This window comes from Amycolatopsis sp. NPDC005232 (assembly GCF_040607795.1).
Taxonomy (GTDB): Bacteria; Actinomycetota; Actinomycetes; order Mycobacteriales; family Pseudonocardiaceae; genus Amycolatopsis.
Genome location: NZ_JBEXHL010000026.1, coordinates 1 through 56,909 on the forward strand (window position 1 = coordinate 1; position 56,909 = coordinate 56,909).

At 69.9% G+C, this 56,909-nt stretch carries 52 protein-coding genes and 1 pseudogene (1 of these 53 running past the window's edge); 24 read left to right on the forward strand and 29 right to left on the reverse strand.

Going from position 1 to position 56,909, the window contains the following annotated elements; translation table 11 throughout:
• Nucleotides 1-161: 161 nt before the first annotated feature.
• Nucleotides 162-2,963, forward strand: coding sequence for a hypothetical protein (locus ABZU76_RS35980; protein WP_354877896.1), 2,802 nt, complete (start codon nt 162-164; stop codon nt 2,961-2,963).
• 3 nt (nt 2,964-2,966) lie between these two features.
• Here ABZU76_RS35980 and ABZU76_RS35985 read toward each other — a convergent pair whose 3' ends face one another.
• From ABZU76_RS35985 to ABZU76_RS35995, 3 genes are read right to left on the reverse strand one after another with little or no spacing between them, the layout of a single operon-like run.
• Entirely contained in the window at nt 2,967-4,301 is a 1,335-nt protein-coding gene (locus ABZU76_RS35985) for a hypothetical protein (RefSeq protein ID WP_354877899.1), read from the reverse strand.
• A gap of 43 nt (nt 4,302-4,344) precedes the next feature.
• The gene (locus ABZU76_RS35990) at nt 4,345-4,884 is read right to left on the reverse strand and encodes a dihydrofolate reductase family protein (protein ID WP_354877902.1); all 540 of its coding nucleotides are present in this window, start codon (nt 4,882-4,884) and stop codon (nt 4,345-4,347) included.
• Nucleotides 4,885-4,939: 55 nt separating this feature from the next.
• Nucleotides 4,940-6,049 carry an FAD-dependent monooxygenase gene (locus tag ABZU76_RS35995; protein WP_354877905.1) on the reverse strand — a complete coding sequence of 370 codons (1,110 nt, stop codon included), beginning with the start codon at nt 6,047-6,049 and terminating at the stop codon, nt 4,940-4,942.
• Nucleotides 6,050-6,222: 173 nt separating this feature from the next.
• Here ABZU76_RS35995 and ABZU76_RS36000 point away from each other — a divergent pair, with 173 nt between their 5' ends.
• Nucleotides 6,223-6,708 carry a DUF3761 domain-containing protein gene (locus ABZU76_RS36000; protein ID WP_354877908.1) on the forward strand — a complete coding sequence of 162 codons (486 nt, stop codon included), beginning with the start codon at nt 6,223-6,225 and terminating at the stop codon, nt 6,706-6,708.
• Between the two features lie 18 nt (nt 6,709-6,726).
• Here ABZU76_RS36000 and ABZU76_RS36005 read toward each other — a convergent pair whose 3' ends face one another.
• Nucleotides 6,727-7,932: a hypothetical protein gene (locus ABZU76_RS36005; RefSeq protein WP_354877911.1), complete on the reverse strand. Its 1,206-nt coding sequence runs from the start codon at nt 7,930-7,932 to the stop codon at nt 6,727-6,729.
• A 245-nt stretch (nt 7,933-8,177) separates the two neighbouring features.
• Nucleotides 8,178-9,338, reverse strand: coding sequence for an SPFH domain-containing protein (locus ABZU76_RS36010; protein ID WP_354877914.1), 1,161 nt, complete (start codon nt 9,336-9,338; stop codon nt 8,178-8,180).
• 227 nt (nt 9,339-9,565) lie between these two features.
• On the opposite strand from ABZU76_RS36010, the gene ABZU76_RS36015 reads away from it, so the two are divergent.
• Nucleotides 9,566-10,975, forward strand: a complete 1,410-nt coding sequence (locus ABZU76_RS36015; protein WP_354877917.1) for an MFS transporter — start codon at nt 9,566-9,568, stop codon at nt 10,973-10,975.
• Nucleotides 10,976-10,980: 5 nt separating this feature from the next.
• Here the strand turns inward: ABZU76_RS36015 and ABZU76_RS36020 are convergent, their stop codons facing one another.
• Together ABZU76_RS36020 and ABZU76_RS36025 are read right to left on the reverse strand one after the other, a co-directional pair.
• Entirely contained in the window at nt 10,981-12,534 is a 1,554-nt protein-coding gene (locus tag ABZU76_RS36020; protein ID WP_354877921.1) for an acetolactate synthase large subunit, read from the reverse strand.
• Nucleotides 12,535-12,562: 28 nt separating this feature from the next.
• On the reverse strand, nt 12,563-13,936 hold the full coding sequence (locus ABZU76_RS36025) for an FAD-binding oxidoreductase (RefSeq protein ID WP_354877924.1): 1,374 nt from the start codon (nt 13,934-13,936) through the stop codon (nt 12,563-12,565).
• A gap of 869 nt (nt 13,937-14,805) precedes the next feature.
• Between ABZU76_RS36025 and ABZU76_RS36030 the strand changes: the two genes are divergently transcribed.
• The gene (locus ABZU76_RS36030) at nt 14,806-15,111 is read left to right on the forward strand and encodes a winged helix-turn-helix transcriptional regulator (RefSeq protein ID WP_220243950.1); all 306 of its coding nucleotides are present in this window, start codon (nt 14,806-14,808) and stop codon (nt 15,109-15,111) included.
• Nucleotides 15,112-15,186: 75 nt separating this feature from the next.
• Here the strand turns inward: ABZU76_RS36030 and ABZU76_RS36035 are convergent, their stop codons facing one another.
• Nucleotides 15,187-15,687 (reverse strand): DUF3830 family protein, encoded by a 501-nt coding sequence (locus ABZU76_RS36035; RefSeq protein ID WP_220243949.1) that lies wholly within the window; start codon nt 15,685-15,687, stop codon nt 15,187-15,189.
• 3 nt (nt 15,688-15,690) lie between these two features.
• Complete coding sequence (locus ABZU76_RS36040; RefSeq protein WP_354877928.1) at nt 15,691-16,950, reverse strand: aminotransferase class III-fold pyridoxal phosphate-dependent enzyme; 1,260 nt, start codon at nt 16,948-16,950, stop codon at nt 15,691-15,693.
• Nucleotides 16,951-17,060: 110 nt separating this feature from the next.
• Here ABZU76_RS36040 and ABZU76_RS36045 point away from each other — a divergent pair, with 110 nt between their 5' ends.
• The 3 genes from ABZU76_RS36045 to ABZU76_RS36055 all read left to right on the forward strand — a co-directional run bounded on the left by ABZU76_RS36045 (nt 17,061) and on the right by ABZU76_RS36055 (nt 20,143).
• A complete protein-coding gene (locus tag ABZU76_RS36045) occupies nt 17,061-18,524 on the forward strand; it encodes an NAD-dependent succinate-semialdehyde dehydrogenase (protein ID WP_354877931.1) in 1,464 nt (487 codons plus the stop codon).
• Entirely contained in the window at nt 18,521-19,579 is a 1,059-nt protein-coding gene (locus ABZU76_RS36050) for a tartrate dehydrogenase (protein ID WP_354877934.1), read from the forward strand. The genes ABZU76_RS36045 and ABZU76_RS36050 overlap by 4 nt, the downstream gene beginning before the upstream one ends.
• Before the next feature lie 84 nt (nt 19,580-19,663).
• Complete coding sequence (locus ABZU76_RS36055) at nt 19,664-20,143, forward strand: DUF4262 domain-containing protein (protein WP_354877937.1); 480 nt, start codon at nt 19,664-19,666, stop codon at nt 20,141-20,143.
• A gap of 70 nt (nt 20,144-20,213) precedes the next feature.
• On the opposite strand, the gene ABZU76_RS36060 is transcribed toward ABZU76_RS36055, so the two are convergent.
• The 3 genes from ABZU76_RS36060 to ABZU76_RS36070 are packed head-to-tail and all read right to left on the reverse strand — an operon-like array spanning nt 20,214 to nt 22,434.
• Nucleotides 20,214-20,909, reverse strand: coding sequence for a GntR family transcriptional regulator (locus ABZU76_RS36060; protein WP_354877940.1), 696 nt, complete (start codon nt 20,907-20,909; stop codon nt 20,214-20,216).
• A gap of 3 nt (nt 20,910-20,912) precedes the next feature.
• The gene (locus ABZU76_RS36065) at nt 20,913-21,647 is read right to left on the reverse strand and encodes a maleate cis-trans isomerase (protein WP_354877942.1); all 735 of its coding nucleotides are present in this window, start codon (nt 21,645-21,647) and stop codon (nt 20,913-20,915) included.
• 46 nt (nt 21,648-21,693) lie between these two features.
• Nucleotides 21,694-22,434 (reverse strand): Asp/Glu/hydantoin racemase, encoded by a 741-nt coding sequence (locus tag ABZU76_RS36070; RefSeq protein ID WP_354877944.1) that lies wholly within the window; start codon nt 22,432-22,434, stop codon nt 21,694-21,696.
• Nucleotides 22,435-22,536: 102 nt separating this feature from the next.
• Here ABZU76_RS36070 and ABZU76_RS36075 point away from each other — a divergent pair, with 102 nt between their 5' ends.
• The 3 genes from ABZU76_RS36075 to ABZU76_RS36085 all read left to right on the forward strand — a co-directional run bounded on the left by ABZU76_RS36075 (nt 22,537) and on the right by ABZU76_RS36085 (nt 25,231).
• The gene (locus ABZU76_RS36075) at nt 22,537-23,529 is read left to right on the forward strand and encodes a D-2-hydroxyacid dehydrogenase (protein ID WP_354877947.1); all 993 of its coding nucleotides are present in this window, start codon (nt 22,537-22,539) and stop codon (nt 23,527-23,529) included.
• Nucleotides 23,526-24,908, forward strand: coding sequence for an amidase (locus tag ABZU76_RS36080; RefSeq protein WP_354877949.1), 1,383 nt, complete (start codon nt 23,526-23,528; stop codon nt 24,906-24,908). Before ABZU76_RS36075 ends, ABZU76_RS36080 begins: the two co-directional genes overlap by 4 nt.
• Nucleotides 24,909-24,970: 62 nt before the next feature.
• Nucleotides 24,971-25,231, forward strand: coding sequence for a hypothetical protein (locus ABZU76_RS36085; RefSeq protein ID WP_354877952.1), 261 nt, complete (start codon nt 24,971-24,973; stop codon nt 25,229-25,231).
• Between the two features lie 48 nt (nt 25,232-25,279).
• Here ABZU76_RS36085 and ABZU76_RS36090 read toward each other — a convergent pair whose 3' ends face one another.
• Nucleotides 25,280-25,954 (reverse strand): helix-turn-helix transcriptional regulator, encoded by a 675-nt coding sequence (locus ABZU76_RS36090; protein WP_354877955.1) that lies wholly within the window; start codon nt 25,952-25,954, stop codon nt 25,280-25,282.
• A gap of 65 nt (nt 25,955-26,019) precedes the next feature.
• On the opposite strand from ABZU76_RS36090, the gene ABZU76_RS36095 reads away from it, so the two are divergent.
• Nucleotides 26,020-26,490: a MaoC family dehydratase gene (locus ABZU76_RS36095; RefSeq protein WP_354877958.1), complete on the forward strand. Its 471-nt coding sequence runs from the start codon at nt 26,020-26,022 to the stop codon at nt 26,488-26,490.
• 16 nt (nt 26,491-26,506) lie between these two features.
• Here the strand turns inward: ABZU76_RS36095 and ABZU76_RS36100 are convergent, their stop codons facing one another.
• Complete coding sequence (locus ABZU76_RS36100) at nt 26,507-27,760, reverse strand: MFS transporter (RefSeq protein WP_354877961.1); 1,254 nt, start codon at nt 27,758-27,760, stop codon at nt 26,507-26,509.
• 91 nt (nt 27,761-27,851) lie between these two features.
• Between ABZU76_RS36100 and ABZU76_RS36105 the strand changes: the two genes are divergently transcribed.
• Nucleotides 27,852-28,826, forward strand: a complete 975-nt coding sequence (locus ABZU76_RS36105) for an aldo/keto reductase (RefSeq protein WP_354877964.1) — start codon at nt 27,852-27,854, stop codon at nt 28,824-28,826.
• Nucleotides 28,827-28,829: 3 nt separating this feature from the next.
• Here the strand turns inward: ABZU76_RS36105 and ABZU76_RS36110 are convergent, their stop codons facing one another.
• The gene (locus tag ABZU76_RS36110) at nt 28,830-30,200 is read right to left on the reverse strand and encodes a wax ester/triacylglycerol synthase family O-acyltransferase (RefSeq protein WP_354877967.1); all 1,371 of its coding nucleotides are present in this window, start codon (nt 30,198-30,200) and stop codon (nt 28,830-28,832) included.
• 162 nt (nt 30,201-30,362) lie between these two features.
• Here ABZU76_RS36110 and ABZU76_RS36115 point away from each other — a divergent pair, with 162 nt between their 5' ends.
• From ABZU76_RS36115 to ABZU76_RS36135, 5 genes and pseudogenes are all read left to right on the forward strand, one after another.
• Nucleotides 30,363-31,994 (forward strand): thiamine pyrophosphate-binding protein, encoded by a 1,632-nt coding sequence (locus ABZU76_RS36115; protein WP_220243933.1) that lies wholly within the window; start codon nt 30,363-30,365, stop codon nt 31,992-31,994.
• Nucleotides 31,994-32,443: pseudogene (locus ABZU76_RS36120) on the forward strand (hydantoinase/oxoprolinase N-terminal domain-containing protein); the annotation flags it as partial. The gene ABZU76_RS36115 and the pseudogene ABZU76_RS36120, both read left to right, overlap by 1 nt.
• 82 nt (nt 32,444-32,525) lie before the next feature.
• Nucleotides 32,526-34,058, forward strand: a complete 1,533-nt coding sequence (locus ABZU76_RS36125) for a hydantoinase/oxoprolinase family protein (protein WP_354877971.1) — start codon at nt 32,526-32,528, stop codon at nt 34,056-34,058.
• Nucleotides 34,052-35,737, forward strand: coding sequence for a hydantoinase B/oxoprolinase family protein (locus ABZU76_RS36130; protein ID WP_354878265.1), 1,686 nt, complete (start codon nt 34,052-34,054; stop codon nt 35,735-35,737). The genes ABZU76_RS36125 and ABZU76_RS36130 overlap by 7 nt, the downstream gene beginning before the upstream one ends.
• A 3-nt stretch (nt 35,738-35,740) precedes the next feature.
• Nucleotides 35,741-36,526: an SDR family oxidoreductase gene (locus ABZU76_RS36135; RefSeq protein WP_354877974.1), complete on the forward strand. Its 786-nt coding sequence runs from the start codon at nt 35,741-35,743 to the stop codon at nt 36,524-36,526.
• Between the two features lie 239 nt (nt 36,527-36,765).
• Here ABZU76_RS36135 and ABZU76_RS36140 read toward each other — a convergent pair whose 3' ends face one another.
• Together ABZU76_RS36140 and ABZU76_RS36145 are read right to left on the reverse strand one after the other, a co-directional pair.
• Nucleotides 36,766-37,257 (reverse strand): DUF4231 domain-containing protein, encoded by a 492-nt coding sequence (locus ABZU76_RS36140; RefSeq protein WP_354877977.1) that lies wholly within the window; start codon nt 37,255-37,257, stop codon nt 36,766-36,768.
• Between the two features lie 49 nt (nt 37,258-37,306).
• Nucleotides 37,307-39,280, reverse strand: coding sequence for an NPCBM/NEW2 domain-containing protein (locus tag ABZU76_RS36145; RefSeq protein ID WP_354877980.1), 1,974 nt, complete (start codon nt 39,278-39,280; stop codon nt 37,307-37,309).
• A 165-nt stretch (nt 39,281-39,445) separates the two neighbouring features.
• On the opposite strand from ABZU76_RS36145, the gene ABZU76_RS36150 reads away from it, so the two are divergent.
• Both ABZU76_RS36150 and ABZU76_RS36155 read left to right on the forward strand, forming a co-directional pair.
• Nucleotides 39,446-40,627, forward strand: coding sequence for a CoA transferase (locus tag ABZU76_RS36150; RefSeq protein ID WP_354877983.1), 1,182 nt, complete (start codon nt 39,446-39,448; stop codon nt 40,625-40,627).
• 48 nt (nt 40,628-40,675) lie between these two features.
• Complete coding sequence (locus ABZU76_RS36155; RefSeq protein ID WP_354877986.1) at nt 40,676-41,899, forward strand: aminotransferase class III-fold pyridoxal phosphate-dependent enzyme; 1,224 nt, start codon at nt 40,676-40,678, stop codon at nt 41,897-41,899.
• Here the strand turns inward: ABZU76_RS36155 and ABZU76_RS36160 are convergent.
• From ABZU76_RS36160 to ABZU76_RS36190, 7 genes are all read right to left on the reverse strand, one after another.
• Nucleotides 41,896-42,978, reverse strand: a complete 1,083-nt coding sequence (locus tag ABZU76_RS36160; protein ID WP_354877989.1) for a DUF2891 domain-containing protein — start codon at nt 42,976-42,978, stop codon at nt 41,896-41,898. The genes ABZU76_RS36155 and ABZU76_RS36160 overlap by 4 nt on opposite strands.
• Before the next feature lie 885 nt (nt 42,979-43,863).
• On the reverse strand, nt 43,864-44,289 hold the full coding sequence (locus tag ABZU76_RS36165) for a VOC family protein (RefSeq protein WP_354877992.1): 426 nt from the start codon (nt 44,287-44,289) through the stop codon (nt 43,864-43,866).
• Nucleotides 44,268-44,465: a hypothetical protein gene (locus tag ABZU76_RS36170; RefSeq protein WP_220243923.1), complete on the reverse strand. Its 198-nt coding sequence runs from the start codon at nt 44,463-44,465 to the stop codon at nt 44,268-44,270. Before ABZU76_RS36170 ends, ABZU76_RS36165 begins: the two co-directional genes overlap by 22 nt.
• Before the next feature lie 152 nt (nt 44,466-44,617).
• Complete coding sequence (locus tag ABZU76_RS36175) at nt 44,618-45,112, reverse strand: GNAT family N-acetyltransferase (protein ID WP_354877995.1); 495 nt, start codon at nt 45,110-45,112, stop codon at nt 44,618-44,620.
• Between the two features lie 16 nt (nt 45,113-45,128).
• On the reverse strand, nt 45,129-45,824 hold the full coding sequence (locus tag ABZU76_RS36180; RefSeq protein ID WP_354877998.1) for an IclR family transcriptional regulator C-terminal domain-containing protein: 696 nt from the start codon (nt 45,822-45,824) through the stop codon (nt 45,129-45,131).
• A 186-nt stretch (nt 45,825-46,010) separates the two neighbouring features.
• Complete coding sequence (locus ABZU76_RS36185; RefSeq protein WP_354878268.1) at nt 46,011-47,465, reverse strand: PH domain-containing protein; 1,455 nt, start codon at nt 47,463-47,465, stop codon at nt 46,011-46,013.
• Nucleotides 47,466-47,539: 74 nt separating this feature from the next.
• The gene (locus ABZU76_RS36190) at nt 47,540-48,043 is read right to left on the reverse strand and encodes a PH domain-containing protein (protein WP_220243920.1); all 504 of its coding nucleotides are present in this window, start codon (nt 48,041-48,043) and stop codon (nt 47,540-47,542) included.
• 280 nt (nt 48,044-48,323) lie between these two features.
• Here ABZU76_RS36190 and ABZU76_RS36195 point away from each other — a divergent pair, with 280 nt between their 5' ends.
• Complete coding sequence (locus ABZU76_RS36195; protein ID WP_354878001.1) at nt 48,324-49,244, forward strand: PAC2 family protein; 921 nt, start codon at nt 48,324-48,326, stop codon at nt 49,242-49,244.
• Nucleotides 49,245-49,564: 320 nt separating this feature from the next.
• A complete protein-coding gene (locus tag ABZU76_RS36200; RefSeq protein WP_354878004.1) occupies nt 49,565-50,446 on the forward strand; it encodes a class I SAM-dependent methyltransferase in 882 nt (293 codons plus the stop codon).
• A gap of 111 nt (nt 50,447-50,557) precedes the next feature.
• Here the strand turns inward: ABZU76_RS36200 and ABZU76_RS36205 are convergent, their stop codons facing one another.
• Nucleotides 50,558-51,547, reverse strand: coding sequence for an MCE family protein (locus ABZU76_RS36205; RefSeq protein ID WP_354878006.1), 990 nt, complete (start codon nt 51,545-51,547; stop codon nt 50,558-50,560).
• A 136-nt stretch (nt 51,548-51,683) separates the two neighbouring features.
• On the opposite strand from ABZU76_RS36205, the gene ABZU76_RS36210 reads away from it, so the two are divergent.
• The gene (locus tag ABZU76_RS36210; protein WP_354878008.1) at nt 51,684-52,655 is read left to right on the forward strand and encodes a magnesium transporter CorA family protein; all 972 of its coding nucleotides are present in this window, start codon (nt 51,684-51,686) and stop codon (nt 52,653-52,655) included.
• Between the two features lie 71 nt (nt 52,656-52,726).
• Nucleotides 52,727-52,921 carry a hypothetical protein gene (locus tag ABZU76_RS36215; RefSeq protein ID WP_354878011.1) on the forward strand — a complete coding sequence of 65 codons (195 nt, stop codon included), beginning with the start codon at nt 52,727-52,729 and terminating at the stop codon, nt 52,919-52,921.
• Nucleotides 52,922-52,923: 2 nt separating this feature from the next.
• On the opposite strand, the gene ABZU76_RS36220 is transcribed toward ABZU76_RS36215, so the two are convergent.
• Complete coding sequence (locus tag ABZU76_RS36220; protein ID WP_354878014.1) at nt 52,924-53,118, reverse strand: hypothetical protein; 195 nt, start codon at nt 53,116-53,118, stop codon at nt 52,924-52,926.
• A 135-nt stretch (nt 53,119-53,253) separates the two neighbouring features.
• A complete protein-coding gene (locus ABZU76_RS36225; protein WP_354878017.1) occupies nt 53,254-54,903 on the reverse strand; it encodes an amidohydrolase in 1,650 nt (549 codons plus the stop codon).
• A 363-nt stretch (nt 54,904-55,266) separates the two neighbouring features.
• Here ABZU76_RS36225 and ABZU76_RS36230 point away from each other — a divergent pair, with 363 nt between their 5' ends.
• On the forward strand, nt 55,267-55,758 hold the full coding sequence (locus ABZU76_RS36230) for a hypothetical protein (RefSeq protein WP_354878020.1): 492 nt from the start codon (nt 55,267-55,269) through the stop codon (nt 55,756-55,758).
• A gap of 7 nt (nt 55,759-55,765) precedes the next feature.
• Here ABZU76_RS36230 and ABZU76_RS36235 read toward each other — a convergent pair whose 3' ends face one another.
• Both ABZU76_RS36235 and ABZU76_RS36240 read right to left on the reverse strand, forming a co-directional pair.
• On the reverse strand, nt 55,766-56,182 hold the full coding sequence (locus tag ABZU76_RS36235) for a cupin domain-containing protein (RefSeq protein WP_220243912.1): 417 nt from the start codon (nt 56,180-56,182) through the stop codon (nt 55,766-55,768).
• A gap of 2 nt (nt 56,183-56,184) precedes the next feature.
• On the reverse strand, nt 56,185-56,909 hold the final stretch of the coding sequence (locus ABZU76_RS36240) for a reverse transcriptase domain-containing protein (protein WP_354878023.1). 1,123 nt of this gene lie beyond the right edge of the window; only the last 725 of its 1,848 coding nucleotides appear in the window; its start codon lies off the right edge, out of view; its stop codon occupies nt 56,185-56,187.

Here is a 56,909-nt window from a genome sequence, read left to right on the forward strand (position 1 = left end):
CCACTCGCTACGACAAGCTCGCCATCGTTTACCGATCCGCAGTTGTCCTCCATGCCGTGATCACCTGGACCAAGGCATTGTCAGACACGCTCTAGGCCATTCGCTGCTGTGTCGGCAGAAATGCCGGGAGCCCTCCCGCTCGTCGCATGTGAAACTGGTTCATGGACCAGACCACGACGACGCCCATCGAGGAGCGTGAGGACCCGCTCGCGTTCGCGGGGTCCGACAAGCTGGTGAAGCTCGTCGGCGCGCTGTACCAACGGCCGCGGATGGGGGATCTGCCGCGGTCGTTGCACTCGGCGAACGTCGAGTGGGAGCCCGGCTACCAGCAGGAACGCGCGGGCCGCAAGGGTTTGCCGATGGTTTGCCTGGTGGGTCCGGCCGAGGGTGTGCTCGAAGAGTTCAAGCGGCGGTTGAGCACGGCGCGGCCCAGCGGCGGCGTGCGCTACGCGTACCTCCCGCTTGACCAGCGCAAAGACACCGAAGGCCCCGCGACCGCGGCGAGCGTCCACGCGATCCACGACATCCTGTGGGAGGCGCGCACCGAACTGCTGCGCAGCCCGCGTTCGCGGGGTTCCGGCCTCAGGTTCGGGCTGTTCACGCTCGTCGTGCAGCTGATGGCCGAGAAGCTGCCCGCGTCGGATCCGCCGGAGCGGACGTTGCTGCGGAAGCTGCAGGACAACGGCCTGCTGGTGCGGTTCCGCTCGGCGATCGAGAACGTCGGCAAGGAGCTGGTGCCCTCCAACGACGCGTGGAAGTACCCGTTGCTGGTGCTGCGGTTGCTGACGATGGCGACGTTTCGGCTCGCCGTCACGGGCCGCGTGCCGCTGCTTTCCGGGCGGTACCGCTGGTTCCTGCGCCAGCCGCACCTCGCGCCGGAGATGTCGGGCAGCTTCGTGCGCTTCGCGGTGCGCCTCACCGACGGCGAGTGGCAGCAGGAGTCGCCGGAGTTCGTCGCGCGGCTGCTGGTCAACGCGTTCCTCGAAGACCTGCGCCGCGGCTACCGGCTGCAGTTCTTCCGGCGCCGGCGCATGACGTACCCGGTGCTGCTGCTCGACCACGTCACCACCACCAACGGCGGCTACCGGCTGCTGGAGCTCATCAACGACGTGCGCAACCAGACGGGCCTGTTCGACCCGCTGCTGGTGGTCAGCACGAGCGACGCGCCGCCGCCGGAGGACCGGCCGAGCCAGGACCGTCCACGGTGGACCGCGGCGGACGCGGGCGACGCCTACCGCTCGTGGCAGCACGAGCTGCTCCGCGACCGCCGCGCCCGCGACGCCGCCGCGTGGTACCTGCCGATCGGCCTCGACCCCGGCACGCCCGAGCAGCGGAGCAGGGCGCGCAAGCACTTGCAGTCGCTGGGGGACACGTATGTGTTGCGGCGCCGTCAGTCGAGGCCGCCGTGGTGGGGGACGCGGTGGATGCGGCTGGGGGTGCCGCTGGTGATCGTCGCGCTGGTGGCGAGTTTCGTCGGCGTGCGGTACCAGGACTACCGGACCAGCCACTGCGGCACGTCGAGCGAGTGGCTCACGTGGACGGGCACCGAGTGCGTGGGGATCTCCGACGGCTCGTTCTCGGTGTTCCAGCCCGCCGACGACACGATCCGGCAGGTGCTTTCCGTGATCACGGACCAGAACCGGCGCGCGGCCGAGCTGCACGACGCGTATCCGGAACGGCCGTACATCACGCTCGTCGACCTTGAAGCGCTGACGTCGTCCAACGGCACGCCCGAAGGTCTCACGGCGGAACGCGAATCGCTGGAAGGCGTCGCGGTCGCGCAGCTTCGGCAGCTCACCGCGACGGCGACGGCCGAGCCGATCGTGCGCGTGCTCGCGGCCAACGGCGGGCTCGGGATGCGGCAGGGCGTGGCCGTCGCGCGGCAGCTGAGCCGGATGGCCGAGCAGGACCGCAGCATCGTCGGCGTGGTGGGGCTGGACATGAGCAGCCTGCCGACGCAGCAGACCATCCGCGCACTCGGCGACGCGGGGCTGCCGGTGGTGGCCTCGACGCTGTCGGCCGACGGGCTCGCCGACCAGAACCCGGTGTACTTCCAGGTGGCGCCGCAGAACCGTCGCGAGGCGGCGGTGGCCGCTGCTTTCGCTGCCACCCGTCCAGGCCCGCGAGTGGTGCGCGTGTACTACTCGGACGACGATTCCGACACCTACAGCACCAACCTGCGCGACGACGTCATGAAGTCCTTCGCGGACAAGGGATTTTCGGTCGAGGCCCGGGCGTTCTCCCCGGACGGCGGGCAGCAGGCGCCTTCTTCGCATGATCGCTACGGTGAACGCCTCGTCGGCAACGCCGCCGCGGCCGGCCGGGACACGTGCTCCTACAACGGCTTCGTCCTCTTCGCCGGCCGCGGCGTCCCGGACTTCGGCGACTTCGCCACCGGCGCAGCCCAATGCGGCAGCACCGCCACGATCCTCGGCGACGACGACGTGTCCCGGTACGTCGCCGACCAGGTGGCGCGCGAGCAGAACCGCGCGCTGCCGTACTACTACCTGTCCTTCGCCAGCGAACCGGCAACCGACCCGCAAGGCCTGGCGCGCGACTTCTACACCACGCTGGACCGCACGCTGTTCCCGTTCGAGCAAACAGAACGCGGCCGCTCCTTCGACGGCCACGCCGCCCTGTCCTACGACGCCGCGCTGGTGATGATCACGGCGACGGCGTATTTGCGCGAGACGTCCGCCGACATCCCCGTGACGCCGGGCGCGGTGTGGCGCGAGATCACCGCCATCCACACCTCCCGCCCCGACGACCGCCAGACCAACAAGTACATCGAAGGCGTCACCGGCACCATCGACTACGGCGGCGACATCGGCCGCCACGTCCCGGAAGCCAAGCCCGTCTCGGTCCTGCGCGTCGAGGGCGGCGAGGTGGTTCGGGGGTTGCAGGGCTTCTGCGGGATGGCGGCGGGGCGGACGTCGGACGGGTGGTGTCCGGGGGATTCGTGAGCGTTACGCGGAAGGCCAGTGACGAACGTAGGCTTCGGGCAACGTGGTGCCGCCTCGGAGCTCGACGTTGTGGACGTTCAGGCGGGGCCGGGAGAGACCATGGTCATCGATCGCGAGGTCGACCGTGTCGAGCACGCAGTCGATCAGCCAGATCATCCGCTCGTGGGCCTTGTACGGAGTGATGGCCCAGCGGCACCGCGTGAACCGCACGTCTTCGAAGACGAGCCGCGGCCTGCGTTCCTTTTCGGACCACGGATCCTCGATCGAGTCGAAGTCGAGGCGGGCGTCGGTGAACTCGGTCTTCTCGAACCGGACATCGCCTGGCAGGAGAAACATCCCGGAGAAGTCCACCAGTTCACCCAGGAACCGGCAGCGGTAGAAGTCGATGGGGCGGCGGCCGACGCGCCAGCCGGAACAGTCCAGCTCCCGGCCCGTGAACTCGGCGCCGACGAACTCGGCACCTTCGTGGAACTGCGCGAACTCGAACGTCGATCGGTCCGATTTGAACAAGGTGCCGTGGCAGCTGAGCTTGCCGGCGAAGCCGGTTCGCTTGAACGTGGTGAGCTCGCCGCGGAACTCCGCCCGGTCGAACACCGCCGAGCCGGCGAACTCCAGGTCCGAGAAGTCGGCGTTGTGGAACCTGACCTCGGTGAAGTCGAAGGTGAGTTCGTGCTGTCGCCACACGCCGCGGGGACTGAGTCGCTCGCGGAACACCCGCAGGATTGCTTGCCGTACCTCGGTTTCGCCGGGTGAGACCTCCTCCGGTTCAAGACGCAGATACCCGCACAGGACGTCCACGCACACCTGGCGTTTGTCGATCCAGTCGTCGGCCAGGCCGGCGAGGGAGTAGACGGCGGTCAAGCGTACGGCTGGGCTCTCGTGCGCCAGCTGCTCGGCCGCTTTGCCGAGGCGTTCGTTGAACCGCTGGACCGTCTCCCGTTCGTCCTTCTCGACGGCGAGTTGGTGCTCGTCCTCGGTCACCCGCTGCTTGCGGTAATTGACCGCGAGCAGCACCACGCCGCCGAATCCCGCGACCACGGACAGGGCGATCTTCGTGAGGTCGAGGAACTGGTCGACGCCGAACGCGGACGTGCCCGGCAACCGCGGCCAGCCGAGAAACCAGAGAAGACCGCCGAAAGTCACCGCGGCGACCGCGAGCCCGATGATCAACCACGCGACCACCGACAGTGCGATCCGGCCACGTCGTCGGCTGAGGGACGGGACGAGGAACTCGGCGAAATCCACCAGCGCGGTCCGTACTGAACGTCGGCGCGCGAGAACCGCCACACCCGCGAGAACAAGAACGGCGATGAGGGTGTAGCGAAGCCAATCGGACACGATGGACGAGATTAGCCGTTATCGAACAGGCGGATGCGCGGGCTCACCTCACCGGGCGGTACCGAAGATCCACCGCCAGCGCCGGATCACCGTCGTGGATGCGGGCCCAGCGGACGGGCGCCGTGCCCGGGCTGTCGAACAGGCGCACGCCCGAGCCGAGCATCACGGGGGCCAGGTGGACGCGGAACTCGTCGATCAGGCCGAGTTCCAGGCATTGGCGGGCGATGTCCTGGCTGTGGATCTCCAGGTCTTTGCCCTTCGCGGCGGCCAGCCCGATCTCGACGGCCTCGGCCAGGTCGCAGTCGAGGAAGGTGATGCCGGCGTCCGGGATCGCGTCGTCGGGGTGGTGGGTCAGCACGAACACCGGGCCGGTCCACTCGCCGCCGTACGGCTGCCGGCCGGCCTGGCTGGGGAAGCGTTGCGCGAGGGCGTCGTAGCCGCGGCGGCCGCCCAGGACGGCGCCGAGGGTGGCGATGGCGTCGTGGTGGGTGCCGGGGCTGACTTTGGTGCCGGACATCCAGTCCATCGAGTGGCCGGGGCCGGCGGCGAAGCCGTCGAGCGACATCATGAGGTGCCAGCGCACGGGGGTCTCCGTTCGTTTTCGGTGTGCCCGTACTGACCGGCGGGCGCCCGAAAACTCATCGGCCGAGCATCCACCTCACGAAGTCGAAGAACTCCTTGGTGTAGAGGTGCGGTTCGTCGGCCGCCGCTGCGACTGCGTCGACCCAGCGGTACACCTCGGCGTAGCGCGGGAGCCGGTCGGCTTCGTACGCCTGCAACGCCGCCGGCACGTCCGCGTCCGTCAGGTGATCTGCGAGAACCAGCGCGTCCTCGATGCCCAGAGATGCGCCGGAAGTGATGTGCGGGGAGACGGCGTGCGCGGAGTCGCCGGCGAGGGCGACGTGGGCGGAGACCCAGCGGGACTGCAGGGGCAGCGCCATCACGCGGTTGCTGACCACGCGGTCCTCCGGCGTCGCCTCGATGGCTTCACGCAGGGGGAACGGCCAGCCACCGTCGTAGAGGTGGTCGACGCGGGCGAGGGCTTCCTCCTTCGCGGAACGCGTGGTGGGCGGCGCGCCCAGCTGCGCGAGGACCCAGAACGCCGTGCCGCCGCCGCTGCGGACCACGCCGCCGCGGGTGCGTTCGCGGCCGACGACAAAGCGTTCCACGGTGATTTCGGGGATCGCGCTCTCGGCGACGATCCCGCGCCACGCCAGGTGGCCCGGGTACTCCTGCGCGGCCGAACCGGGGGAGAGCTGCTCGCGGACGCGCGAGTACACGCCGTCGGCGCCGACGAGGAGGTCGGCTTCCTCGGTGGAACCGTCGGCGAACTCCACGGTCACGCCGCCGTCGTGGTCCCGGTAGCCGGTGACGCGGGCGCCGGTGCGCAGCTCGGCAGTGGTCAGGTCGTCTGTGGTCAGCGCGGCGGCGAGCAGCTCGTTGAGGCGCTGGCGCGTGACCATGAGGTAGTCGACGTCGGCGAGGTCGCCGTAGTACTCGTCCATGACCTGCCCGGCCGGGTCCTGGTAGCGGATCGCGCTCGGCACGCCGGCCGCGCGGATGTCACCACCCACACCCAGCCGGTCGAACACCGCGAGCGCGTTGGCCCACAGCCCCAGCGCGGCGCCGACGCCGCGGATCTCGGATTCCTGTTCGCACACCAGGGTTTCGAACCCCGCCCGCCGGAGCGCGAGCCCCGTCGTCAGCCCGACAACGCCGCCCCCGGCCACCACCGCTCGTTTTCGCACGCGCACATCTTCCTCGCGGAAACGGTGGCGTGACAAGCCGGAAAAGGCGCCGGCCGAACTTCGTTGCCCGGCAACGGATTTCGCACCCTTCTACGTATTTGTTCACGAATGTAACGCGGTGCGGCTATTCCTCGACAAGGCGGCGCACAGTCTTTTTTCCGAGGAGGCACAGGGTGTTGCGAAAACTGGGAATGGTGCTGGCCGCCGGACTGCTGGTCGCGGGCTGCGGGGCGACGCCGGCGCCGACCGGAAGCGGTGGTGTCGTGCCGCCGGTCACCACGGCTTTGCTGCCGAGCACTTCCTCTTCGCCGGCAACGACTTCCGCAACGCCGACGACCGAATCGCCCGTTTCGACCACTTCGGTGCCGGCTTACGTCGCGCCGGAAACCACTGCCTCAAAGGCGGCGACTCCGAAAACCACGGCGAAAGCCAAAACCACTCCGAAAACCACCGCCGCACCGCCGAAAACCAACTCGGCCGCCTGCAGTGCCGACTACTACCGCAACTCCTCCGGCGTCTGCGTACACCGCCCGTCCTCCAACCCCGCAGGTGCAACGGCCATCTGCAACGACGGCCAGTACAGCTACAGCAAGCACCGCTCTGGCACTTGCTCCGGCCACCGTGGTGTTCGCACCTGGATCAACCGCCCCGCGAGCTGAGTTCACGGCGCGACCGCGTCAATGGTGGTGCGTGACCGTGGTGTGGTGGCTGGTCGAGTTGGTGGTCGACGAATGCGTTGATCCGGTGCTGTGGCCGCGGATCGCGACGAAGTAGACGATCGCGGCGATGACGATCAGCGCGATGAGGGCCGCGATGGCGATCTTCGCCTTACTGTAGGGCCGTTCGCCCTGGACTTCGCCGGTGCGGCCGTTGACGAGGATCCGCCAGTTCTTGCCGGCGTAGACGTAGGTGGCGACCCAGACCGGGAGCAGCATCAGTTTGAAGGTGACGTCGCGGTGCTGCGTGTTCATCGACTGCACGCGCTGCTCGTCGCCGCCGATGTCGTGGCGGCAGTCGTCCTCGATGACCGGCGTCATGCGGCGTTTGGCTTCCTCGAAGCCGGATTCGGCCTCGATGTCGTAGCGCAGCGCGAAATGCCCGGCGAGGAACTGCGGCTGGTACGGCTCGGCCTGCTCCAGCGGCCACGGCGCGAGCTTGTCGAGTTCCTTCGACGGCAGCTGGGTGCTGCCCGGCACCAGCACGTCGTCGAAGAACCGGCCCACCCGGCCGCCCGCCGGATACCAGCGCGTGTGCCGTACCCGCCGGGTCTTCTGCTGCCCGTTGTCGTAGTAGGTCTCGGTGACCCAGTAGTGCTCGCCGCGCTGTCCGGAGTAGACGGTGTCCGTCTGCGAATCGTAGGTCCAGTGCGGGATGTAGGTGCTCTTGGTGGACTCGGCGGTGCCGATCTTCTTCAGCGCGTTGGGCGCGAACCAGCGCGAATTCGTCCACTTCTTCAGGTGCGTGCTCACCGCGCCCTTGTCGAACTGGAACGGCAGCACGCCTTCGGGCACGAGCTGCCCGGACGCGTGCGCGTCGATCACCAAGGGGGCACCGCAGAACTGGCACAGACTGGCTGTTTCGTTCGTCTCGGTGGTGGCGCCGCAGCGCTGGCACTTGAAGACGTACTGGCCGATCGTGGCAACCGGTTTGCGGGCCAGGTCGGTCAGGTCGGCGAACGCGATCTCGCGGATCTGCCGGTCGCCGGCCGTGATCTCCTGGCGGTACCCGCAATACGGGCACTGCATCGAGGTCGACCCCGGCGCGAACTCCAAGCGGGCACCGCAGCCGCCGCACGGGTAGGTGGTCGCGGCCGTGTTCGCCGGCGCGAACGCGGGTGGCGGACCGGACTGCAGGGGACCGCCGGGCATGGGTGCGCCCGGCATCGGGCCACCAGGCATGGGTCCGCCGGGCATGGCACCGCCCGGCATCGGGCCGCTGGGCATCGGGCTTCCGGGCATGGGTGCCCCCGGCATCGGTCCGCTCGGCATCGGGCCACCAGACGTGGGTCCGCCGGGCATGGCACCGCCCGGCGTTGGGCTTCCGGGCATGGGTCCGCTCGGCATCGGGCCGTGGTGCGGGTAGTTCGGGTTGGTCATGGCGGCCCCTCCGCGGGACGAGTCGGGACGGCTCAGGACTGCGGCGGCAGCGGCGGTGGGGTCGCGCCGAACAGCGGCGAGACCTCCGGCACCTGTGCGGCCGGTGTCCATTGCGGCATCCCGGACTTCCACACGAGGGTCTCCCGGGTCAGCGTGCCTGACGAGATCTGGTGCCCGAGCTGGCTCCGGTCGAACGGGCCGAGCTGCTGACCGTTCGCCCCGAGGAACCACTGCTCGGACTGCGGCAGCGGCGGCGGCATCTGCGGCGTCGGCGCGGACGGCGGCTGCTGCTGATACTGCTGCGGCTGCTGCTGGTACTGGGGCTGTTGGTACTGCTGCGGCGCGCCCTGCGGCCCCGCGGCCCGCTGGCCGAGCGCCATGCCGAGGCCGATGCCCAGGCCTTCACCCGCGCCGCCCTGGTTGTTCGCGGCCGCTTCGATCGCGTTGGCGGACTGGAACTTCGTGTACTGGTCGAGATCACCGACCACGCCCATCTGGGTCCGCTTGTCCATCGCGGCCTCGACCTCGGGCGGGACCGAGATGTTCTCGATGATGAACTTCGAGATCTCGATGCCGTTGGCGTGCAGTTCGAGGTTGAGCGCGTTGGCGATCGCGCCGCCGATCCGGTCCTGCTGGGTGACCAGGTCGAGCATCGGCACCTTGGCCGCGGCGATGGCGGGGCCGAGCTTGCCGATGATCATCTGCCGGAGGTACTCGGAGACCTCCTCGGTGCGGAACTGCGGGTCGGTGCCCGCGAGCTCCCTGAGCAGCGCGACCGGCTCGATCACGCGCACGGCGTACCCGCCGAACGCACGGAGCCGGACCATGCCGAACTCCGGGTCGCGCAGGATGATCGGGTTCTGCGTGCCCCACTTGAGGTCGGTGAACTGCCGGGTGTTGACGAAGTAGACCTCGGCCTTGAACGGCGAGTTGAACCCGTACTTCCAGCCCTTGAGAGTCGACATGATCGGCATGTTCTGCGTCTGCAGCGTGTGCATGCCCGGCGCGTAGGCGTCGGCGACCTGGCCCTCGTTGATGAAGACCGCGGCCTGCGATTCACGGACGGTGAGCTTGGCGCCCATCTTGATCTCGTTCTCGTAGCGCGGGAAGCGCCACACGATCGTGTCACGACTGTCGTCGGTCCACTCGATGATGTCGATGAACTCGCCGCGGATCTTGTCGAAAATCCCCACCTACTGGCCCCCGTCGCCTCGGTCGTTCCGGGCGCTCCCCCGGCCCGTCGACACAGTACCGCGCGCTCCCGCCCGAAATCGGACGGGCGCCGTCGAGCTCGCGCCCGATTTGACTGCTCCATTCAGCCCAGTCCGCTAAGTCGGATCAATCACGTACCTCCCGGCAAGGCCGGTCTAAGCGGTAGCGTCCCTTCCGGTACCGCGTACGACTAAACCGGGGGCGCAACGTGGCTCAGACAAGCGGACGAGCGATCGTCCCGGTGCTCGCTTCGTGCGGCCTCGTCGCTTCTTTCATGCAGACATTGGTGGTGCCGCTGATCCCGGCGTTTCCGAAGCTGCTCAACGCATCCCCGACCGACGCGGCGTGGGTGGTCACGGTGACGTTGCTGGCGGGCGCGATCATCACGCCCGTCGCGGGGCGGCTCGGTGACCTCTACGGCAAGCGGCGCGTGCTGCTCGCGAGCCTGGCCGTGCTGGTCGTCGGCTCGGTCGTTTCGGCACTCACCAGCGAGCTCGCGCTGATGGTCGTCGGCCGGGGATTGCAGGGGTGCGCGATGGGCGTGATCCCATTGGGGATCAGCATCATGCGTGACGAGCTGGCGCCGGAGAAGGTGAGCGGGGCAATCGCATTGATGAGCGCGACGCTCGGCGTCGGCGGTGCGATCGGGCTGCCGCTGGCGGCCGTCGTGGCGCAGAACGCCGACTGGCACGTGCTTTTCTGGAGTTCCGCGGGCCTCGGCGTGATCTGCGCGGCCCTGATCCTGCGCTACGTCGGCGAATCGCCTGTGCGCACGCCCGCGCCGTTCGACTACGTGGGCGCGCTGGGCCTGGTCGTGGGCCTCACGTGCTTGCTGCTGCCGATCGTCAAGGGCGCCGAATGGGGCTGGGGCAGCGCGGGCACGCTGGCCACCGCCGCGGCGGCGATCGTCGTGCTGCTGGCGTGGGGCTGGTACCAGCTGCGCCGCCGTGACCCGCTCGTCGACCTGCGCGTGTCGGCGCGGCGGCCGGTGCTGTTCACGAACCTGGCGTCGATCCTCGTCGGGTTTTCCATGTATGCCATGGCTTTGTCGTTCCCGCAGCTGCTGCAGGCACCGTCGGCCACCGGCTACGGGCTCGGCCAGACGATGGTCCAGGCCGGCCTCTGCCTCGCGCCCAACGGCCTGGTCATGATGGCGCTCTCACCCGTCTCCGCGCGCCTGACCAACCGCCACGGCGCGCGCGTCACCCTCATGACCGGATCCGTCGTGATCGCCCTCGGTTACGTCTTCGCGATCCTGCTGATGGACAACATCATCGAGCTCATCACCGCGTCCGTGATCATCGGCGCAGGCGTCGGCATCGCGTACGCCGCCATGCCCGCGCTCATCATGGGTTCGGTGCCGGTGACGGAAACGGCTTCCGCCAACGGCCTCAACGCCCTCATGCGTTCCGTCGGCACTTCGACGTCGAGCGCCGTGATGGCCACGCTGCTCGCCAACCTGACCATCACCGTCGGCGCGCTGACGGTCCCTTCGCTCACGGGCTTCCGCACGACGTTCGCCGTGGCGGCCCTCGCCGCGGTGATCGGGCTGGGCCTCACGGCCCTCGTGCCCCGGGTGCGCGCGAAGACGGCCGCACGGGAACCCGCCGCGGTCTAGCGAAACTAGAGCAGCGGCGCCACCGCGGCATCGATCAGGTGCGGCCCCGGCTCCGCCAGCGCCCGGCTGAACTGCTCGGCCAGTTCCTCCGCCGTGGTCGCGCGCGTGGCGGGCACGCCCATGCCCTCGGCCATCTTCGCGAAGTCCATGTCGGGCCGGCTGAGGTCGAGCAGTTCCTTGGCCTTCGGGCCGTCCGACGCCGCGCCCACGCGCTGCAGCTCCATGCGCAGGATCGCGTAGGCGTGGTTGTTGAGGATGACCGTGGTGACGTCGAGGTTTTCGCGCGCCTGCGTCCACAGCGCGGAGATCGTGTACATCGCGCTGCCGTCGGACTGGAGATTGATCACCGGACGCGACGGCGCGGCGATCGCGGCGCCCGTGGCCACCGGCATGCCGTAGCCGATCGCGCCGCCGGTCAGCGTCAGCACGTCGTGGCGCGGGGCGCCCGCCGTGGCCCCGGGCAGCAGCAGGCCGGACGTGTTGGCCTCGTCGGCGATGATCGCCTGCTCAGGCAGCAGCGCGCCGATCACCTCGACCCAGTTCTGCGCCGTCAGCGGACCGCTCGGCAACTTCGGACGCGAAGCCTCCTGCAGCACCGGCTCGACCTCGGCGGCGACGATCGCGGCGACGTCGCTCAGCGCGGCGGCCACGTCCTGCCCGACCTCCGCCAGCACGTGGACCTTCGCGCCCTCGGGCACGAGCACGCTCGGCTTGCCGGGGTAGGCGAAGAACGACACCGGCGCCCGCGTGCCGGCCACGATCAGGTGCTTCACGCCGTCGAGCTGGTACATCGCCTGCTCGGACAGGTACCCGAGGCGCTCGATGTTCGGCAGGCCCGCGCCGCGTTCGAGGCGCGCCGGGAAGGTTTCGATCAGCGCCTTCGCGCCCGTCGCGGCGGCGATGCGGCTGGTGGCCAGCAGCCCGGCCTCGCGGCAGGCGGGACCGCCGATGAGCAGCGCCACCGATTCACCGCTGCGCAGCACCTCGGCGATGTTCTTCACCGTGGTCGCGTCCACGGACTGCGGCGCGCGGGGCGGGATCGGCGCGCACGTCTCGCCGCCTTCGCCCCACGACGAATCGGCGGGCAGGATCAGCGTGGCCACCCGGCCCGGAGCGTCCTGCGAAGCCGCGACGGCCGCCGCTGCGTCGGCACCGACGTCCTTCGTGTGCGAAGAGCGGCGTACCCAGCCTTCGAGCGAACCCGCTAGCGCGTCGATGTCCGACTCGAGCGGCGCGTCGTACTGCTTGTGGTAGGTCGCGTGGTCGCCGACGACGTTGACCACCGGCGTGTGCGCGCGGCGCGCGTTGTGCAGGTTCGCGAGCCCGTTGCCGAGGCCCGGGCCGAGGTGCAGCAGGGTCGCGGCGGGCTTCTCGGCAATGCGCGCGTAGCCGTCGGCCGCGCCGGTCACCACGCCCTCGAACAGCCCGAGCACCCCGCGCATCTCCGGCACGGAGTCGAGCGCGGCGACGAAGTGCATCTCCGACGTGCCGGGGTTCGAGAAGCAGACCTCCACCCCGGCGTCGACGAGGGTGCGGATCAGGGATTGGGCGCCGTTCATGCTGCTCACTTTCTGGGTCACTCAGGGCTCAGGAGAAGAGGACACCGGGATTGAGGATGCCGGCGGGGTCGAACCCCTGCTTGATCCGCCGCAGCAGCTCGAGCTTCGCCGGGTCTTCGAGTTCCTTGTGGTACTTGGTTTTCGTGCGGCCGAGGCCGTGCTCGCCGGAGATCGCGCCGCCGAGGTCCATGGCGCAGGTGAAGATGTCGGTGAGGAGCTTCGAGCGCACCTCGGGGTCCTTGCAGAAGATCGCGAGGTGGACGTTGCCGTCGCCGGCGTGCCCGCAGCCGATCGCGCCGGCGCCCGCGGCCAGCGCCAGCTCGCGTGCCTTGGTGAGGAATGGCGACATCGACGAGCGCGGCACGACCACGTCGATCACGTCGTCGGCGCCCGCGGATTTGGCCGACCAGAACGCCTTTTCCCGCGCTTCGATGAGCTTGCGCGCGGAGCCGCCTTCGAGTACGTACACGTCGATCGCGCCGAGTTCGCCCAGAAGTTCGCCGAGCGTCTCGACGTCCTCGCCCAGCCGGCCGGTGTCGCGGTTTTCCAGCGCCACCACCAGGTACGCCTGCACCTTGTCGCGGATCGCGTCGGGGACGCCGAGCTCCAGCTTCTCGTTGTAGACGATCGCGGCCATCGTGAGGTTGTCGATGTACTCGAGGATGTGCGGTGCGAGCCCGCTCGTCACGATCTTCGGCACCGCGGCCATCACCTGGTCGAAGTCGTCGAACGGCGCGAGCACGGTGGCGCCGTGGGGCAGCCGCGGGTGCAGCTTCACGGTGACCTCGGTGGCGAGCGCGAGCGTGCCCTCCGAGCCGACGATCAGCTGCGTGAGGTCGTAGCCCGTGGAGATCTTCGACGTGCGCCCGCCCGTGCGGATGATCTCGCCGGTGGGCAGCACGGCCTGCAGGCCCAGGACGTTGCTGCGGGTCACGCCGTACTTGATCGCGCGCATGCCGCCCGCGTTGGTGCCGACGTTGCCGCCGATGCTCGCGCTGAGCTCCCCGGGGTACACGGGGTAGGTCAGGTTCGCCTCGGCCGTGCGCTGGTCCAGCTCCGCCAGCGTGACGCCCGGCTGCACCACGGCGACGTGGTTCACGGTGTCGATTTCGAGGACGGCGTTCATCCGCTCGAACGACACGAGCAGGCCGCCTTCGACGGGTCGCGCGGCTGCGGAGAGCCCGGTGCCGGAGCCCCGCGCGGTCACGGGCAGCCCGGCTTCAGTCGCGGCCTTCAGCAGCTCCGCGACTTCCTCGGCGCTGTGCGGCTTCGCGACGTACGCGGGCTTCTGCTGCTGCACGCTCAGCGCTTCGTCGTGGGCGTAGTCGTCGGAGATCGCGTCGCCGACCAGCAGGTTCTCCGCCCCGACGATGTCCGCCAGCCGTGCCGCGACGGTACCCATCAGCTGCCACTCCCTCACGCGCCGGTGCCTGGTTACCGAAGCGTAGTACGTCGCGTGGAGGGCTCGCTATGAAACTTCTTCACGTTGGCGGGAGGGGTGCCGCGAAGGGACCGTTCGCGCCCCTGCGGCGACCGGTGGCCCCGGTGCCCCGTCCCGTTCACCTGGAAATGAAAAAACGACCCATTTCGGCGACGCCCCGCGAGCCGCCGAAAAATGGCCGGAAAGAACACTGTGCCACGCCGTTGCGCACGGCGTGGCGGGTGATTCGGAACTGGTGTTTCGGAGAAGGGGTGACCGAGGGGACCGGCCCGCGCCAACAGGCCGGCCCCCGGTGAAACCTTGCTGCCAGATCAGACAAGCCAGCCGAGCACGTGCGCCAGGTGGGCGAGCAGACCCGTGATCAGGTCGTGGCCGTGGTGCGCGTGCTGGATGAACGTGTGCATTGAGGGGCTCCTTGTTCTGATTTGTGTTCAGTTGTGCTCTCGCGAGGAGCGAACGAAGATTTTCACCGCCCTGGCGTGGTGTCAAAAAGCCATTCGCCGACTGGGGTGGGCGTCACGAATCTTCCCACCGTAAACGCGTAAGGCTTTCGTGTTCTTCGGCGGGGTGCCATTGTGGACGGACGGCCACCGTAGGTAGCCGCGAGCTCAGTTGATCACTCTGGGTAGCAGACTGCCGTTGCGGCAACCGGGCGTCGTCGTTACCCGAACCGGTGATGGGGCTGCCACGAATGGTGAGTCTCGGAGGTTCACACGCCCGGGTGACGGAGGCGTGGTGTCAACGCCCGCGGCGGCCGCGTCAAAGCTTCGTCAACGGCCCGAGTTCCTTGTGCCCGACCGCTTTAGCGTCGCGGGCGAAGGAGGTGTGCCGTGCCCGGACCGCTGCACGTGACCGGCTACCGCAAGGCGGTCGAGGTGATCGACGTGCTCACCGAGGGTGAGACGGGCTTCACCGAACTGCGCAGGCGCACCCGACTGTCGCGTCACTGGCTCGCCCGGGTGCTGCGGGTGCTCGCCGCGGAAGGGCTCGTCCGGGGGACCGGTTCGTGGGATGAGCGCCCGGCGCCGGACACGCGGTTCGCGCTCACCGAAGAAGGCCGGTGCCTGGCCGACGAGCTCGCCGACCTCGACGTGTGGACGGCGCTGTACGAGAACTACGTCAACGGCCCCGGCTGAGCCGGGGGTGCTGGGGGACGACGAAGGCCTCCGCGCCCGTCCGGACACCGGACGCGGAGGCCTTCGCTGGGGGTCCTACTCCGAGCGTGCGTACGTGAGCGTCTCGCCTTCGACGCCGCGCAGCCACAGGTCCTGCGCGGCCGCCGCCATGTCGGCCAGGCCCTCTTCGATCGTGGCGAACACGTTGCCCGGCACCCAGCCGGCGTCGCCGTTGATCAGGAGGTTGTTGCGCCCGTAGAAGATCGCGAGGTCCGTGGCGCCCTGGTCGCCGTGGGCCTCGCTGCCGTCGTCGTAGCCGTACGCGGGGTTGCCGATCTCCCACGCCTCGAACCCGAAGTACACGACGTCGCCCGGGATCGGCGTGATCGTCGGGTTTTCGCGGCCCGGCTTGGGGTTCGCGAAGGGCGGCACGAGCGTGTAGACCTCGTTGCGCGCGTACTTCGCGTGGTAGGCCGAACCGCTCTGCGGCAGCGCGTCCCACACGGCCTGGCAGGTGCGCGGCGCCTCGGCGTCGAGCAGCCGCGCGCGGCAGGAGACGCCGCGCTTGTCGAGCTTGATCGTGATGTAGCGCGCCATTCCTCAGCTCCCCGCGGTGACGGAGGCGACCACGTCGCCCCAGATCTTCAGTGCGTCGTCGACCTGCTCGGCGTTCACGACGAGCGGCGGGACCATGCGGACCACGTTCGAGTAGGCGCCGCAGGTGAGCAGCAGCAGGCCGCTCTTCGACGCCAGCTGCTGGGCCGCCGCGGCCGTCGCGCCGTCCGGCTCGCCGCCGGCGGTCGTGAACTCGGTGCCCACGAGCAAGCCGAGGCCGCGGACGTCGCCGATCGCCGGCGTCTTGTCCGCGATCAGCCGCGCGCCTTCGAGCAGCTGACGGCCGCGCTCGGCGGCGTTCTCCACCAGCTTCTCGTCGCGGATCACGTCGAGCGTCGCGATCGCCGCGGCGCACGAAACCGCGTTGCCGCCGTACGTGCCGCCCTGCGAACCCGGGTACGCCTTCGTCATCAGCTCGTGCGAAGCGGCGATGCCCGAGAGCGGGAAGCCGCTCGCGAGGCCCTTCGCGATGAGCACGACGTCGGGTGTGATGCCGAAGTGGTCGTGGCCCCAGAACTTGCCGGTGCGGCCGAACCCGGCCTGCACCTCGTCGACCACGAGCACGATGCCGTGGCGGTCGGCGCGCTCGCGCAGACCGGCCATGAACTCGCTGTTGGCCGGCACGTAGCCGCCCTCGCCGAGCACGGGCTCGACGAAGAACGCGGCCGTCTCGCTCGGCGCGGAAACGGTCTGGAACAGGTAGTCGAGCTCGCGCAGCGCGAACTTCGTGGCGGTCTGCTCGTCCCAGCCGTAGTGGAAGGCGTAGGGGAACGGGGCCACGTGCACGCCGCCCATCAGCGGGCCGATGCCGGTGCTGAACCGGGTGCCGGACGTGGTCATGGTGGCCGCCGCGACCGTGCGGCCGTGGAAGCCGCCCTGGAAGACGATCACGTTGGGGCGCTTGGTCGCCTGGCGCGCGAGGCGCAGCCCGGCTTCGACGGCTTCACTGCCGGAGTTGGCGTAGAAGAGCGAGTCGAGACCCGTCGGCAGCACCTCGCCGAGGCGGCGGGTGAGCTCCAGCAACGGCTTGTGCATCACGGTCGTGTACTGGCCGTGGATGAGCTTGCCGATCTGGTCGCGCGCGGCCTCGACGACGCGTGGGTGGCAGTGGCCGGTACTGGTCACGCCGATCCCCGCAGTGAAGTCGAGGTGACGTTTCCCGTCGACGTCGTAGAGGTACACCCCTTCACCGTGGTCGACCACGACGGGAGTTGCCTGCTTGAGCAGCGGGGAAAGCTCGGCCATGCGGCGCTCCTGGTTCTTGGTGTGAGGTTGCGGGGAAAGCCCTGTAGCTGTTGTCGATTGTTGACAATATCCATAGCATGGCCTCGGGACAACACGGAGGAGCAAGCTGGATGAGCGCGATCACTGAAGCCGGCGTCGTCGGCGCGGTCGACAAGGAACTCTTCGTCGGCGGCAAGTGGGTGCCTGCGAAGAGCGGGAAGACCTTCGAGGTGCAGGACCCGTCCACCGGCACCGCCCTGTGCGAGGTGGCCGACGCCGGCGCCGAGGACGGCATGGCGGCCCTCGACGCGGCCGTCGCGGCGCAGGCCGGCTGGGCCGCCGTCGCACCCCGTGAACGAGGCGAGATCCTTCGCCGGGCCTACGACAAGCTGATCGAGCGCCGCGACGAGCTGGCGCTGCTGATGACCCTCGAGATGGGCAAGCCGCTGGCCGAGGCTGCCGGCGAGATCACCTACGCCGCCGAGTTCTTCCGCTGGTTCGCCGAGGAGGCCGTGCGCATCGACGGCGGGTACGCGACGGCGCCCAACGGCGTCGGCCGCTTCCTCATCACCAAGCAGCCCGTGGGCCCGACGTTGCTGATCACGCCGTGGAACTTCCCGATGGCGATGGGCACGCGCAAGATCGGCCCGGCCGTGGCCGCCGGCTGCACGATGGTGATCAAGCCGGCCGCGCAGACGCCGTTGTCGATGCTCGCGCTGGCGTCGATCCTGGCCGAGGCGGGGCTGCCCGAGGGTGTGCTGAACGTCGTCACGACCACCGACGCGGGTGGCGTGATGGAGCCGCTGATCCGCGACGGACGTGCGCGCAAGCTGTCGTTCACGGGGTCGACCGCGGTGGGGCGCAAGCTGCTGGAGCAGTGCGCGGAGAAGGTGCTGCGCACGTCGATGGAGCTGGGTGGCAACGCGCCGTTCCTGGTCTTCGACGACGCGGACCTCGACGCCGCCGTCGAAGGCGCGATGCAGGCGAAGATGCGCAACATCGGCGAGGCGTGCACCGCGGCGAACCGCTTCTACGTGCAGCGCGGCGTGGCCGACGAGTTTTCGCGACGGCTGACCGAGCGCATGCAGGCGCTGGCGATGGGCCGCGGCACCGAAGAAGGCGTGGTGGTCGGGCCGCTGATCGACGAGGCCGCCGTGCGGAAAGTGACCGAACTGGTCAAGGATGCCACCGACCGCGGCGCGCGGGTGCTCACCGGCGGCGCGACCGTGGACGGGCCCGGCCACTTCTACCAGGCCACGGTGCTCACGGACGTGCCGGTCGACGCGCGGATGGCGTCGGAGGAGATCTTCGGGCCGGTCGCGCCGATCACCCAGTTCGACACCGAGGACGAGGCGATCGCGAAGGCCAACGACACGGAGTACGGCCTGGTGTCGTACCTGTTCACCAGCGACGTGAAGCGGGCGCTGCGCGTGTCGGAGCGGCTCGAGGCCGGGATGATCGGGCTGAACCAGGGCATCGTGTCGAACCCGGCGGCGCCGTTCGGCGGCATCAAGCAGTCGGGGCTCGGGCGTGAGGGTGGCACGGTCGGCATCGAGGAGTTCCTCGAGACCAAGTACATCGCGGTGAGCCTGTGAGCGAGTACCGCATCGCGAGCATCCCGGGCGACGGGATCGGCGTCGACGTCACGGTCGAGGCGCGCAAGGTCCTGGACGCCGCCGCTGCTCGGCATGGCTTTTCCTTGTTGTGGACCGAGTTCGACTGGAGCTGCGAGCGCTACACCCAGACCGGCTCGATGATGCCGGACGACGGCGTGGCGCAGCTGGCGGCGTTCGACGGCATCCTGCTGGGTGCCGTCGGGTTCCCCGGCGTACCGGACCACATTTCGTTGTGGGGCTTGCTGATCCCGCTGCGGCGCGCGTTCCAGCAGTACGTGAACCTGCGGCCGGTGCGGCTGCTGCCGGGCACCACGTCGGTGCTTTCGGGGCGGACGGCCGACGAGCTGGAGATGGTGATCGTCCGCGAGAACTCCGAGGGGGAGTACTCGGCGATCGGCGGACGGCACAACTCCGGGCGGCCGGACGAGTTCGTGCTGCAGGAATCCGTGTTCACACGGGTCGGGGTGGAACGGATCATCCGGTATGCGTTCGAGCTGGCGCGTACGCGTTCTTCTCGCGTGACGTCGGCGACGAAGTCCAACGGGCTGATCCACTCGATGCCGTTCTGGGACGAGATCTTCGCCGAGGTCGCGGCGAAGTACCCGGACGTCGAAAGTGGACAGATGCACGTGGATGCGTTGGCAGCGCGCATGGTTCAGGCGCCGGACCGGCTCGACGTGGTCGTCGGGTCGAACCTCTTCGGCGACATCCTGAGCGACCTGGCGGCCGCCGTCACGGGCGGACTGGGCATGGCGCCGTCCGGAAACATCAACCCATCGGGTGAGTTTCCGTCGATGTTCGAAGCGGTCCACGGGAGCGCTCCGGACATCGCCGGCCAGGGCATCGCCAACCCGGTGGCCCAGATCCTGGCGGGCGCGATGCTGCTCGAACACCTGGGCGAAACCGTTGCCGCGCAAGCGATCCGCACGTCCGTCGACGAGGTGCTCACGGCCGGCGCCGAGCTCACCCCCGACCTCGGCGGCACCGCTACCACAACTCGCCTCGGCACGGCGGTGGCCGAAGCGCTCCGCTGATTTTTCGTCGGTGCTCCCCGCTTCACTTTTCCTCGACCGACCGGCTCCCGCCGGACCGGTTTCGTCGAACGAGGGGGAGCACCGATGTGCGAGCAGTGTGAGGACCGCGAAAACACGGCCAGACCCGGGGAGCGTTACCTGGCGGAGGTCCTCGAGCGGATCCAGGAGTACGGCTGGTGCGTCCAGGGCGTGCTGGGCACGGGTCCCCGGCCGCCCTGGGCCTACACCGTCGGCCTGACGGCCCACGGCCTGCCGGAGCTCGTGGTCACCGGCCTGCCGCCGCACCCGTCCATCCTGCTGCTGGGGGCCGCCGCCGAACGCTCCTTCGACTCCGGCCCACCGCAGCCCGGCGAGATCTTTTCCTTGCGGGGCTTGCCTTCCGTCGAGGTCGTCGCCCTCACGTCACCGTCGGCGCACCTGTCGGTCGCGGTTTCCCTGTACGGCCACGACATCCAAGCCCTGCAACTCGTCCACGCCGACGAAGCCGGCCGCTTCCCGTGGTCCCCGTCCTACCGCGACGGCCTCGGCGGCCAGCCGGTGCTGGGGACGCGGTCCGATGACTGAACGGGTGTGGCGCGGTCTTCGGCCGGCGTTGCCGCGCCTGCGCGGTCGCGGTCGCGGCTCGTGGTCACGGTCACACGGGAGCCGGCGCTTCGCCTTCCTTCAGGCTCGTCCCCGGCACCAGCCGGCCGATCGCGTCCTCCATGTGCGCGTCCAGCAGGTGCAGGGCCGCGTCCGCGTCGCCGGTGCGCAGGGCGTCGATGATGCGCGTGTGTTCGTCCACGCGGTCTTCCACGCCCTGCTCGGTGCTCTGCAGCAGCGTCAGGCACATGCGCGTCTCGATGAGGAGGGTGCGGGCCATGCGCACGAGGCGTTTGCTGCCGGAGGCGTTGATGAGGGCCTCGTGGAAGGCGAGGTCGGCGGCGGAGAGCGCGGTGGGGTCGTCGTCGTTCGCGGCGGCGGCCATGTCGGCCACGGACTGCTCCAGCGAGGCCGCGATGAGCTCGCGGTCGCCGCGCAGGGCGCACAGCAGGGCGGCGCGCTCGACGGCCGAGCGGGCGAGGTAGATGTCGAACACGTCGCTCGGCTCGAGGTCGATCACGAACAGGCCGCGGTGGCGCTCGCTGCGGAGCAGTCCTTCGGAGACGAGATGCTGCATCGCCTCGCGCAGCGGGCCGCGCGAGACCTGGAACCGGGACGCGAGGTCGGTCTCGCCGAGCTGGGTGCCGGGAGGCAGCGCGCCGGTCATGATCGCGTCGCGCAGCTGGCGCGCGATCACGGCGGCGGTCGACTCCCGGCTGACCGGTTCGATGTCGGGCAGGACGACCACGGTTCAGCTCCTCACCCGGAACAACGCGCCCAGCGAACGCACCAGGCGCGTGGTGCCGGTGAGCCGCAGGCCTTCCCAGATCGTCACCTGGTTCGCCGTGAGCACGGGCTTGCCCAGCGCGATCTCGATGGTGTTGATCTCGCCGAGTGTGCGCATCGCGGTGTCCGGCACGAGCACGGCGTCGGCCTCGGGGTGGTTGTTCGCCACGGCCAGGCGCACCACGGCCTCGGGCTCGAGCCGGCCGACCTCGGCGGCGGTGTCGATGCCCGCGCTCGCCATCGTGAGTACCTCGACGCCGCCGGCGGCGAGGAAGTCCACGAACAGGCGCGCCACGTCGTCGGGATAGCTCGCGGCCACCGCGACGCGCTTCACGCCGAGGGCCTGCGCCGCGTGCACGAAGGCGAACGACGTGCTCGATGCCGGGACCCCTGCCACCGCGGAGAGGCGGTCGGCCTGGTCGCGCGCCCCGTCCCAGCCATACACGAAGCTGCCGGAGGTGCAGGCCCAGATCACGGCGTCGGGCTCGTGCTTGGCGAGCTGGGCGGCGCCGTCGGAGAGGCGAGCCTCGCTGCCGAGGTCGAGCAGCTCCGGCACGGCGTGCAGGTCGGTGCCGTAGATGTGCTCAACCGGCAGCCGGATGTCGCCTTCGTCGGCGTCCGACCCGCCGAGCAGCTGCTCGGCGAGCGGGTAGTCGTCCTCGGCCGCGTGGTCGGGGTAGATGAAGCCGATCGTGGTCACAAAACCTCCGGGATACGCAGATTGTCGACAATCTTAGACAGGTGGGTCAAGAGACCTCCCGCAGCCACTGGCCGGGGCCGACGATCGGCAGGTACATGCGGCGCAGGCAGGCCCACATGGTCAGCTGGTTGGCCGTCAGCACGGGCTTGCCCAGCGCTTTCTCGAGGGGCTCGATCAAGTCGAACGTGGGGAGGTTGGTGCAGCTGACGAAGATCGCTTCGGCGTCGCTGTGGTCGGCGGCGAGGATGCGCTCGGCGATGGTGCGGTAGCTCACCTTCCAGATGCCGCCGCCCAGACCGAGGTGGTCGCTGGACACCGTGGTCACGCCGAGCTCGGCGAGGAAGTCGTGGAGCTTGCCGGTGAGGTCGGCGTCGTAGGGGGTGAGCACCGAGATCCGGTGCAGGTCGAGCTGCTGCAGCACCTCGGCCAGCGCCCCCGAGGTCGTCACGGCGTCGGGTGCGCCCGCGTCGCAGATCGCCTTGGTGAGGGAGCGTTCGTAGTCGATGCCGTTCACGAAACTGCCCGACGTGCAGAGATAGGCGACGACCTCGGGCTCGACGTGCAGCACGTCGCGGGTCGCGGCCGCGAGGTGCCGGCTGTCGCTCACGAGCTGCGCCATCTCCATGCTCACGGGCACGGGCTCGTACGGCGTGCGGGCGAGGTGGAGGGAGACCTCCATCGGTACCCACCGCCAGAGTTCGCGTTCGAGGGCGAGGTCGAACGGTGCGATCACGCCGATGCCGCGCTGGGCTAGCGGGCCCTCGAACGCGAGGATGTCCAGATCCAAGGCTCAGCCTCCGGAATACGCCTGTGCAGATGACACGTCCGGTGCTCCGGGGGTCGTCCTCGGATTGTTGACAATCATACGAGCCACTTTTACGGTGTCAATGTGATCGCCTCGGAATTTCCCGTGCTGGCGGTGCTGTGCGGGTCGGCTCCACCACCGGACATGGCCGCTATCGAAAAGGTGGCGGTGGTTCGTTACACCGACGCGGGAGGACTGACCGAAGCGCTTACCGGAGCACAGGGGCTGTTCGTCTACGATTTCCTCTCCACGGCCGTGCCCGGAGCGTGGCACGCGGCCGGCGACCTGCGCTGGCTGCACATCGCGAGCGCGGGCGTCGACCCGGTGCTGTTCCCCGGCCTGGTCGAGAGCGACGTCGTGCTCACGAACTCGCGGGGCGTCTTCGACGACGCCATCGCCGAGTACGTGCTGGGCGTGGTTCTGGCCTTCGCCAAGGACTTCGCGCGTTCGCTCGACCTGCAGCGTGCCGGCACGTGGCAGCACCGCGAGACCGAACGCGTCGCCGGGCGCGAGGTGCTCGTGGTCGGCACCGGGCCCATCGGCCGCTCGATCGCGAGGCTGCTGCGCGCGGCCGGCCTGCGCGTGTCCGGGGCCGGGCGGCGCCCGCGCACGGGCGACCCCGACTTCGGCACGGTGCACGACTCCGCGCAGCTCACGGAACACTTGCCCGCCTTCGACTACGTCGTGGCCGTCGCGCCGCTGACCGAGCAGACGAAGGGCATGTTCGACGCGGCGGCGTTCGCGGCGATGAAGCCGTCGGCGCGGTTCGTGAACGTCGGGCGCGGCGAGCTGGTGGTCACGTCCGACCTGGTGGCGGCGTTGCGCGGCGGGCAGATCGCGGGCGCGGCCCTCGACGTGTTCGACACCGAGCCGCTGCCGGGTGACAGTCCACTCTGGACCATGCCGGACGTGCTGCTGTCGCCGCACATGTCGGGGGACTTCCGCGGCTGGCGAACCACCCTGGTAGAGGTGTTCGCGGCGAACTTCCGCCGCTGGGTGGCCGGGGAGCCGTTGCACAACGTCGTGGACAAACGGCTCGGATACGTGCCGTCGGAATCTCAGGGAGCAGCCGGATGAGCCACCGGGAACTGACCGCCAGCGAACTGGTCGCCGCCTACGCCACCGGGGAGCTCTCGCCGGTGGAAGCGACCGCGGACGCGCTGCAGGCCATCGAGGAACGCGACGGCGACCTCAACGCGTTCTGCCTCGTCGACGCCGACCGCGCGCTGGAACAGGCGAAGGCGGCCGAGATCCGCTGGCGCGACGGCAACCCGATCGGCTGGCTCGACGGCGTGCCCTCGTCGATCAAGGACATGTTCCTCACCGCCGGCTGGCCCACGCGGCGCGGCTCCACGAGCATCCCGGCCGAGGGGCCGTGGGACGTCGACAGCCCCGTGATGGCGCGGATGCGCGAGGCCGGCCTGGTGGTGCTGGGCAAGACGACCACGCCCGAGATCGCGTGGAAGGGCGTGACCGACAGCGCACTCGCCGGCATCACCCGCAACCCGGTGAACCCGGCGATGACCGCGGGCGGGTCGAGCGGCGGCAGCGCGGCAGCCGTCGCGGCGGACATGGGCGCGATCTCCGTGGGCACCGACGGCGGTGGTTCGGTGCGGATCCCGGCGTCGTTCTGCGGGATCGTCGGGATGAAGCCGACCCACGGCCGGATCCCGCTGTTCCCGGCGAGCCCGTTCGGCCCGCTTTCGCACGCCGGCCCGATGGCGCGCAGCGTCGACGACACGGCGCTGCTGCTCGACGTGATCGCCACCCCCGACCCGCGTGACCCGGCCGCGCTGGCGCCGCCCGTTTCCACTTTCCGCGAGGCCGTGCGGCGCGATGTGCGCGGGCTGATCGCGGCGTTCTCGCCGACGCTCGGCTACGTGGACGTCGACCCGGAGGTGGCGGCGATCGTCGCGGCGGCCGTGAAGGCGCTCGACGACGCGGGGCTGCAGATCGAGGAGGCGGACCCGGGGTTCGAGGACCCGAAGCCGTCGTTCGACATTCTGTGGTCCACCGGCGCGGCGAAGCTGCTGGACTCGTTCCCGCCGGGCAGCGAGGACCGCGTCGACCCGGGCCTGCGCCGTGTGTGGGAGCAGGGCAAGACCTACAGCGCGAGCGACTACCTCGACGCCACTGCGGCGCGCGCGGCGCTCGGCATCCTGATGGGCGAGTTCCACACGCGCTACGACGTGTTGATCACCCCGACCATCCCGATCCCGCCGTTCGAGGCCGGCCACGACGTGCCGCCGGGCAGCGGGCTGAGCGAGTGGCCGGAGTGGACACCGTTCACCTACCCGTTCAACATGACGCAGCAGCCGGCGATCAGCGTCCCGGCCGGGCGGACGTCGGCCGGATTGCCGGTGGGGCTGCAGATCGTGGGCCCGCGGCACTCCGACGACCTCGTGCTGGCCGTCGCGAAGCTGCTCGAAGAGGTGCGGCCCTGGGTTGTGCGCTGACCCGACGCACGTTGGGGTGAAAACCGGCCGCGAGCGCCGGAAACTGTGTCAGGGTCTGGCGCGTGCATTCCACGGGCTGGCGGTACGAGCAGGCGATCCCCACTGTCGACATGACCGGTCAACCCACCCGCGTGATCGTGGGCCTCATCGAGCACGACGACCGTCTCTCGGCCGCCCTCCGCATCGAAGACGGCCCGACGGCGCTGGTTCCGCTCGAAACGGGCGGCGAGCTGCTCAAGGCGCTGCGCCAGACCCTCGAGAGCTGGTGGAAGCTCGACGGGCACCGCGACGTCGCGCCGGAGCCGCGTTCTCCCGGGCGCTGACTACCGGAGACCCTGACTACCGGAAGCACTCGCTACCGGGAACCCCGTCTACCGGAAAGCGAGCCGCGCCAAGTGGTCCCGGCCGATCGGCGTGATCCGCAGGGCTCGCCCGGCCGGGCGGCGGCGCACCCAGCCCGCGTCGAGGAAGCCGTTGAGCAGCGCGGCACCGAGCGCGCCGGCGAGATGGACCCTGCCCTGCGACCAGTCGAGGCAGGCGCGGACGGGTGGAGCCGCGGTGACTCCGGTGATCCCGAGTGCGGTGAGCAACGGGTGGTCGAAGGTGCGTACGGCGTCGGTGTCGCCGGGGCGGAGCGCGCCGACGACACCGTCTTCCTGAAGCCGTGCCGCGATCGTGACGCCGAGCCGGCCACCGAGATGGCCGTAACAAGCGCGGGCCTCGATCAGTTCGTCCGTCGGCGGGTCCGGCTGCAGGTTCGCGGGCAGCCGCGGAGGCGCGAGCGCGGCGAGGGCCTCCACGAGCTGGGCGACCTCCGGCCCGGCGAGCCGGTGCAGCCGCCGCCGGCCGGACTCCGTCACTCGCACCAGGCCCGCGTCACACAGCCTGCGCAAGTGCGCGCTCGCCGTGGACGGGGCGATACCGGCGACCGTCGCGAGGACGCGCGCGGTGTGGGCGTCACCATCCATGAGCTGCAGCAGCATCGCCGCGCGCGCCGGTTCGCCGATCGCCTGCGCGACGGTCGCGATGTCCGGTCCGGCCGTCATCGGCCGAGACTAGCTCGCTGACAGTTCGTCTCGGAGCGAATTGTTGTTGTGGTTAGCTGCGAGCCATGACCGAGTTCACGACGCCGATCGACGACCGCTGGTTCGAGGACTACCCGCAAGGCGCGGTGTACGAGTTCGGCGAAGCCGTGGTGACCGCGGAAGAGATCGTCGAGTACGCGCGGCGCTTCGACCCGCAGAGCTTCCACACCGACCCGGCGGCAGCCGAGCACGGCCCCTTCGGCGGCCTCGTCGCCAGCGGCTGGCACACGGCCGGCGTGATGATGCGGATGTTCGTGGACCACTTCCTGTCCTCGGTGTCCAGCCTCGGCAGCCCCGGCATGGACGACCTGCGCTGGCCCCGCCCCGTCCGCCCCGGGGACAAGCTCCACGTGCGCGCCACCATCGAGGAGGCGCGCCTCTCGAAGTCCAAGCCGGACCGCGGCCTGCTCCGCACGCACATCGAGCTCTTCAACGCCGACGACGAGGTCGTGATGACCGCCCACGCCATCAACTTCATGGCGGTACGCCCGAAATAGCCGTTTCGCGGCGGCCTCAGGTGGCCGGCGCCGTGTCCGCGGCGACCGGTCGCCGGCGCACCAGCCCGCGCACCTGCCGGCTCGACAGCGCGAGCAAAGTCGCCATCACGATCAGCACACCGCAGCCCAGCAGCACGGGCTTGCGGCCCAGGTGCTCGACCAGCGGTCCCGCCGCGATCTGCCCGATGGGCATGGCCGCGAGGGAACCCAGCACGTCGTAGGAGTACACGCGGGCGAGGCGGTCCTCGGGGATGTTCTCCTGCAGGGACACGTCCCAGATGACGCTGAACTGCTCCATCGTCAAGCCGGCCAGGGCCATCGTCAGCAGGAGCGGCACCAGCGCGGGCCACAGGCCCAGGCTGAACATCGGCAGGGCCTCCGTCATCACCAGCAGCACACCGACGAACATCGCGCGCCGGGGTTGCCAGCGCGCGGCGATGAGGCCGCCGAAGATGGAGCCGACCGTCTCGATCGCGAGGGCGAGGCCCCAGCCCGTGCGGCCGAACGTCTCGTCGGCGACGACCGGGCCGATCACGACGAGCGTGCCAAGGCCGGCGGCATTGACGAAGGCGAACTGCACCACCACGATCCACACCCACGCGCGTGAGCGGAACTCGTGCCAGCCCGCGATGAGGTCGGCGATCGGGTGGCTCGTCTCGATGCGGGCGCCGCGCGGGAGGCGGATGCCGCGGTAAGCGACGGCGGCGGCGAGGAACAGCAGCGCGTTCACCGCGACCGCCCAGCCCGAGCCGGCCACGGCGACCACGATCCCGGCGACGCCGGCGCCCGCGACGCGGCCGGTGTTGGTGAGCAGGCGGAGCAGGGCGTTGGCCTGGTTCAGCCGGCCCCGCGAAACGGTCTGGGGCGTGATGGCCGCCGCGGCAGGCAGGGAGATCGCCGCGACCGCGCCGTTCACCGCGCTGAGCCCGACGAGGAACGGGATCGACGCGAATCCACAAAGGACACTCACGGCGAGCGTGCCCTGCGTGATCGCCGCGGCCGCTTCGGTGCCCTGCATGATCACCGAGCGGGGCAGGCGGTCGGCCAGCACGCCGCCGAACAGCACCAGCGCGACGTTCGCGACCGAGCGCACGCCCACCACGAGCCCGAGGTCGACGGCCGAACCGGTGAGGTCGAGCACGGCGAACGCGAGCGCCACGGGGGCGACGGCGTTGGCGAAGGTGGCGAGGGTCCGTCCGGTGGCGAGCGCGCGGAAACTGCGGCCGCGCAGGGGCTCGAGGAGGCTCACGGCGAGGGAGTATCCGATCATCGGCACATCCGGCACAACTCGATATCCGCTGGCCGGGACGCACGCCACAGGTGTGGTGCGGGGCCGTGGCCCGTGTGCTCTCCTGAGGATCATGCGTACGACGATTCTGGGCAGGAGCGGCCTCGAAGTATCGAGGATTGCCTTCGGCACGTGGCAGCTCGGCGGGCAGTGGGGCTCCTTCGACGAGGACACGGCGATCGCGGCGATCCGGCACGCGCGTGAGCTCGGCGTGACCCTCTTCGACACCGCGCAGGCCTACGGTGCCGGCGCGGCCGAGCAGCTCCTCGGCAAGGCGCTGCGCAGCGAACTCGAGCACGACCGCGACAGCGTCGTCATCGCGACCAAAGGCGGCACGAAACCGCGCGCCGAACGGGCCCGCGACTCCCGCCGCGAGTGGCTCACCCAGGGTGTGGACAACAGCCTGCGCCTGCTCGGCGTCGACCACCTCGACCTCTACCAGATCCACTGGCCCGACCCCGAGACGCCGGCGGCAGAGGTCGCGGCGACGCTGCAGGAGTTCGTCGACGCGGGCAAGGTGCGCCACGTCGGGGTCTCGAACTACACCGCCGCCGAGCTCGCCGCCTTCGACGAGACGCGCCCGGTGGAGACGCTGCAGCCGCCGTACCACCTGTTCCGCCGCGGCATCGAGACCGATCCGCTGCCCTACGCGCGTGAGCACGACATCGGCGTGCTCGCCTACGGCCCGCTCGGCAGCGGCCTGCTCACCGGCACCTTCACGGCCGATTCGGTCTTCGACGAGTCCGACTGGCGCTCGAAATCCTCGGCGTTCCAAGGTGAAAACCTGAGGCACAACCTGGAGATCGTCGACGAGCTCGCCAAGTTCGCCGCCGAGCGGGGCGCGTCGGTCAGCCGGCTCGCGATCGCCTGGACGCTCGCCCAGCCCGGCGTCCACGTCGCCATCGTCGGAGCCCGCAAGCCGCGCAACATCGAGGCCAGCACGGCCGCCGCCGACCTCGACCTGACGCCCGAAGACCTCGCCGAGATCGAGCGCATCACCGCCGGTGCCATCCAGGTCGGCGGCGCCAGCCCGGAAGGCATCGCGTAAGCCCTACTTGACGCCCGTCGCGCCTTCCAGCTCCGCCAGCGCCGTGTCCAGGTGCGTGAGGATCCGCTGCAGGTGCGGCACGCTGCGCCGGCAACCGGTGATGCCGAAGTCGAGGTTGTCGCCGTTGCTGGTCAGCGTGATGTTCAGCGCCTGGCCGTCGAGCAGCACCGACGCGGGGTAGATGCCGTCGAGCGCGGCCCCGTTCCAATACATCTGCTTGCGCGGGCCCGGGACGTTGGAGATCACCAGGTTGAACGGCGGCCGCGTGTTGTTCACGACGCCCGGGATCGGTGACGCGCCCAGCTGCGCCACGTTGACGCCCGAGAGCAGCAGCGTCTGCAGGGGCGTGAGCTCCGAGAAGAGCTTCTTGCCGTTGGTCATCGAGGTGTGGATCGCCGAAAGCCGCAGCGCCGGGTCGGACAGGTCGGTGCCGAGGTTGCACAGCAGAGCGCCGATGTTGTTGCCGCTGGCCTCGCCTGCGTCGGCCTTGCGGCGCAGCGACACCGGCACCATCGCGATCAGCGGCGCGTCCGGCAGGGCGCTCTGCTCGATGAGGTAGTCGCGCAGCGCGCCGGAGCACATGGCGAGCACCACGTCGTTGCGGGAGACGCCGGCGGCGGTCGCCACCGCGCGCACGCGGTCGAGCGACCACGACTGCGCGGCGAACCGGCGCGCGCCGCCGATCGGCACGTTCAGCATCGTCTTCGGCGCCTGCATCGGCAGCGTGAGCGTGTGCTCGCGGAACGCCTCACGCGCCACCTTCGCCGCGGCCGGCGCGATGCCCGCGACCTGGTCGAACGTCTTGCCCGCGAGGCTGAACAGCGACGGTTGCGCGTGGCCGTTGCCGTTGGTCCCGCTCTGCCGGCTGCCCCACGGCGGCGGGCAGTCGAGATCGTTCGGGTCGTCGGACAGCGTGCCCTGCAGGTGGCGCAGCGCGGAGACGCCGTCCATCAGCGAGTGGTGGATCTTGGAGTACATCGCGAACCGGCCGTCCTGCAGGCCCTCGATGAGGTGGATCTCCCACAACGGCCGATGCCGGTCGAGCAGCGTGCTGTGCCAGCGGGAGGTGACCTCCAGCAGTTCGCGGATGCGGCCCGGCTGCGGCAACGCGGAGTGGCGGAAGTGATAATCGAGCTCGAGCTCCGCGTCGGCGGCCCAGCGCACGTACCCGGCGGTGTTCACGGGCCGGCTGGGGCGGCGCCGGAAGACGCTGCGCATGTTGTCGGTGGCGAGCATCTTCTGGCGGAGATCACTGAGGTAGTTCTCGCCCGCGTTCTCCGGTTTGCGGAACAGCTGCAGGCCGCCGACGTGCATGGGGTGTTCGCGGGTCTCGACCATCAGGAACATCGAGTCGGTCACGGGCATCAACGGCATTTTCCGACCACCTTCCGCCACGCAGGGGGCATCGGCGCTCCCCGGAGCCCGAGTCTACGCACGATGCGGCGTTGTCTGGCCAGTACCACATAATTGCTGGTGGCAAACGGTGTCCGGTGACGACCGTGCGGTGCAATCCGCACGGTGGATACAGTGGCAGCTGTGGCAGGACGGACTGGTGCTCAGCATCTGGGCGACGCGCTGAAGGCACTCGGGACCGAAGTCGTGTTTGGGCTCCCGGGAGTGCACAACCTGCCGCTATGGGAGGCGTTGGCGGAAGCGGGAATCCGGATCGTCGGTGTCCGGCACGAACAGACCGCCGGGTTCGCGGCCGACGGTTATGCCCGCGCCACGGGAAAACTCGGCGTCGCGCTCGTGACGACCGGGCCCGGTGCGGCCAACACGCTCGGCGCGGTGGGCGAGGCGATGGCCTCGGCCGCGCCGGTGCTCGTGGTCGCGACCGACATCCCGTCCACGCTCAAGCGCCCCGGCGTGGTGCGCGGCGTGCTCCACGAAACGTCCGACCAGCAGGCGATGTTCGCGCCCGTGACCAAGGCCGGGTTCACCGTCCACCGCGCCGACCAGATCGGCACCACCGTGCACCGCGCGTCGCGGCTGGCGCTGATGCCGCAGACCGGCCCGGTGTACCTCGGCATCCCGACGGACTACCTGCGTGAGATCTCGGAGCCGAGCGGACCGCCGAAGCCGCTGGCCGAGCGGGTGCTCGACCTGCCGGATCTGGCCCGCGCCGCCGAGCTCCTCTCCGGCGCCCGGCGTCCGTTGATCTGGGCCGGCGGTGGCGCCTTGCGTTCGGAGGCGGGTGAGGCCATCGGCAAACTCGCCGAACGCCTGGCCGCGCCGGTGATCACCACGTTCGCCGCGCGCGGGCTGCTGCCGCTCGATCACCCTTGCCTGGCCCCGAATCCGGTGCACGCCCCGGAGGTCGGCGAGCTGTGGGACGAGGCCGATGTGGTGCTCGCGATCGGCACGGACTTCGACGGCCTGATGACGCAGAACTGGCTGATGCCCGCGCCGCCCAAGCTCATCGCGGTGAACGTGGACGCGTTCGACGCGGGGAAAAACTACAAACCGGACATCACGTTGGTAGGTGACGCCCGCCGCGTCGTCGAGTCGCTTCGGCCGGCCAGCCGGCCGGGCCTCGACGAGCTGACCGTGCGGCTGGCGTCCATCGGCCGCCGCGTGCGTCAGCGCATCCGCACCGAGGAGCCGCAGGCGGCCGACTTCCTGTCCACTTTGGAGGAAGTGCTCCCCGAACCTGCCATGCTGGTCACCGACATGTGCGTGGCCGGGTACTGGATCGGGGGTTTCCACCGCGTGCGCGCGCCGCGCCGGCTCGCCTACCCGATGGGCTGGGGCACGCTCGGCTACGGCTTCCCCGCGTCGCTCGGCGCCGCCGCCACCGGAACCGGGCGCGTCGTGTGCGTGACCGGCGACGGCGGTTTCCTCTACGCGGTGGGCGACCTCGCGACGCTCGCGGAGGAGCAGCTGCCGGTGACGGTCGTGGTCGTCGACGACGGCGGCTACGGCATGCTGCGCTACGACCAGGACCAGGAAGGCCTGCCGCATCGCGGCGTCGACTGGGACAGCCCGGATTTCGTCGGCCTGGCGCGGTCGTTCGGAGTGCACGCCGACCGCGTGTCCGGGTTCGGACGGGCGTTCCGGCGGCTGCTGAGCGAGTTCATCGAGTCGGACGAGCCCAACGTGCTGGTGGTGCGGGCGAAGCTGAAGCCTCCGGTGAACACGTCCCCGCGGTGGCCGCGGAAGCCGCGCTGATGACGGGCCTGCGGGTCGGGATCGACATCGGCGGCACGTTCACGGACCTGTGCGTGCTCGGCGAATCCGGGGTCGTCGCGGTCGGGAAGGTGCTCACCACCCACCGTGAGCCGGCTCTTGCGGTCGCCGAAGGCCTGGCCGGGGTGTTCGCGGGCGCCGGGCTGGACTTCGGCGACGTCGAGCAGCTCGTGCATGGCACCACGCTGGTCACGAACGCGCTGATCGAACGCAAGGGCGCGCGCACGGCGTTGCTCGCCACCGCGGGGTTCCGCGACGTGCTCGAGATGCGCCGCGAGCACCGTTACGAGCTCTACGACCTGCGCCTCGAACTACCCGAACCGCTGGTGCCCCGGTACCTGCGCTTCGACGTGCCAGAGCGGATCCTGGCCGACAGGACCGTCCACACGGGACTGGACGAAGAGTACGTCGCGCGGCTGGGCCGAGAGCTCGACGCGCGGGGCATCGACGCCGTCGCCGTGTGTTTCCTGCATTCCTTCTCCAATCCCGCGGCACGAGCGGCGCGCGGCCGAGGTGCTCGCACGCGTTGCGCCGCGGCTGCGGGTGGCGCTGTCGTCCGAAGTGGTGCCGGAGATCCGCGAGTTCGAGCGGACGTCGACCACGGTCGCCAACGTCTACGTGCAGGACCTCGCCGAGCGTTACCTGGCGGATCTGGCGCGCCGGCTGCACGAGCTGGGCGTGCGGCCCACGCCGCACATCATGTTGTCCCACGGCGGGATCGCGACCGTCGAGACCGCGGGCCGGTACCCGATCCGCATCCTCGAATCCGGCCCGGCGGGCGGAGCGCTCGCCGCGTCCGCGTTCGGCGTCAGGGCCAGGGCCGGGGAACGCGACCTGCTGGCGTTCGACATGGGCGGCACCACGGCGAAACTCTGCCTGGTCGCCAACGGCGCGCCGCTCGTGACCCACGAGTTCGAGGTCGGCCGCGAGTACCGGCTGCTGCCCGGCTCGGGGCTGCCGGTGAAGGTGCCGGTGACCGACATGATCGAGATCGGTGTCGGCGGCGGCTCGATTGCGCGGGTGAACGCGCTGGGGCTACTGACCGTCGGCCCGGATTCGGCGGGGTCGGAGCCGGGGCCGGTGTGTTACGGCCGCGGCGGCACTGAGCCGACGGTCACCGACGCCGACCTGTTGCTGGGTTATCTCGATCCCGCGTATTTCTTGGGCGGCGGAATGGCGCTCGACGTCGAGGCCGCCCGCGAGGCTGTGCGGACGAAGATCGCCGAGCCGCTCGGCGTGAGCGTCGAGGAAGCGGCGTGGGGCATCCATACGAGCGTGAACGAGGACATGGCCAACGCCGCGCGCGTGCACGCCGTGGAGCGCGGCAAGGATCCGGCGAAGCTGCCGATGTACACGTTCGGCGGCGCGGGTCCGGTGCACGGTGCCGGTGTCGCCCGGGCACTCGGGGCGCGGACGGTGGTCGCGCCGCCGGCCGCGGGTGTGCTGAGTGCGCTGGGGTTTCTGACGGCGCCGCTGGCGTTCGACTTCGTGCGTTCGGCGCGGGCCGCCGTGCTGGACCTGTCGTGGGAGGACGTCGACGCGCGGTTCGCGGAGATGGAGGCCGAGGGCGCGGCGCTGCTGCGGGAGTCTGGTGTGGACGGTGCGGACGTGACGCACGCGCGCGTCGCCGAGATGCGGTATGCCGGCCAGGGGTACGAGATCCGGGTGCCGGTGCGGGCTTCAGCGGAGTCGTGGCCGGACGCGCTGGTCGCGGATTTCACGGACGTCTATCGGTCGTTGTACCGGCGCAGCGGACCGCCGGTGGCGGTCGAGGTGCTGAACTGGCGGGTGGTCTCGTCGGCGCCGGTGCCCGAGGTTTCGTTGCGGTTGAAGGAAATCGAGCCCGGACGAGCATCGGCTGGCAGCTGTCCAGTGTACTTCGCCGGTGGCTTTGTCGACACTGCGGTGGTCGACCGCTACCGGCTGCGGCCCGGAGATTGGGGGCGCGGCCCCGCGATCGTGCAGGAACGCGAGTCGACGGTGGTCGTCCCGCCGGGCGCGCGCTGCGTGGTGCGCGGCGACGCGAGCCTGGAGGTGAGCTGGTGACCGACCCGATCCTCGTGGGCCTGATCGGCAACCGGCTGCACTCGATCCTGGCCGAGCAGCAGAACGCGCTGGTCAACACCGCGTTCTCCGCGGTCGTGCGCGAATCGCTCGACCTCGCGTGCGCCGTGTTCGACTCGCGCGGCGAGATGATCGGCCAGTCGACCGGCGGCACGCCCGGCCACATCAACGCGATGGCCACCGGCCTGCGCCACTTCGTCGCCGAGTACCCACCGGAGACGCTGGAGCCCGGTGACGTGCTGCTCACCAACGATCCGTGGCAGACGGCCGGGCAGATCAACGACATCACCGTCGCCACGCCCGTGTTCGCGGGTGGTCGGCTGGTCGCGTGGTTCGCGTCGTGCTGCCACGCGCCGGACATCGGCGGCCGGCTCGTGTCCGCGGACGCCACGGAGGTCTTCGAGGAGGGCCTGCGGCTGCCGATCCTGAAGTTCCTGCGCGCCGGCGAGGTGAACGCCGACCTGGAACGGCTGATCCGCGCCAACGTCCGCACACCAGAGGAGACCATCGGCGACCTGTATGCGCAGGTCGCGGGCAACGACGTCGGCGCGGCGAGCCTCGTACGGCTGCTGGAGGAGTTCGGGCTGGCGTCGCTCGACGACGTCGCCGCCGAGATCATGAACCGCTCCGAACGCGCGCTGCGCGAGGCGATCACCGCGTTGCCGGACGGCGTGTATCGCAACGAGCTGGTGACCGACGGCTTCGACGACGAACCGGTCGTGCTGCGCGTCGCGGTGACCGTGGCGGGCGACGAGATCCACGTGGACTTCGCGGGTTCGTCGCCGCAGAGCCGGCGCGGGATCAACGTGGTGCTGAACTACACGAGGGCTTACGCGTCGTTCGCGGTGAAAGCCGCGATCTCGCCGGGGGTGCCGCACAATGCGGGCTCGTTCCGCCCTGTGCACGTGACCGCGCCGGAAGGTTCGGTGCTCAACTGCGTGGCCCCGGCACCGGTCGCGTCGCGGCACCTGATCGGGCACTTCCTGCCGTCGTTGCTGATCGGGGCGCTGCCGGGCTGCCCGGTCGCGCCGAGCGCCGACGCCCTGTGGATGACGATCTGGCGCGGCGAGGGGTTCATGTCCACGGTGTTCCAGACCGGCGGCATGGGTGCGCGCGTGTCCCGCGACGGCCTCTCGACCACGGGTTTTCCCAGCGGCCTGCGCTCGACGCCCACCGAGGTGATCGAGACGAGCGCGCCGCTGGTGCAGGGCGTGCGGGAGCTGCTGGTGGACTCGGGTGGCGCCGGGCAGTTCCGCGGCGGGCTGGGGCAGCGGACGACGATGGGTCTGCGGGGCGATTTTCCCTGGAGTGTCAACGGGAACGTCGACCGGGTGCGGGCCGCCGCGTCCGGTGTGGACGGTGGTGCTCCGGGCGCCCTCGGCCGGTTCGGGCTGGTTTCCGGAGCTGATCTGCCCGTCAAAAGCCGCATCGCCTTGGCTCCGGACGCCGAGGTCGACGTCGTCCTGCCCGGTGGCGGCGGCTACGGCGACCCGCGGCGGCGCGCCGTGGCAGACGTGCTGGCCGACGTGGTGGCGGGGTACGTTTCCGCGGAGGCGGCGGAGTCCGTCTACGGCGTGGTGGTGCGGTACACCGGCGCGCCGGACGCGCTGGTCAGGCTGCCGGAGGACTACCAGGTGGCCGAACTTCGAGGGAGGGACTGAACGATGGCTCGGTTGGCCGGCAAGGTCGCGGTGATCTTCGGGGGCGCGCGGGGCATCGGCCTCGCCACCGTGAAGGAGTTCCTGGCCGAGGGCGCCGTGGTTTTCGCGAGCGACATCCGCGAGCCGGCTGCTCAGCTGGACGGCTACCGCCACTCGCTCGTGGACGCCACCGACGAGACCGCGGTCAACGACTTCGTCGCGGGCGTCATCGAGGACGCGGGCCGCATCGACGTGCTGGTGAACAACGTCGGCGTGCACCTCGCCAAACCCCTCACGGAGACCACGCTCGAGGACTTCGACACCATCTTCGCGCTCAACGTCCGCGCCGCCTTCCTCGGCACGCGCGCCGTGCTGCCCCACATGCTCGCGCAACGCTCCGGCAGCATCATCACGACCTCGTCCAACGGCGGAATGATGGGCCGTCCGAGCGACCCGGTCTACAACGCCACGAAGCACGCCTTGGTCGGCCTCACGAAGTCCCTCGCCGTCGCCCACGCCCACCAGGGCATCCGCGCCAACACCGTCAACCCGGGCGCCATCGACACCGACATGCTCCGCTCGACGTTGGCCTCCCCCGACGACTTCGAGACCAAGCAACACCAGCTCGTGGCCAGCACTCCCGCAGCCCGCGTCGGCGAGGCCACAGAAGTCGCCAAGGCCATCCTCTTCCTGGCCACCGACGAATCCCGCTTCATCAACGGCGCCGTCCTCCCCATCGACGGCGCCAAGTCCGCCGGCGCGATGCCCTCGAACCGCTACAGCCTGGACTTCGACCTCGGCGTCCGCTGACCTCCGCCCCCAACGCGGCGTTCGTTGCGCCCAACGCACCGAACGCCACATTGGGTGCGCTCAACGCAACCAACGCCACATTGGGGTGCTTTGACGCCCCCCACCCACCGCCGCCCGCCTGCCCAACTCACCACGCACCCTGGCCGCGTCCACCCTCACGACCGCCGCCCACCCACGCAGCGGAACCTGCACCCAGACCCGCCCCGGCACCCCAACCCGAAACCCCGGAACCCCAACCCCTACGCCGGCGGTTTGATCGCGTGCCCCCCATTCCCCAACTTCTTCCTCCTCGCAAACCACCCATCCCTCAACTCGGCACCGAGCTCCTCATGCCGGGTGACCAGCACCCTCACCGCCTCCTCATCGGAAACGTCATACGGCGCGATCCCGTACAAATACGCCGTCGCATCCCGTTCCAAAGAGAACCGCAGCCGCACGTACTCGATCCAGTCGTCATGGAACCCCAGCACCGTCCGGATCGTCGTCGCGATCAACACCAGCGCTCCGGCGATCGCGCTGAACGCCACGTCCCACCGCAACGCCGCGAACACCGGCACCGCCGCCGCACAGGCGACGCCGACGAACTCCGTGGTCACGTAGTGGATGCGGCTGCGGCGGGCGTGGTCGCAGAACCACACCCACCGCCGCACGACCACTTCCGGCAGCGGTTTCCCGTTGCGGGTTGCAGTGATCATCCAGTGCTCAGCCGGCAGGGCCTCCGTCGACGCCATGCCGCATTCTCCCGCCGCGGCCTGGCGTGTGTGAATGGTTCGGACCGATTCAGCAGCTCACCGCCGCGTCAGCCCAGTCTGCGTGATCGGTGTTGTTCCCGTCTCCACCATCCGTCACGACGAGGTCCAGCACCTGCACCCCACCCAACGGCACATCCAGCGCCTGCGCCGCCGAGCCATGGCGGAACACGTCCGTCGAAGCCAGCGTCTTCCCATCCCCGCGGACCTCGAACGTCACACTCCCCGTGGCGAACTCGTCATCGAGTCCGACGACCGAGTGGAACGTCTGACAACCCCCGCCCAGGTACACCCGGACCAGCGAAGGCGCGTGCGCCCCGAGGCCATCGGAGTACACCTGGCCGTTGATCGTGATCGGGTTCCCGTCGCCGGCCTGGTTCTCGCCGTTGCTGGTGCCGCGTTCGACCGGGCCCCAGCCGTTTTCGGTGAGCAGGAACGGCGCCTTCGACATCGGCGTCACTCCGGCGGCGAACGGAGTCACGACCGGTCCACTCATGTCAGCCGACAACGAACGCCGCCCCCAGCCCGTGAAGTAGGTGGCTTTCGCCGACATCGCGACCTGTGCGCCCGGCTTCACGGGCTTCACCGTCACCGACCGTTCCCACGACTTGCCCGGTGCAACCGCGGGCACGAGCACGTCACCACGCCCGTCGAGCTGCCAGCCGGACGGCGCCGACACCGTCACTCGCGCCGCGGCGAGCGGCGTGCTGCCGTCGTTGGTCAGCCGAACGTGAGTGGTGAACGGCTTGCCGGCGGGGAAGTACGACCCCGCGTCAAGAGACAGCGTCGCCGCCGGTGCGGCAGCCGGGAACTTGGCCGGCCACACCCGGAACACCGCCGCACCGTGGCTCGGCACGGTCGCCCGCAGCGTCCCGGCGCTCTCCGTCTCCGCACCCGTCCACAGGTCACGCACGCGGAAATCGCGCCCGGACAGACCGATCTCCGACGCGTCGCTCGACATCGTCGCAGCGGAAATCCCGCGGTTGAACAGCACCACCGCGGCCGAACCGTCGGACATCGGCTTGGTCCACGCCTCGGTGTCACCGTCGTCGCGGACCTTGTGGCCCTGCACGCCCGCCCAGTCCTGGTCGAGGGCGACGACGTCCTTGTTCGCCAGGATCGCCTTCGTCGCGGCCGGCATGGAGCGGACGTCGTTGCCCGCGAGCAGCGGCGCGTTCATCAGCGACCAGAGCGCGAAGTGCGAGCGGTACTCGGCGTCGGTCATGCCGCCGTTGCCGACCTCGAGCATGTCAGGGTCGTTCCAGCCGCCGGGGCCGGAGTACTTCTCGAGCCCCACCTGCTGGTCGAGGATGCCGGTCATGCTGGTCCAGTTGTCGCTGATGTCACCGGTGGTGCGCCACAGCTGCGCGCCGGAGCTCTTGCCCCACAGCCACGGCTGGTTCTCGCCCCACTCGCACAGCGCGTAGATCATCGAGCGGCCGGTCTTCTTGATCGCGTCGCCCATCTTCGTGTAGCGCTCGATGGCCGGGCGGCCCTCGTTGTTGCAGTTGTCGTACTTGAGGTAGTCGACGCCCCAGTCGGCGAAGGTCTGCGCGTCGACGTCCTCGTGGTCGAGGGCGCCGGGCATGGTCTTCGCGCAGGTCTGTGTGCCGGCGCTGGTGTAGATGCCGAGCTTGAGGCCTTTGCTGTGCACGTAGTCGGCCAGCGCCTTGATGCCGCTCGGGAAGCGTTCGTGGTTGGGCTCGAACTTGCCCTCGGCGTTGCGGTTCTGCTCGGCCCAGCAGTCGTCGATGTTCACGTACTGGTAGCCGGCGTCCTTGAGCCCGCTGGCGACGATCGCGTCAGCGGTCTCGCGGATGAGCTCTTCGTTGATGTTGCAGCCGAACTTGTTCCAGCTGTTCCAGCCCATCGGCGGCAGCGCGCCGGTTTCCTGCTGGACGGCGTTCGGGGCGGCGGGGGCCGCTTCCGCGCTCGCCGTGGTGAGGGTGGTGGCCAGGCCGGTGGTCAGGCAGGCAGCCGCCAGCAGGCCCACAAGACGACGCATGAATTCCTCCCGGAGTGCACAACTCAACTACTCAAAGCGGCACATACTTCCTCAAGAATCAACAGGAGTGAACGGTTCACGTCAATGGGCCGTTGGTAGGTAATCCGTTGGCCGGGAGGTAGAAAGGAGGCGTAGGTCCGCGACGACGCCCCGAGGAGCCGCCCCATGCCCGAGGTCCGCCCGCTCGACGGTCTCAAGGTCGTCGACCTCTCCCGGATCCTGGCTGGGCCGTACTGCGCGCAGTACCTCGGCGAGATGGGTGCCGACGTCGTCAAGGTCGAGCCGCCCGGCCACGGCGACGACACGCGCCTGTGGGGCCCGCCGTTCGTCGGCGACGAAGCGGTGTACTTCCTCGCCGCCAACCGCAACAAGCGCGGGATCGTGCTCGACCTCAAGTCCGAACGCGGCCGCGAAGCCGTGCGCCGGCTCGTGGCCGACGCGGACGTGCTCGTCGAGAACTTCCGCCCGGGCACGCTGGAGCGGTGGGGCCTGTCGTACGCCTCGCTGTCCGAGCTGAACCCGCGGCTGATCCACGTCTCGATCACGGGCTTCGGCCAGACGGGGCCGTACCGCGACCGGCCGGGCTACGACCTCGTCGCGCAGGCACTCGGCGGCGTGATGGGGCTGACCGGCGAGCCCGACGGCGCGCCCGCCAAGGTGGGCCTGCCCGTGGCCGACCTCAACGCGGGCACGTGGGCGATCATCGGCGTGCTGATGGCGCTGCAGGCCCGCCACACCACCGGGCGCGGCCAGTACCTCGACGTCTCCCTGCTCGACGCGCAGCTCGCCTGGCACATCTACGCCGCCGGTGCGCACTTCTACGACGCCCCGCGGCCGCGCCGGATGGGCTCGGCGCACCCGAGCATCGTCCCGTACCAGGCGTACCACGTGTCCGACGGCTGGCTCGTCATCGCCGTCGGCAGCGAGAAGCTGTGGCGCGCGTTCTGCGGGGTCCTCGGCCTGGACATCGCGGAGGACCCGCGCTTCTCGACCAATGCGGCGCGGGCGGCGCACCGCGACGAGCTCAACGCGTTGCTGGAAGAAGTGCTGGTCACGCGCACCGTCGACGACTGGACGAAGGCCCTCGACGAGGCCAGCATCCCGGCCGCGCCGATCAACGACATCGACGACGTGTACGCCGACCCGTGGACCGCCGCGCGCGACCAGGTCGTGCGGCTGCCGCACCCAACCGTCGGCACCTACCTCGGCACGGGTTTCCCGGTGAAGGCCTCCGACACGCAGCCGCGGCCGACGTCGGCGCCACCGGTGCTGGGCCAGCACACGGCGGAGGTGCTCGCGGAAATCGGGTACTCGGAGTCGGAGATCGCCGAGTTCCTTTCGTTGTGACACAAGGAGGATTACATGGAGAACCCGCTGTGGCACCCGTTCGCGGACATGGGCGCCGTCGACGGCGACCGCTTCGTGATCACGCGCGGCTCGGGCTCGTACGTGTGGGACGACGCCGGCCGCCGCTACTTCGACGCCACGGCTTCGCTCTGGTACGCGAACTTCGGCCACGGGCGGCCTGAGATCACCCAGGCCGTGACGGCGCAGCTGGAGAAGCTGGATTCGTACAACCTGTTCGGGTATTACGCGAACGAGCCGGCGCTGGAGTTGGCTTCGCGGCTGTCTTCGCTTGCTCCGGTGCCGGGTTCGAAGGTGTTCCTCGGCTCCGGTGGTGGTGATGTCGTCGACACGGCGGTGAAGATCGCGCGGGCGCACTTCGTCCACACTGGACGACCGGAGAAGACCCACATCATCGGGCGGACGCAGGGGTACCACGGGACGCACGGGTTCGGCACGGCCGTGGGCGGGATCCCGGTGAATGCCGAGGGGTTCGGGCCGATGCCTTCGGGGTTTTCGCATGTGGCGTATGACAGTGTGCCGGCGTTGGAGGCCGAGATCCTGCGGGTGGGCGCGGATCGGGTTGCCGCGTTCTTCTGTGAGCCGGTGATCGGCGCGGGTGGCGTGTTGTTGCCACCGGAGGGGTATCTCGAGGCCGCGGTGGAGGTTTGTCACCGGTACGGGGTGCTTTTCGTGGCGGATTGCGTGATTGCCGCGTTCGGGCGGTTGGGGACGTGGTTCGGGATTGATCGGTGGGCGGTTCGGCCGGATATGGTGACGACTGCCAAGGGTCTCACCGGTGGGACTATTCCGTTGGCCGCGTTGCTGGTTTCGCCGGAGGTGGCGGCGCCGTTCTTCACGGGTTCTGCCGGGGCTCCTGTTTTGCGGCATGGGGCTACTTATGCGGGGCACCCGGTGGGTTGTGCTGCTGCGTTGGCGACGTTGGATATCTATGAGAAGGACGGGTTGATTCCGCGGGGGCGGGATCTGGAGAAGCCGTTGGCGGACGCGCTGGCCGGGGCGGCTGAGCATCCGTTGGTCGCGGAGGTTCGGGCTGGGCTGGGGTTCTTGGCCGCGGTGGAGCTGTCGGCCGAGGTGCTGGCGGCGGATCCCGGGGCGCCGGGGAAGCTGCAGCGGCTTCTGCGGGACGAGGGTGTTTTGGTGCGGCCGTTGGGGAAGGGGATTGCCATGTCACCGCCGCTGGTGGCGGGGGACGAGGAGCTGGACTTGCTGGCGGCGGCCATTCCGGCGACACTTTCTCGGCTGCAGGGTTAGGTTTCCGCTCGCTGCGGGGCGTTCCCCGTGGCGGCGCCCTTTCCTGCGTGGTCGCGTTCGCCGACGGTCAGGTAGAGCACGGCGTAGCAGGCCAGCCAGTGCTCGACCATGTAGTCGCTGCCGCTGACGTGGTCGAGCTCCGGGTCCGCGTGGGCTTCGGCGGCGGAGACCAGGAGGGGTTGGCGCGGGTCGGCGGCGGGGAGGCTGTCGGCCAGGCGGAGCCAGCACCAGGCACGGCTGAGGTTGAGGCCGCGGAGGTGGGCGAGCTGGCCGTCGCTGTCGTCGGACACCGTGGCCGGGGTGAGGAGCGCGGCCGGGAGCTGGGGGAGGAACCGGTCGAACCAGGCTGCGAAGTCGTGGGGTGGCAGGAGGCCGGCCTGCAGCTCCGCTTCGGTGAGGGCGGGCGACAGGAAATCGGCGCCGGAGGGTTCCCAGTTGGCGGGGTAGTCGGCGTCGGTGCTGAACCAGCGGGCGGCGGCGTCTTGGATGGCGGCGAGAAGGGCTCCGTCGCCGGCTGCGGCTTGGCTCCTGGCGTAGGGGAGGGCTCGGGAAAGCCCGAAGGCGCTGTTGTTGTGCGCGCCGGTGCGGACGGGGTAGGTCTGTTTGGGGAGCCATTGCAGGAATGCGTCGGTGACTGCGGCTGACAGGGGTGCGAGGTTGGCCGACCAGGTTTGGGCGTCGGGGTCGTCCCAGGTGGCGATTTCGTGGTGGAGCATGAGGGCCCAGCCCCAGCCGTAGGGGCGGGCCCGTGATCCCTTGGTCCCGAACGTCTCGGCTTCGCCTTCGAGGGCGTCGGCGGTGAGGTGCTCGTCGAGTGCGGTCCGGATGTCGTCGGTCGGTACTGCGTCTGGGGTTGTGCGGAGCAGCCGGACCAGGAGCCAGTGCATCTCGACGCAGGAATGCCAGTCGTAGCAACCGTAGAAGGCTGGGTACAGGTCGCGCGGACGGTTCGGGAAATCCCCTGGGAACCGCATCGTGCTGCGGATGTCGTTGGGGAACTCTTTCCTGATGTTGCGCAGGGCGGCCGCGCTGTACTCGGCGGCTCGGGAAAGCAGCTGGGTCTCTCGCCGGGACGTCATGGGTGTGCGGGCCTCCTGCCACTGGACGCTTCGGACCGGTCGTCATTGCCTCCGGCCCACGGACAACACGAATCACCCCATACAAGCGGGCCTGACCGCAAGATCCTCAGCCACACCACTTACAACTTGCCACGGTGGCAAGACCCACCTCTGATCGGCAAGTTGCCGCCCCTACCTCAAGTTGCTGCCCCTACTGGCAAGGCGCCGCATTTGTGGCAGGCCCGGCGGCGAATGGCAAGTTCCTGGGCAACGTGCGACATTCGGTGGCAAGGTTCCGCACCGATCGGCAAGCCGCCATGGGTGTGGCATGACATCGAGGTGTGCCACTGCCTTTGTCGTGGCAAGGTGCGGCGGTAGCGGCGAGGTTCCGCGCGGGCTGGCAGGGGTGCCGCGTCAAGTGGCAAGAGGTCGCGCGGGCGGCATGGTGCCGAGGTGGATGGCAAGTGTTGCGCGCTTGGCATGTGCCGCCGCTGTGGCGATGTGCGGCTTGGGGTGGCGAGGTGCCGTGCTGATTGGCGAGGCACCTCGCGGAATGGCATGGGCCAGCGTCGAGCGGCACGTGCCCGCGCGGGATGGCTTGGGCGGTCCGAGTGGCGGGGTGCTGTGCAGGTTGGCATGGCGTCCGCAGGATGGCATCGTGCCGCACGCAATGGCGAGGCGCCGCGCGGAATGGCATGGCGCGCGCCGGAAGGCATGGCGCCGCGCGGGGTGGCGTGGACCGGTGTGGAGTGGCAAGTTCCGCGCGGAGTGGCAAGGGTGGTCCGCGTGGCAAGAGGCGCGGTCACCGCGAAGGCTCGGCTGCCCCCGCCAGCCGAGCCGAGCCGGGCCGAGACGTGGGTGAGGCCGAAGTGGCCGGGACGTTCCCGGAAGAAGCCGTGCAGACCGTCAGCCGATGCAGAATTCGTTGCCTTCCGGGTCCGCCAGGGTGATCCAGCGGTTCGGTCCCTGGGACCCCCGGTGCAGGAACGTCGCACCCCTGGCCTGCAGTTTGGCGAACTCCTCCTCCATGTACTCCGGGCCGCCGACGCGGACGTCGAAGTGGAGGCGGTTTTTCACCGTCTTGCCCTCCGGGACCTCCTGGAACAAGACCCGCCGCGACGTCTCCGGGTGTGAGATCGCGGCGCCCGAGCGCCAGACCAAAACGCCCCTGTGCACCGTGGTCTCGTCCTCCGACGCGTAGCCCTTGGCGATCATCTCGCGGATGAAGGCCTCGTCGCTGGGTTCGACAGCCCAGCCGAGCGTCTCGGCCCACCAGTCGGCCTGGGTGTGTGGTTCCGCGGAGTCCACGGTCACCTGGAAGTCATACGCCATACCGGGACATTAACGACCGACCCCGACATTTTCGGCAGCTCGGACTCGCCCGGCACGTCGGTGAACGCCCACTTGTCGACGCCGCCGCCCATGATTTCGGCGTAGCGGCGGGCGCCGTCGGCGTTGGCGAAGCGCACCTGCTGGCCGTTGGTGAGGTGGGTGATCTTGACTGCCACGCTGCCTCCAAACGCTGAAAACCGAGAGTGCCGGCCCGCGGAGCTTCCCCCTCCGGGGCCGGCCCGACCAGTAGAACACGTGTTCGAAGGCGCTCGCAAATCGGGTCCCCCTCGTGGGCGACGCATGTCCCCCGGAGGGGTAACACCGCTGGTCAGCGAATCATCGCGAGACGAGGCCAGTGGTCCAGCCCGAGCGCCGCCTCGTGCTCGCGGATGGTGCGCAGCGAGGGTCCCCACGACGATTCGAGAAGCTCCCGGAAGCCCAGCCGCGCGTAGTACGGAGCGTTCCACGGCACGTCGCGAAAGGTTGTCAAAGTCAGCGCCGGCAGACCACGGGCACCAGCCCACGCGGCGGCCGTCTCGATCAGCTGCCGTCCCAGCCCCCGGCGCGCGAAGGACGGCAGCACCGACACCTGCTCGACGTGACCATTGCCGTCCACGACGTCCGCCACCAGATACCCCGCCACGACACCCGAGACATCCACCACCCAGCACCGCCCGCCGACCCGGTACGGCTCCAGCTCCGCCACCGAAAACGGTTCGTCATCCGCGACGGCCGCCATCCCCAGGTCGCGGAACGGCTCCCCGGCCGCGCGTTCGAGCTCACCCAGCAGCGGCAGGTCGACAGCAGTGGCGAGCCGGATCATCCCCCATTCCTACCCGCTACACCGAATACGACGAAACTGCTTTCTTGATGCGCTCGGCATACACCTGCAACGCGCTGATCGCCTCGGCCCGCGCGGCGTCGCCGATGCGCGCGGCGGGCCCGACGAGCGAGAGCACGCTCGGCCGCGTCCGCCCCGTTTCCACCGGCACCGAACACGCCCACACGCCGTCTTCGATCTCGCCCCAGCTCTGCGCGTAGCGGTTCGCCAGTGCGAGCTTCAGCTCCTCGCGCACCTCGATCCCGTGTTCGCGCGCGATCTCCGCGACGCGCTGCTCGCGTTCGCCGTCGGGCAGCAGCGCGAGCAGCATTTTGCCGGTCGCGCCCGCGCCGAGCGGGATCGAGTGCCCGGGCTGGAACGTGAACCGCATGGCGCGGTCGCATTCCACCCGATCGGTGCATACCGCCAGGTCACCGAAGTGCTGGAACAGCAAGATCGTCTCGCCGAGCTCGCGCGACGCTTCCTCCATGGTCGGGCGGGCGATCCGGGCGACGTCGTTGGCCAGCCGCGCGGCGCGCGCGAGCGGCATCACCTGGCTGGTCACGTGGTAGCGGCCCGAGCGGGCCTCTTCGAGCAGCTGAAGTTCCTTCAGTAACTGCACGTAGCGATAAGTCGTGGCGACCGGGCTGCCGATCACCTCGGCCAGCTCCGCGACGCTCGCTTCCCACCGGTGCTCGGAGAACGCGAGCAGCACCTGCAGAACCTTGCGCGAACTGCTTGTGCCTGCCGTTCGGCGCGGGCCCGCGGAGCTTTCTTCGGAAGGCGGCATTCGAATCCTCTTCGTGGTCTGCGACCCGACTCGCGAACACGACAGGTCAGTAAATTACCACATGGCCGGAACAATCGCGCGCGGCGAATTCACCGGAATGATCACGGCCGGCTATTCGGCCCGTTTCCCGGTGATCAGGAACGGCGTGAGCAACCCCGGCACCGTCGCGTCGGCCAGTGCGAGTCCGGCGCTTTCGCCGACGTCCACCACGTGGTAGCGGCCGCGTCCCGCCGCGATCGGCGCGACCACCGTGACGAGCCCGGCGCGCCGCTGGAACCACGAGCGTTCGACGACGATCCCGGTCAGCCCGTCGCGCCGCACCGCGACCGTCGTGCGCGCCAGCGAACCCGAGCGCGTGACGAGGTAGCGGCCGGCCAGCGCGTGGCCCAGCGTGCGGTAACGGTCCCAGCCCACCAGCACCGCGAACGGCACCAGCACCAGCGCGAGCTGCCACGGCCAGTCCGGCAACGCGCCGGCCCACGCGAGCAGGAACAGCGCCGCCGCCGGCACCAGCACGCTCGTCAACGCCCGCGTGATCCGCCGGTTCAGTGCCTGCCGTGGGTGCCGCACGAGCGCGGCGCCCGCGACGTCCTCGCCCAGCACCTCACCCGCCACCTCCTGCGCGCGTCCCAGCGGCGCGGGTGGCAGCAGCAGCCCGCCGCCCTTGTCGGCGCCCTTGCCTTCGCGCAGGCCCGCGGCCACCGCCACGCACTTCGCGCCGCCCGCGATCCGCAGCGGCAACGGTTCCTTCAGCTCGACGCCGCGCAGCCGGTCCTCCTCGATCGACACCGACCGCGTGGTGATGAGCCCCCGCCGGATGTGCAGCGTGCCGCCCGGCTCGCGCGTGAGACGGAAGTTCCAGAACGACAGCACGTAGCCGCCCACCGAAAGCACCGACACGAGCAGCAGCAGGCCGATCGCCGCCGTGACCACGGTGAGCCACACGGGTTCCTGCGTCACGCGGTCGGCCAGCTCGCGCAGTGGCCCGTAGCGCACCGGGTCGAGGTTCAGCTCGTGCGCGAAGTGGTAGACGGTGCCGAGCATCGCCCCCACCACGGCGATCCCGGACAGCGTGAACGGCGCGTACCGCAGCCACTTCCGGTCGACGGCCGCCACGAGCTGCTCCGGCGGCGCCACGACATCGGCCGGCACCGTTTTCCGGTGCAGCAGCAGGGTCCGCAGCCGTTGCGCCTCCTCGCGCGTGACGGCGTCGAGCACCAGTTCGTCCTTGCCCGGCCCCTTCCCGTGCGAATGCCGCCCGGTGCCGATCCGCACCGCGGCCAGGGAGAACAGCCGGTGCTTCGGCTCCGACACCACGTCGACGGTGCGGATCCGGTCGCGCGGCACCGCCCGCTGCTTGCGCAGCAGCAGCCCGGTGCGCCATTCCACCTGCGTCGCGGTGACGCGGTAGCGCGAGGTGAGGCAATGCGAGATGCCGGTGGCGATCGTCAACGCCGTGAAAGCGAGCCCGATCCACTGCCAGCTGTTGCCGGAGCCCAGCACGAGCGCGCCGACGAGCACCGGCAGCGACCGCACGAGGTCGAGCACCGGCCGGATCAGCAGCATTCGCAGGTCGAGCCGGTGCCACGGTGCTTCCGCTGTGCCTTCGTACGCCTGCGTGGTCGCCGGCAACGCCGCGCTCACGTGGCGTCCCCGCGCACGGCCTGCGTGGTGCGCGTCAGTTCGTCGGCCAGCGCCACGGCGCGGTCATGGTCGAGGCCGGAGATCCGCAGCGGCCCCGCGGCCGACGCCGTGGTCACCGTGATCCGGGCCAGCCCGAACAGCTGTTCCAGCGGGCCGCGCTCGATGTCCACGGTCTGGATCCTCGAAATCGGCGCGATCCGCCACTCCTGCTTGAGCCAGCCCGACTGCGTGTACACGGCGTCGGAGGTGACCTCCCACCGGTGCACGCGGTAGCGCCACTGCGGCATCACGAGCAGGTGCAGCGGCCCGAGCACGCAGCAGAGCACGAGCGTCACCGAGAGCCACGACGGCGGGTCGTCGCTCGTAGCCACCACCACCGCCTGCACGCCGATCACGACGAGCCAGGCGATCGCGGCCGACGCCGTCCAGTGGCCGATCGCCTTGCGGCTCACCCGGTGCTCGGGTGGCCGAAGGCTGAGGCTCAGTTCTTGTGCGGTCACCTGCTCAGCGTGCCTGAACCGCGGTGACCGTGGCCACGACAAGTGTCACTGTGCCCCGATCCGGGGCCCCGGTGAGTGCGTGGCGTTACTATTTCCGCCGCGGGCGGGATGGATTCGCGGGGATGCCGCGTTGAAACCCGTTGGCGATCCGAGCAAAAGCAGGCGGATGCCCAAGGTGACGTCACCGGGCGTGCGGGCGGTTTCGGCCGTGACTGTGGTCGGATCGCCAACGAACAACACAGTACGTCTGTGCACGACAGCGAGCAGCAGGAGGATTCCGGTGGGATTCGATCCCGAGGAGCTGTACGAGGTGGACTCGGACGTCCCCGACCTGGACGGAGCCGTGCTCCTGCACTTCTTCGACGGTTTCATGGACGCGGGCTCCACCGGCAGGCTCGTCACCGACCACCTGACGAACGAGGTCGAGAACCGCGTGATCGCGCGCTTCGACGTCGACCGCCTCATCGACTACCGCTCCCGGCGCCCGCCGATGACCTACGCGGTGGACCACTGGGAGGACTACGAGGCCCCTGAGCTGGCCGTTCGCCTCCTGCACGACACCGACGGCGTGCCGTTCCTGCTGCTGTCCGGCCCTGAGCCCGACCACGAGTGGGAGCGCTTCGCCACCGCCGTGAAAAGCCTGGTGGAGCGCTGGGGCGTGCGCCTGACCGTCGGTTTCCACGGCATCCCGATGGGTGCCCCGCACACCCGTCCGCTCGGCGTCACGGCCCACGCCACGCGCGAGAGCCTCATCGGCGGCGACCACCAGCCGCTGCCCAACCGCATGCAGGTGCCCGGGAGCGTTTCCGCGCTGCTGGAGTACCGCCTCGGCGAGTGGGGCCACGACGCGATGGGCTTCGCCGCCCACGTGCCCCACTACCTCGCGCAGTCGGCCTACCCGTCGGCGGCGCTGCTGGTGCTGGAGTCCGTCGAGCGCGCCACCGGCCTGCAGTTGCCCGACGGTGAGCTGCGCGTGGCTGCGCAGGTCGCCACCGCCGAAATCGACCGCCAGGTCGCCGAGTCCGACGAGGTCGCCGACGTCGTGCGCGCGCTGGAGCGCCAGTACGACACGTTCGTCGAAGCCTCGGGCCGCGACAGCCTGCTGGCCGAGTCGCAGGAGCACATGCCGACGGCCGAGGAGCTCGGTTCGCAGTTCGAACGGTTCCTGGCCGAGCAGGGCGGAGACTCACCGGAACGCTGACGCCGACGGGTGCCCCGGCCGGTACCGGTCTCAGTCGCGGGCCCGTCGGCGCCCGGTGCGATACGCGATCGCGGCCGAGCGGACCGTCTGCCAGGCCCACCACATTCGTGTCGTCATGGTCGCCACCATCCCATGATCGGCCCTGGGGGTTTCGGGCAAGCTGCCCGTAGGGGTGCGGCGGGTGACGTTCGGGCCACGGGCAGCCACCACGCCACTGATCGGTACACAGTCGCTGATCGGTACACAGTGGACGCTTGCCGTTACCCGCGGGTAATCCGGCCGCCTCGAATCAACGCCCGGTTGACGTATATCGTCCCGGGATGAACCAGCCGCACCAAGATCGTTTCACGGCAAAGACTTTGGGCGGGGCGCTGCGGCGGAAAGCCGGCCTGGTGCTGCGCCGGGTGGCCACCCGCCTGCATGACCCGTACGCCGAACAGTTGAACCAGATCCGCGACGAGCTCCGCGCCGAGATCGTCCGCCAGGGTGACCGGTTGCTCGACCGGGTGGTGGAATTCGAAATCCGCAGCCGCCGCGACATCGTGTACGCCGGCGACCAGGACGCGGCGCTCGAGAGCAACATCTTCGCCCGCGAGAACCTCATCGGTGCCCGCCACTTCGGCAGCCCGCCCGAGACGCTGAAGTTCGCGTTGTCCCTGGCCCCGAGGGGTGGGATGGCGCTCGAGTTCGGCGTCGCGTCGGGCAACACACTGCGCACCATCGCCGCCGCGCGCGGCGGCGACGAAGTCTACGGCTTCGACTCCTTCGAAGGCCTGCCCGAGGCGTGGCTCAACGGCATGCCCGCCGGCGCCTTCGCCCGCGAGGACCTGCCGGACGTCCCCGGTGCGGAACTCGTCGTCGGCCTCTTCAACGACAGCCTCCCCGGATTCCTGGAGAAGCACCCGGGCCACGTCGATTTCCTCCACGTGGACGGCGACCTCTACAGCTCCGCGAAAACCGTGCTCGACAACGTCGGCCCGCGCCTGCGCCCGGGCAGCATCGTGCACTTCGACGAGTTCTTCAACTTCCCCGGCTGGAAGCGCCACGAGTACCGCGCGTGGATGGAACACATCGAGAAGACGGGCGTCGAGTTCACGTACGAGGCCTATACGTACAACGACAACCAGGTGACGGTGCGGATCACGCACGTGCCGGGGTACGAGGCTCCCGCGCAGGACGAGGTGTCCGTGGACCACGCCTGACGCTTGCCGCGAGAAACGCCGGCTTCGCCTGTTCTCGAGGGCGGGTCCGGCGTTTTCCCTTTCCTGTCGACCTTTTCGAACAAGATCGAAAGGCTTCCGGAAGATCACGCCCTAACGCGGGTGGCAGCCCTGCTCGTTCAGCGGCCCGATCGACGGCAGGACCAGACCGCACAGGTAACCGTCGATCCAGTGGCCGTTGCCCGCGAGGTTGGTGCCGAGGCGCAGGAGCGGGGCAAGCGCTTTCACGCCGTGGGCGAGGGAATCCTGGTTGCGCTGCAACAAGGACGTGAGCTGGTCGAGGCCGGCGAGCGTCGGCGCGAGGGTGTGGTCGTTGTCGGCGATGAGGCCGGACAGCTGGGTGGCGAGGCGCCGCGAGCCGTCGAGCAGGGTGGAGATGGCGGACTCGCGGCGGGCCACCTCGTCGAGCAGGAGGTTGCCGTCGGCGAACAGGCGCCGCACTTCCGCGTCGCGGTCGACGAGCGTCGAGGACACGGTGCGGGTGTTGGCCAGCAGCGCGGTCAGCTGCGCGTCGCGGGAGGCGATGGTGTCCGACAGGCGGGAGAGTCCGCCGAGCGCCGTCCGGACGTCGGCGGGAGTGTCGGCGAACGTCGTGGCGAGCGTGTCGAAGCTGTGCGCGAGCCGCGCCGTGTCGATGTGGTCGACGGTGGCCGAGAGATCGCGGAACGCGTCGAGCACGTCGTAGGGCACGGTGGTGCGTGAGCTCGGGATCGGCACGTCTGGGTCGAGCGAGCCGGCGCCCGCCGGGTCGAGCGCGAGATATTTCTGGCCCAGCACCGTTTTCAGCTTGATGGCGGCAGTGGTGCTGTTGCCGAGCCACGCGTCCTTGACCTTGAACGACACCCGCACGCGAGCGCCGTCGAGCGTCACGGCGGACACGCGCCCGACCGCCACGCCGGCGATGCGCACGTCGTTGCCGTTCTGCAGTCCGGCGGCTTCGGCGAACTCTGCGGCGTACGTGGTGCCGTCGCCGATCACGGGCAGGTTCCGGGCGTTGAGCGCGGTGACGATGCCGAGCACCAGCACCGTGAGCCCCACCAGCGCGGTGCGGACGGGGTGGCGGGGACCTCGGGCTGATCGCACGGCGTGAACAGTGCCGCAGCCGGCGCGGTGACGCCAGTCACACAACACCTTCGGTGGAAGCCGGGCGGGTTCGGCGGAGGTCGCCGGCGGGTACTTTTCGGCGAAACGTTCAACCCCCGGCGGAAGGTGGCACGGCGTGGCGCACACTCGGGTCTACCGCGACGGCGTGCTGGTCGAAGAGAACTTCCCGGTCGAGCAGGTCTCCGACTACCTGCAGGACCCGGCCACCACCGTCTGGCTCGACTTCTGCGAGCCGACCGAAGACGACCTCGCCTCGATCTCCGAAGAGCTCGGCCTCCATGCGCTGGCCGTCGAGGACGCGGCCGAGGAGCACCAGCGGCCCAAGTTCGACCGCTACGACACGCATTCCTTCCTCATCGCGTACTCGGCACACTTCGACGTCGACACCGGCATGGTCGCGAAGTCGGAGCTCGCTGCGTTCGTCACGAAGCAGGCTCTCGTGACCGTTCGCAAGGACGACGGGTTCGACATCGAAGCCGTGGCGCAGCGGTGGGACTCCTCGGCTGATCTCGCGAAGTCCGGCGTCGCGTTTCTGCTGCACGGCCTGCTCGACTACATCGTCGATGGGCACTTCGACAGCGTCCAGGCGCTCGACGACCAGATCGAAGCGCTGGAGGACCTGGTCTTCGACGAGCGGCCCGACCAGCGTGAGCTGCAACGGCGCTCGTTCCGGCTGCGCAAGAGCCTCACGGCGCTGCGCCGTGTGGTGCTGCCGATGCGCGAGGTCGTGAACACGGTGATGCGCCGCGACCAGCACCTGGTCGACAGCGTGATGATGCCGTATTTCCAGGACGTCTACGACCACGTGCTGCGCGCGTCGGAGTGGACGGAGTCGTTGCGCGACCTGGTGGCGACCGTGCGCGAGACGCAGCTGAACCTGCAGGGCAACCGGCTCAACACCATCATGAAGAAGGTCACGAGCTGGGCGGCGATCATCGCGGTGCCCACGGCGGTCACCGGGTTCTACGGGCAGAACGTACCCTACCCGGGATTCCAGGCCACGTCCGGGTTCTGGGTGTCCACAGTGGCCATTGTGCTGCTCTCGGTGGGCCTCTACGCGTCGTTCAAGCGCCGCGACTGGCTCTGATCGCGTTTCACCCCACGCGCACCCGGGTAGGTTCGCAGGAGAAGGGATTTCGCACTTCGGGGAGAACAGGCATGCGTGACATCAGCGCCGGGCTGCACCCGGCCGCGGACCTCTTGACCGAGGAAAACCTGGCGCACCAGGAAAAAGTGCGCCGCAAGGCAACTCTCGCCGTGGCGTCGAACTCGCGCGATGCCGACGACTGCGCGCTGCTGCTGGACATGCTGGGGCTGCACACGGCGGACAGCCGGCGCGGGGAAGTGGCCTGACCTCAGCCGGCGGAGAGCTGCTGCTCGGGTGTCTCCCGCTCCTGGCTTTCCCGGTCTCGGCACAGCGTGCACACGAGCTTTTGGCCGATGCACTGGCCTTCGGGAGTCACGAGATGGGCGACGTGCAACGTGGGGTAACCACACTTCTCGCAGGGAATCGCGGTGCTCTCGTGGCTGATCAGCACGCGGATCGGCATCGGGCTCTCCTCTGGCGGAGTCGGGTGGCGTCGGGCTAACCCGTTTGGCCGCGGCTCAGACGCGGCAGCGGCGGTTGTCACCCGTTCGGTGCAACAGGTTCACCCTGGGTAGAACGACAGCTCCGGCTGCGCAGTCTAGGCCCGATAGACCTCGATTCCGGCCACGTACGTCCGGACCACCCGCGTCGCGCCGATTTCCTGGCGCGGTCCGTCGAACGGGTCGCGGTCGAGAACCACCAGGTCGGCGGCCTTTCCGACGGTGAGCGCGCCCGTGATGTCGTCGAGGTGGTTCACCGCGGCGCTGCCCGCGGTGTAGGCGCGCAACGCGGTCGCGAGCGGTAACGCTTGTTCCGGACCCAAGGGCGGAGTGGTCGCGCCCGACAGGACGCGGTTCACGGCGACGTGGATCGCGGCCAGCGGGTCGGGGCTGCTGACCGGCCAGTCGCTGCCCATCGCGAGCGCGGCGCCGGTGCGCAGGAGATCGCCGAACGGGTACTGCCAGGCGGCGCGGGGATAGCCGAGGAAGGGCAGCGTGAGCACGTCCATCTGCGGTTCGTGCGCGGCCCACAGTGCCTGCAGGTTGGCCGTGGCGCCGAGGCGGTGGAAGCGCCCGACGTCGGACGGGTGCACCACCTGCAGGTGGGCGAGGTGGTGGCGGCGGTCGGAAGTGCCGTTGTCGGCGATGGCCGCTTCGAGCGCGTCGAGGACGTCGCGGACAGCGCGGTCGCCGATCGCGTGGAAGTGGACCTGGAAGCCGGCGGCGTCGAGGGCGGTGGTGACGTCGCAGAGCAGGGCGGGATCGAGGAAACCGAGGCCGCGGTCTCCGGTCGGGTGGCCGTGGGCGTCGAGGTAGGGCTCGAGCATGGCGGCGGTGAACGTCTCGACCACGCCGTCCTGCATCACCTTCACCGACGGCGTGTGGTAGCTGCGGCACCGCGCCGCTGTGGCCGCGCGGATCTCGGCGAGGCGCGCGACCTGGTCCGCGACGGCTTCCGGTGGGCACGAGCGGTCCCACCACAGCGCGCCGGTGACCTTCGCGGTCAGCGTGCCGGCGGCGTCGGCGCGCAGGTAGGACTCGTGGACGTTCGGCCCTTCGCCCGGCACGGCCACCCAGGCGTCCTGCCAGTTCGTGACACCGCAGGAGTGCAGGTAGCGCTGGGCTTCGGCGAGGGCCGCGTCGAGGTCTTCCTGCGTGTCGACCGGTGCGACGCGGGCGACGAGGTCGGCGGCGCCTTCGTGGAGGAGCCCGGTGGGTTCGCCGTCGGCGTCGCGTTCGATGCGGCCGTCGGCCGGGTCGGGGGTGTCGCGGTCGATCCCGGCTCGGGTGAGGGCGGCCGTGCTGACCCAGCTGGAGTGGTGGTCGCGGTTGGGGAGCAGCACCGGGCGATCGCCGACGACGGCGTCGAGCGCGGCGCGGTGCGGGCGGCCGCCGGGGAACGCTTCCATGGCCCAGCCGCCGCCGAGGACCCATTCCCGGTCGGGGTGGGCGCGGGCGTATTCGCCGATGATGCGTGCGTACGCGTCGGCGGTTGCGGCGCCCGAAAGGTCGCAGCGGATCCGTTCGAGTCCGCCCAGCACGGGGTGCACGTGGGCGTCGCCGAAACCCGGCAGCAGGAGTCCGCCGGCGAGGTCGACGACGTCGTCGGCTTCGCGCAGGAACGGCTCCACCGTGCGGTCGCCGCCGACGGCGACGATCCGGCCGTCGGACACCGCGACGGCCGAGCAGATCGTGCCCGCGGCGTCGGCGGTGAAGACTCGGCCGCCGCGGAACACCGTGGTCGTCATTACTGCACGGTAGCCGGGCGAGTCCAGGGAGGACTCCGGGTCGGATGGGGAATTTTCGTTGCCCCTGCGAACCATCTGTGCGTTCCGAAGCGGACCGATCTTGCAACCGACCAGCGAGATGACCACATCGGCGGAAGTGAACGTTTCGTCCGGGATGGTGCCCTCGCCCGCGTTGATCTTGCCCGAAGTTACCCCATCCGGTCGGCCGGAGGGGCCAAATCACGGGCCTCTGAGCACACTTCGTGACTCCCCAACCTTCTAACGGAGGAAGGCGTTGGGGCATTCGATGTATCTGCCACTCCGCCGTAACATCTTGTGCAGAGGAGCAGTCGGGTGAAAGCTCGGCTGAGGGGAGGGGTTTCGATGATGAATGCAAGCTGGGTGGATTTAGCGGACGACTACCTCACGCGCCAGCAGCGTGCGCTGGCCGAGGCCGTGGAGTCCGACGGGGGTTTCGGTGAGGGAGGCCGCAGCTTCCGGATCGCCGAGCACCTCGCGGCCGAAGGTGGCCTGCACCGTTCCGACGTGATGGCCGCGACGGCGCTTTTCCTGGCCTACACGGCCTTCCAGGCGGGCAACCTCGACGCGGCGCAGGGGTTCGCGCGACGGCTGCGCGGTCTGGACCCGGGCAGCGTCGAGCTCGTGTTCCACCTGATGCGGCTCGAGGTCGGGCGCGAGCAGGGCTGGCTGCCCCGTACGCAGTACGACGACCTGCTGGCCTACGCATGGCGCGAGAACCGCTTCGACCTGGCGCAGCGCGCCGGCGACATCCAGGCGCGCGACGTCGACCCCGGCGCGGCGCCGGTCGGTTCGTGGGCCGAGCTCGAGCGGACCCTCTGCCCGCTGGTGGCGTGACGCCTGCCTAGCGCGGTGGTTCCGGCGCGTTGCGCGCCATGAACGTGCCGGCGTCGCCCTGCGACGGGTCCACGAAGACCACGTCGTCGGGGCGCCGCCTCGGCACGTCCACCGACAGCACCACGAGCGGGTGCTCGCCGATCCGCGGGAAGCCGTGGACCTTGGTCTTCTCGAAGTGCAGCAGCAGGCCCGGGCGGGCTTCGAACTCTTCGCCGTCGAGGTGGAACGTGCCGCGGCCGCTGAGCACGTAGAGGTGCTCGTCGCATTCCGTGTGGTAGTGCAGCGGCAGCTCGCGGTAGATGCGGAAGATCCGCGCGCTGGCCGTGGGTTTGTCCACGAAGTACTCGTCGACCAGCATCGTGTCGGCCGTGTCGGGGAGCCGGTCCAGGGCGGCGAGGACGTCGAACACGTTGTCGTTTTCCACGGTCAGCTCCAATCGATTCGGTCGAAGAGCTCTTTCAGCTTGGCACCTCGGAGCGCGCTCGTCGCGGAGATCCAGGCGATGCGGCCTCGCAGGTGCGCCCGGAAATCGGGGTGGCCGGCGTGGTTCTGCGCCTGGGGGCCGGTTGTCGCGCAGTTGTGGAGAGTGGCGCGGAGGTCGTCGTAGTGGGTGCGCTGAACCGCGGGATTGGTGTTGACGACGAGGCCGGCCACGCGCTGGCACTGGTGCTTGGCGGCGACGGAGGTTTTGTCGTCGCGCAGGTGGAAGCCTTCGTCTTCGACGATTCGGCGGACGCCGGGGAGCAGGCGGTGGAGGAGCAGGGTGGCTTCGCCGGAGAAGGCGAGGTCGTCGGCGTAGCGGGTGTAGTTCGCGCCGAGTCTCTGTGCCAGGCCCGAGAGCCTTCGGTCGAGACGGTTGGTGACGGCGTTCGCGACGGCCGGGGATGAGGGTGCGCCTTGGGGCAGGTGCGGTTTTTTGAGTTGGTCGCGGACTTTTCTGGGTGCGCTTTTGAGGACGTCCGGTGGCGTGGTCGTTGTGAGGATTCCGGCCAGGGCCTGGGCGACGGCAGGTGGGTAGCCGGCCAGTTCGAGCAGTGAACGGATCCGGCGGGCGGAGACGGTCGGGAAGAAGTGCTCCAGGTCCATGCGGATGACTTTGTCCTGGCCCGCGTGGGGTTGCGCGCACGTGAGGATGGAGCGGCCGGGGTGGA

Bases quoted from the DNA above. Each gene is read 5' to 3' on its own strand.
- ABZU76_RS36080 (WP_354877949.1), top strand. From the start codon at position 23,526: ATGAGCCACCGGGAACTGACCGCCAGCGAACTGGTCGCCGCCTACGCC.
- ABZU76_RS36155 (WP_354877986.1), top strand. From the start codon at position 40,676: ATGGGCGCCGTCGACGGCGACCGCTTCGTGATCACGCGCGGCTCGGGC.
- ABZU76_RS36110 (WP_354877967.1), bottom strand. From the start codon at position 30,200: ATGCCGTTGATGCCCGTGACCGACTCGATGTTCCTGATGGTCGAGACC.
- ABZU76_RS36145 (WP_354877980.1), bottom strand. From the start codon at position 39,280: ATGCGTCGTCTTGTGGGCCTGCTGGCGGCTGCCTGCCTGACCACCGGC.
- ABZU76_RS36105 (WP_354877964.1), top strand. From the start codon at position 27,852: ATGCGTACGACGATTCTGGGCAGGAGCGGCCTCGAAGTATCGAGGATT.
- ABZU76_RS36045 (WP_354877931.1), top strand. From the start codon at position 17,061: ATGAGCGCGATCACTGAAGCCGGCGTCGTCGGCGCGGTCGACAAGGAA.
- ABZU76_RS36055 (WP_354877937.1), top strand. From the start codon at position 19,664: ATGTGCGAGCAGTGTGAGGACCGCGAAAACACGGCCAGACCCGGGGAG.
- ABZU76_RS36200 (WP_354878004.1), top strand. From the start codon at position 49,565: ATGAACCAGCCGCACCAAGATCGTTTCACGGCAAAGACTTTGGGCGGG.
- ABZU76_RS36230 (WP_354878020.1), top strand. From the start codon at position 55,267: ATGATGAATGCAAGCTGGGTGGATTTAGCGGACGACTACCTCACGCGC.
- ABZU76_RS36100 (WP_354877961.1), bottom strand. From the start codon at position 27,760: ATGATCGGATACTCCCTCGCCGTGAGCCTCCTCGAGCCCCTGCGCGGC.
- ABZU76_RS36220 (WP_354878014.1), bottom strand. From the start codon at position 53,118: ATGCCGATCCGCGTGCTGATCAGCCACGAGAGCACCGCGATTCCCTGC.
- ABZU76_RS36040 (WP_354877928.1), bottom strand. From the start codon at position 16,950: ATGGCCGAGCTTTCCCCGCTGCTCAAGCAGGCAACTCCCGTCGTGGTC.
- ABZU76_RS36175 (WP_354877995.1), bottom strand. From the start codon at position 45,112: ATGATCCGGCTCGCCACTGCTGTCGACCTGCCGCTGCTGGGTGAGCTC.
- ABZU76_RS36005 (WP_354877911.1), bottom strand. From the start codon at position 7,932: ATGCCGGGCGCACCCATGCCCGGCGGTCCCCTGCAGTCCGGTCCGCCA.
- ABZU76_RS36090 (WP_354877955.1), bottom strand. From the start codon at position 25,954: ATGACGGCCGGACCGGACATCGCGACCGTCGCGCAGGCGATCGGCGAA.
- ABZU76_RS36160 (WP_354877989.1), bottom strand. From the start codon at position 42,978: ATGACGTCCCGGCGAGAGACCCAGCTGCTTTCCCGAGCCGCCGAGTAC.
- ABZU76_RS36140 (WP_354877977.1), bottom strand. From the start codon at position 37,257: ATGGCGTCGACGGAGGCCCTGCCGGCTGAGCACTGGATGATCACTGCA.
- ABZU76_RS35980 (WP_354877896.1), top strand. From the start codon at position 162: ATGGACCAGACCACGACGACGCCCATCGAGGAGCGTGAGGACCCGCTC.
- ABZU76_RS36150 (WP_354877983.1), top strand. From the start codon at position 39,446: ATGCCCGAGGTCCGCCCGCTCGACGGTCTCAAGGTCGTCGACCTCTCC.
- ABZU76_RS36095 (WP_354877958.1), top strand. From the start codon at position 26,020: ATGACCGAGTTCACGACGCCGATCGACGACCGCTGGTTCGAGGACTAC.
- ABZU76_RS36135 (WP_354877974.1), top strand. From the start codon at position 35,741: ATGGCTCGGTTGGCCGGCAAGGTCGCGGTGATCTTCGGGGGCGCGCGG.
- ABZU76_RS36025 (WP_354877924.1), bottom strand. From the start codon at position 13,936: ATGGGTACCGTCGCGGCACGGCTGGCGGACATCGTCGGGGCGGAGAAC.
- ABZU76_RS36165 (WP_354877992.1), bottom strand. From the start codon at position 44,289: ATGGCGTATGACTTCCAGGTGACCGTGGACTCCGCGGAACCACACACC.
- ABZU76_RS36035 (WP_220243949.1), bottom strand. From the start codon at position 15,687: ATGGCGCGCTACATCACGATCAAGCTCGACAAGCGCGGCGTCTCCTGC.
- ABZU76_RS36020 (WP_354877921.1), bottom strand. From the start codon at position 12,534: ATGAACGGCGCCCAATCCCTGATCCGCACCCTCGTCGACGCCGGGGTG.
- ABZU76_RS36225 (WP_354878017.1), bottom strand. From the start codon at position 54,903: ATGACGACCACGGTGTTCCGCGGCGGCCGAGTCTTCACCGCCGACGCC.
- ABZU76_RS36185 (WP_354878268.1), bottom strand. From the start codon at position 47,465: ATGCTGCTGATCCGGCCGGTGCTCGACCTCGTGCGGTCGCTGCCGGTG.
- ABZU76_RS36215 (WP_354878011.1), top strand. From the start codon at position 52,727: ATGCGTGACATCAGCGCCGGGCTGCACCCGGCCGCGGACCTCTTGACC.